The sequence below is a fragment of the Brevundimonas sp. UBA6550 genome (genome assembly GCF_002434505.1).
Classification (GTDB): Bacteria; Pseudomonadota; Alphaproteobacteria; order Caulobacterales; family Caulobacteraceae; genus Brevundimonas.
This window is the reverse complement of sequence record NZ_DJKE01000002.1, coordinates 1-55390: the sequence shown is the minus strand read 5'-3', so window position 1 is coordinate 55390 and position 55390 is coordinate 1. Positions and strand designations below refer to the sequence as shown.

The window sequence follows — 55390 nt, the reverse complement described above, 5'->3', positions numbered from 1 at the left end:
CGGCCGTCTATCTGGGTGAGATCAGCTATTCGGTCTATATGGTCTGCGTGCCGTGGAAGCTGCTGTCCGTCGGACTGGCGGCCAAGCTGTTCGACGCGCCGGACAAGCAGTTTCAAATTTTCGTGTGGTTGGCCATCGTAGCCCTGCTGCCGGTCGCGGCGGCGTCGTCCTATCACCTGGTCGAGCGCCCGGCGCGAAAGGCTTTGCGCGGATTGGCGGAAAAGAAAGCCCACAGCGCAATCCACAACCGGCCGCACGGCGATATGCCGAAACAACTTGCTACCGGCCGTGATCCCGTGGCCTAAAGGGCGCCTCATAGACGGGTCGGGATACCCTAAGCATGACGAAACGGCTCAAAGCCGCCGCGGTTGCGGCGACCCTCGGTTTTTTCGCGCTGGGGGCCGTCCCGTCCACCGCCAAGGCCGATGAGCCGTATTGGCAGTGCGTGACCTTCGCCCGGATGTTCTCGGGCATCAACATCTTCGGCGACGCCTGGACCTGGTGGCGCCAGGCCACTGCCAACTTCCGCACCGGCAAGGCGCCTGAGACCGGTTCGGTCCTGGTCTTCCGCCCCGAGGGCCGCATGAGCCGGGGCCACGTCGCCGTCGTCTCCGACATCCTGACCGACCGCGTGGTCCGCGTGACCCACGCCAACTGGGGCGGCAGCCGCGGCAAGGTCGAGGAGAACGTCACCGTCGTCGACGTCTCGCCCGCCAACGACTGGTCTCAGGTCAAGGTCTGGTACAATCCGATCAACGACCTGGGCACCACGGTCTATCCGACCTACGGCTTCATCTACAAAGGCGCCCGCGACGCCTTCGACGCCGGCCGCCAGATGGCCGCCAACGTCTCGGCCCAGGGCCAGCACTGAATAACCCCTGGCTTGCGCCGCCCGCCGCAGCGGGCGATAGGCGGTCATGACCCAATCCAGCGACATCACCTACGCCGGCTATCTGGCGTTGGACGACCTGCTTTCGACCCAGCATCCGCTGTCGGACCAGCACGACGAGATGCTGTTCGTCGTCATCCACCAGACCAAGGAGCTGTGGCTCAAGCAGATCCTGCACGAGGTGGCCCTGGCCCAGTCGATGGTGCGGGCCGGCGATCTGGTGCCGGCCTACAAGAGCCTGGCGCGGGTGTCGCGCATCCAGGCGGTGATGACCCAGAGCTGGGACATTCTATCGACCATGACCCCGGCCGACTATCTGCGATTTCGTGGGTCGCTGGGCTCCTCCTCTGGCTTCCAGAGCGACCAGTTCCGCCGGCTGGAGGCCATGCTGGGGCTGAAGGACGCCAGCTTCCTGAAGTTTCACGCCGACCGGCCCGAGGCCCTGGCCGCGCTGGAAGCGGCCATCGCCTCCCCCAGCCTGTACGACGACGCCCTGGCCCAGATGGCCAAGGCCGGCCTGCCCGTGCCGGCCGAGGTTCTGAACCGCGACGTGACCCGGCCCTATGAGCCGTCCGAAGCCGTCGAGGCGGCCTGGCTTGAGGTCTATCGCGACACCGAAACCTACTGGGCCCTGTATCAGCTGGCTGAAAAGCTGGTCGACCTGGACGACGCCCTGCTGACCTGGCGGCACAAGCACGTCGTCACGGTCGAACGGATCATAGGACGGCGTCGCGGCACGGGCGGCACCGAGGGTGCGGCCTATCTGGCCTCGACCCTGACCAAGCGGTGTTTCCCTGAGTTATGGTCTCTTCGCACCAAACTTTGATGTCGCAGGGCGAAACCTTCCCCTCGCCCGGCCATTTCGCCGTTCGACCGCAACAGCGGAAGGAAGACCGAGATGACCAATCCCAACGCCCATGACATCAAGGTCCTGAACGGCCTGATCGAAACCACCCTGGACAGCGCCGACGGCTATCGCGAGGCCGCCGACCAGACCCAGGACCCCCATTACCGCACCCTGTTCGAACGCCGGGCCGGGGAGCGCCGGCAAGTGGTCGAAGACCTGTCCGCCGCCGTGCGCGGCCTGGGCGGCGATCCCGAACCGCACGGCTCCATCCTGGCCAAGGCCCATCGCGCCTTTCTGGACGTGAAACACGCCCTGCTGCGCAACGACGATTCCGTCGTCGGCTCGATCAACTCGGGCGAAGGCTTCATCGCCGGAAAGTATGAAAAGGCGCTGGAGGATACAGGCATTTCCGCCACCACGCGCGAAACGGTTCGCCGGGCCTATGCCGCCGTCAAGGTCGAGCACGACCAGATGGAGGCGCTGAAACACAGTCTTCAGGGCCAGCGGGGCGCCGACAATCCCCTGTTCCCGCAGTAAGATCGACACAGGCCAGAATTGAAAAAGGCCCCGGCGGACGCCGGGGCCTTCGTCGTTTCGGTCGGACGCAGGTTTATGCGTCTTCGCCGGCCTTGTCGGCCGAACCCGTTTCCGGGACCACGGCGCCCTTGGCCGGGCGGACCGTCTGGCGCTCGGCGATACGCGCCGACTTGCCGCGACGATCGCGCAGATAATAGAGCTTGGCGCGACGCACGACGCCGCGGCGCTTCACTTCGATCGACTCGATGTTCGGCGACAGGATGGGGAAGCGACGCTCGACGCCTTCGCCGAACGAAATCTTGCGGACAGTGAAGGTTTCGCTGATGCCGCCGCCGTCACGGGCGATGCAGACGCCTTCGAAGGCCTGAACGCGCTCGCGCTCGCCTTCCTTGATCTTCACATTGACGCGCAGGGTGTCGCCGGGCTGGAATTCCGGGATTTTGCGCTCGCCCAGAACGCGGGCTTTTTCTTCGGCGTCCAGCTGTTGAACGATGTTCATGTCATTTCTCCTCGGGCTTTGCGCCCTTTAGCTGTCATTTGGCGGGGCGAGCCCCGCAGGTCCGCAAGGTCAAGCCTTGCGGGGGTTGGCGAGATGCGCCTGCCAGAGGTCCGGCCGCCGCTCCCGCGTCGTCGTCTCCCGCTGCGCCTCGCGCCATCCCGCGATCTTCTTGTGATCGCCCGACAGCAGCACCTCGGGTATCTCCAGCCCCTCGAACGTCCGCGGTCGCGTGTACTGCGGATGCTCCAGAAGCCCATCCTCGAAGCTTTCGGACGACAGGCTGTCGCCTGAGCCGAGCACGCCGGGGATCAATCTTACGCACGCCTCGATCGCGACCATCGCCGCCGCCTCGCCGCCGGCGAGAACCGCGTCTCCGACCGAGACCTCCTCGAACCCGCGTGCGTCCAGCACCCGCTGATCCACCCCCTCGAAACGACCGCACAGCACGACGATCCCGTCGGCCTTGGCCCATTCCTTGACGCGCGCCTGGGTCAGGGGCCTGCCCCTGGCGCTCATGTACAAAAGCGGCCGTTTCGGTCCCGGCAGGCTATCGACCGCCCGAGCCACAACGTCCGCCTTAAGCACAGCACCTGGCCCGCCACCCGCAGGGGTGTCGTCCAGGAAGCCGCGCGTATCTGTGGAAAAGGCGCGGATGTCAACCGTTTCCAGGCTCCACAAGCCCTTCTCGCGCCAGGCCGTGCCGATCAGCGACACGCCGAGCGGGCCAGGAAAGGCCTCGGGAAACATGGTCAGGACGGTCGCTGTGAAGGTCATGGCGGCGGCTCATACAATAAACCCGCAGGAAATGCGCGTCAGCGGATCACCTGCGCTATGCCGATGGATTTCGGCATGGTCGGCTCGAAGCCGTATTGCGCATACAGCCGGTTCGCCTCTCCGTCCGCGATCAGGCTGACGTAGGCGCCCTGCGCGTGACTGCGCAGCCGGTCCATCAGCGCCGTCATGATCGCTTTCCCCAGACCGCGCCCCTGGTGTGCCGGCTCGATGGCCATGTCGACGATCTGGAAGAATAGGCCGCCGTCGCCGATGATCCGACCCATGCCGACGACCTGACCGTCCCGGCGCGCCACTACGGCGAACCAAGTGTTGGGCAGACCCGCGACCGCGTTCGCTTCGGCCTTTGCGCTCAGCCCTGCGTTGATCCTGAGCCGCAGGTAGTCTTCTATCGACGGAGTCGCCGCCGTCAGCTGATAGTCCTCGATCATGCCGACGGCGCCCCGCCGCCCGCCGCGATCCAGCCGTCGACCTGATCCTCCAGCACGTCCAGCGGCACCGAGCCCGAACCCAGCACGACCGCGTGGAAGTCCTTGATGTCGAACCGGTCGCCCAGCGCCGTCCTGGCCCGGTCGCGCAGTTCCTCGATCTTCAGCTCGCCGATCTTGTAGCTGGTCGCCTGGCCCGGATTGGTGATGTAGCGCTCGACCTCCTTTTCGATGTCCCGCTCGGACAGCAGGGAGTTCTGGCGGAAATAGTCCATCGCCTGTTCGCGGCTCCAGCGCTTGGCGTGCAGTCCGGTGTCGGTCACCAGCCGCACCGCGCGCCACAGTTCGGTCGAGAGGCGACCGAAGTCGGAATAGGGGTCCTGATAGAAGCCCATCTCCTTGCCCAACTGTTCGGCGTACAGCCCCCACCCCTCGGCGTAGGCGCCGTAGCCGCCGAACCGGCGAAAGCGCGGCAGGCCCTCGATCTCCTGCGCATAGGCGATCTGGAAATGGTGGCCCGGCGCGCCTTCGTGATAGCTGATGCCCTCGATCTGGGGCTTCAGCACCTGGGTCATGTCCGACAGGTTGACGTAGTAGATGCCCGGCCGCGACCCGTCCGGCGCGGGCGAATTATAGAAGGCGATAGACGCGGTGGCCTCTCGGAAAGGCTCCACCGCCCGCACCTCCAGCGCCGCCTTCGGCAGGGTCGAGAACCACTGCGGGGCGGCCGCCATCACCTGGGCGATGAAGCCGCGCGCGTCTGTCAGATACTGTTCCTTGCCTTCTGGCGTGTTCGGATACTGGAAGCGCGGATCGGTCTTCAGGAAGACGAAGAAGTCCTGCAGCGAGCCGGTGAAGCCGACCTGGGCCTTGATCGTCTCCATCTCGGCCTGGATGCGGGCGACCTCGGCCAGGCCGATCCGGTGGATCTGGTCGGCGGTCAGGTCGGTGGTGGTCGAGAGCTTGAGCCGGGCGTTGTAATAGGCCTCGCCTTGCGGCAGGCGCCACACGCCCGCGTCGCTGTCGGCCTTGGGCTGCACCTCGGCCAGGGCCGCCAGGACGGTCTCGAACCCGGCCTTGTAGGGGCCGGTCAAGGCGGCGCGACCTTCCGACAGCAGCCGATCCCTGGTCGCCTGACCCGTCTCCAGCGCTGTGATTTTCTTGTTGAAGTCGGCCCAGACCGGATTGTCGGCCCCGTCGTCGAACGGGGCGCCGGAGATGACGTTGCGGGTGTTGGCGATGGACGGTACGAAGACGAACCGGGGCGAGACGACGCCCGCCGCCGCCCGCTGGCGCAGTTCCTCGGCGACCTGGTCCATCTGGGTCTCGGCGGCCCGGATGCGCGCGACATAGGCCTCGGCGTCCGCGACGCTGGCGACCCGGTGGTTGTTGATCAGGAAGACCGGCAGGCTGGTGGTCGGATTGCCGTTGGCGGCGAACTGAAAGCCCCAGTCGCGCCACTGGTTCGACAGTCGCGCCTGGTCGACGCCGTATTCGAACATTCGCCAGGACAGGCGCGCCTGCGGGCCCAGCTTCTGCGGGTCGAACTGGGCCTTCATCTGCGCCAGTTGGGCCTCCTGCAGCGCCAACGCCCGGTCGGCGGCGGCGTCGGACGCATCGTCCAGCTTGTCGTAGTCGGTCTTGATCCCCAGCGCGGTCATCTGCTGCGGGCTCAGCGCGATCCGCGCCTGGAAGGCCTGTTCGAAGAAGGCGTTCAGCCGCGCATCCTCGCTGAGGGCTTGGGCGGCGGGCGGCGTCGCCGGCGCTTGCGCCATCACGGGCGTTGCGGCCAGCACCGCCATCATGGCGGCGGACGAGATCAGAAGACGACGCATGGACAACCCCTCGAAAAACAGGGGCGCACCTTCGGGCCACAGTCCGGCCGATACAAGCATCAGGCGCCTCAGGCATGGCGGCATTCCGCCGCGCGGGCGCGCCCTGAAATCCTGGCGGCGCCTATCTCGTTTGGAGGAATGCAACCCGAAGCCCGGATCGGCGTTTGCACGGAGCTTGACCATACCAACAAAGGGGTTCCCCATCATGCGCAAGATCATCACCCTGTCCATCGTCGCCGCCGCCCTGGCCGTTTCGGCCTGCAACACCATCGCCGGCGCCGGCCGCGACGTCTCGGCCGCCGGTTCGGCCGTCACCTCGGGCGCCAACGACGCCAAGCGCTAAGCTTCGGCGAAGGCTGGATAGGGAAAGGCCCGTCGGACCCCCGGCGGGCCTTTCTCGTATCCGTCGCATGACGATGGTACGGTCCGCCATCAGACAGGAGACCGAACGATGGGCTTTCTCGACAATGTGGTGAACGGGTTGGGCCAGGACGCCGCGGGCGGTCTTGGCGACCTGCTGAAAAGCCAGGGCGGCGTCGGCGGCCTTGCCGAGAAGTTCGGTCAGGCGGGTCTGGGCGACGTCGTCGGCTCGTGGGTCGGCTCGGGCGCGAACGCCGGCGTGACCGCCGAACAGATCGCCGCCGTCATCGGCCACGGCCCCCTGGCCGACATCGCCGCCAAGATGGGCGTCTCGCCCCAGCAGGCCGGCGAGACCCTGGCGGGCCTGTTGCCCGAGGCCATCGACCGGCTGACCCCCGGCGGTCAGATCGACGGCGCCGACGACCTTCTGGCCAAACTGCCGGGCGGCATCGGCGACATGATCGGCGGCTTCCTGAAGCGCTGAGGCTTCAGGACGGCTGGCCCTCGGTCGCCGCGACCGCCGGGTCGGCTTCGGTCTTGCGCCGCGCCTCCAGCGCCGTCTGCTTGCCGGCCACGACGAAGGCCAGGACGATTCCGAACAGGCCGATGACGAAGGAATAGAGGAAGAAGGCGATATAGCCGGCGCCGAGCGCGGCCGGGGTGACGCCGCTTGTCGCGGCGCCCGTGGCCAGGACCCCTTCGGGCATATTGGCGAACAGGCTTCTGAGCGCGGCGAAGGGCCCGTCGCCTTCGGCCGCGCGCGCCGACGCCTCCACGATCCGACCCGACTGAGAGGCGATCAGCTTGCCCGGCAGGGCGTACAGCGAGGTGAACAGCGCATATTGCGTCGCGGTGAAGCCGATCGACGTCAGGCTGGACATATAGGCGATCAGGGCCGTTCCCGCGTAGCCGCCCGAGACGTTGTCGACGCCGATGGCGACCGTCAGGGCCGGCAGACTGTGTCCCTGGGTGGCCAGCCAGGCGAAGACGAGGTTGGACACCGGGCTCATGAAGGCGCCGATGACCATGGTGCGGATCAGCCCCAGTTTGGCGACCGACCAACCGCCCAGAAAAACGCCCAGAGTGGTCATGACCACGCCGAAGACCTTGCGCACCTCGGCCAGTTCGGTCTTGGAGAAGCCCAGGTCGATATAGAAGGGCGGCATGATGTTCAGGACGAAGTCGGACAGGCGATAGACGCAGATCAGCGCCAGGATCAGCGTCGCGACGCCGGAGAACCGCCTGTAGAAATCCACGAGCGGCTCGCCGAAGGATCCGGCCAGATAGGCGCCTGGCCTGGTCCTGAGGCCGGGTATCGGCCAGCAGGCGACGACCAGGACCGCCAGCCCCAACACCACCAGGCCGAACTGCAGATAAACGCCCTCGGGCTTGGCGGACAGCGCCGCCGCAACCGCCGCCTTGCCCTCCGCGCCCAGGCCAAACAGGCTGAACAGGGCGTTCAGCGGGGCCGACTGGCCGGTCAGGCCCGACCCCAGCACCATCGCCGCCACGCCGATGACCGCCAGGCGCACGATCCATTCGATCACCTCGAATCCCGGGCGGGACGGCACGTCGCCGACCGGAATGGCGCGGATGGAATGGGCCTTTTCACGCGGGGCGAACAGGACGCCGGCGATGCCGAAGCCCATCAGGGCGGCCATCACGGCGTAGGACAGGTTCCAGTTATAGAGATCGGCCAGGACCAGCGGCACGGCGCCCGCCACGATCATGGCCACGCGGTAGCCCATCTGATAGGCGGCGGCCATGGCGCCGTGCCGGCTGTCGTCGGCGGCTTCGATCCGCCAGGCGTCGATGACGATGTCCTGCGTCGCCCCGAAGAAGCCCACCAGGGCGGCGAACCCGGCCACCGCGATCAGGGCGTTGGCGGGGTTCAGGGTCGAGATCGACCACAGGCCGAACACGATCACCGCCTGCGTCACCAGCATCCAGGCCCGTCGGTGGCCCAGCAGCCGCGTCAGTCCGGGCACGGACGTCCGGTCGATCAGCGGCGCCCAGACGAACTTCAGCGAATAGGACAGGGTGGCCAGGGCGAAGAAGCCGATCACCTCCAGCGTCTGGCCGCTTTCGCGCAGCCAGGCCGAAAGCGTGTCGAAGATCAGCAGGTTGGGCAGACCCGCCGAAAAGCCCAGCAACAGCATGATGAAGACGCGACGTTCGCCATAGACGGCCAGGCCGCCGAAACGCCCGGCGGGCTTGCCGTTCACGGCGCGGGTGGGCTGGTCGGTCATGGGCGGCTCCGGCAGCGGCCGGAACGCGGACGCCTTAAACTCGGGCGACCTTGGCGCGGATGTCGCGTTTCGTCCAGCGGGCCAGGGCGGCGCGCAGGGCCTCGGCGTCCAGCGGCTTGACGATATGGTCGTCCATACCGGCCTCCAGACACAGGCGGCGGTCCTCGGCGAAGGCGTTGGCGGTCAGGGCCAGGATGGGCGTCCGGTCCCCTGTCGCGCGGATGGCGCGGGCGGCGGCGGGGCCGTCCATGCCGGGCATCCGCATGTCCATGAACACCAGGTCGTAGCGGGCGCGTTCGATGGCGGCCACGGCCTCCTCGCCCGTCGCGGCGGTCTCGACCACGCAGCCTTCGCGGCGCAGCAGGGTGCGGGCCAGGAGGGCGCCGACCGGGTTGTCCTCGGCCAGCAGCACGCGGACCCCTGCAAAGCGAGCCGGGCTGACGCGGTCGTCCTCGGCTGGCTTCGATGCGCCGGCGTCATGAGGCGCATCGCCGGCGGCCGCCAGCACCCGCTCGACGACTGAAGTCCGGCGCAGCGGCTTGATCAGATAGGCGTGGGCCCCGGCCGCCCTATAGGCGGCGATCAGGTCGCGTTCGCCGGGTTTCAGCATCACGATGACGCGGCCGCCTTGCGGCAGAGGCATGGTCTCGCCGGGTTTCGCCGGAACATGGTCGAACAGGATCACCGGCGCATCGTCGCGGACCGCGCCGCCGGACGCCTCGATCTGGGCGCGCGCCGCGGAAAGCACGAAGGGATCGGGCGAGCGGACGGCGACCGCGCGGCCCTGCAGAGGCTGTTCGCGCGCGGTGTTCACGGCGTCGAAGGCGGCTTCGAAGCGGAAACGGGCCCCGCCGGTCGCGGCGTCCGGGCGATCCTCGACGGCGACCGTTCCACCCATGGCCAGGGCCAGTTTGCGCACGACCGCCAGCCCCAGGCCGGCGCCGTCGTGGCGCACGGCGTCGGAGGCGTCGGCGTGACCGAACTCCTCGAAGATGCGCCCGCGCGCGGTCGGCGGCACGCCGGGGCCGGTGTCGTCCACCAGAAAGGCCAGGCGCGGCTGGGCATCGTCGCCGCCGACCCGTTCGACCGTGATACGAACGCCGCCCGCCTCGGTGAACTTCACCGCATTGCCCGCTAGGTTGAACAGCACCTGGCGCAGCCGCCCCTCGTCGGCGCGGATGTCGGGCGCGTCGGCGGCGACGGACCAGACGATCTCCAAACCCTTGTCGTGGGCGCGCGGGCTGAGCAGTTCGGCGACACCCCGAACCAGCCCCGCCAGATCGACGGGGGCCGGATCGAACTCCAGCGCCCCGGCTTCCAGCCTGGCGTAGTCCAGAAGGTCGTTGACCAGGCCCAGCAGATGTTCGGCCGACTGGCGGGCGTTCTCGGCATAGGCGCGTTGGGCGCCGTCCAGGGTCGTGCGTTCCAACAGGCCGATCATGCCCAGCACGCCGTTCAGCGGCGTGCGCATCTCATGGCTCATCAACCGCAGGAACTGCTGCGCCGGCGCGTTCGGCGCCGTCGCCTCGTCGGTCTTGTCGGTCGTCCCGCGTCGCGCCATCGCCGTCTCCATGGCCGACTAGGTTAAGCGCCCGGGGTTAAAGATCCGTCCCGCCTCTGGGTCAATCGTGGGTGAAGGCCGCCTGTTGAACGTCGCGCTCGCGCAGGCCGAACGGCGCGTCGCCGCGATGGGCGACGCGGCGGTCGAAGTCGGCCTCGGCGCCGACCGTGGCGCGGCGATAGATCAGGGCCTCCGCGATATGGCGACGCAGCACCCCGGTCGCGCCGTCCAGATCGGCGATGGTGCGCGCCAGACGCAGGGTTCGGGTCCAGCCGCGCGCCGTCAGCCCCCCGGCCTCGCCTGCCCGCATCAGCAACATCCGACCGGCTTCGTCCGGCGTGGCGAAGCGATCCAGCACCTCGCCGGAGGCGCGGGCGTTCAGGCCCTGGGCCGGGTCCAGACCCGCTTCCCGCACCCGGTCCTCCTGCATGGCGCGGGCGGCGGCGACGCGGGCCTTGGCCTCCGTCGTGCCCTCGGCTGGCGGCGGTAGGGCCATGTCGGCGGCGGTGACGGGCGGCGTCTCCACCGTCAGGTCGATCCGGTCGAACATGGGTCCCGAGATGCGGTTCTGATAATCGCGCTGGCAGCGCGGGGCCTTGCCGCAGGCGCCGCGCCCGGCTCCGCCCAGGCCGCAGCGGCAGGGGTTCATGGCCGCCACCAGCTGGAAGCGCGCCGGATAGCGGATGTGGGCGTTGGCGCGCGCCACCACGATCTCGCCCGTCTCCAGCGGCTGACGCAGCGAATCCAGCGCCTGGGCCGAATATTCGGGCAGTTCGTCCAGGAACAGCACGCCGTTGTGCGCCAGGGACGCCTCGCCTGGCTTGGCGCGCAGGCCGCCGCCGGTCAGGGCGGCCATGGAGGCGGAGTGGTGCGGGCTGCGGAACGGCCGATCGCGGGTCAGGGCGCCGCGTTCGATCAGCCCGGCGACCGACCAGACCATGGAGGTCTCCAGCAACTCCTGCGAGGTCAGCGGCGGCAACAGGCCCGGCAGGCGCTGCGCCATCATCGACTTGCCCGATCCGGGCGGCCCGACGAACAACAGATTGTGGCCGCCCGCCGCCGCGATCTCCAGCGCGCGCTTGGCGCTTTCCTGACCCTTGACCTCGCGCAGGTCGGGCGTGGCCCGGCCGGCCGCCAGAGCGCCGGGTTCGGGCGCGCGCAGCACCTGGGTTCCCTTGAAGTGGTTCACCACGCCGATCAGCGAGCGCGGCGCCAGGATGCGCGCTCCGCCGGCCCAGGCCGCTTCCGGCCCCGTCGCCTCGGGACAGATCAGGCCCAGGCCCATGGCGTCGGCGGCCACGGCGGCGGGCAGGGCGCCGCCGACGCGCGCGATCTGGCCGTCCAGCCCCAGTTCGCCGATCGCCGCCCAGCCGTCCAGCGCGTCGGGCGCGATCACCCCCATGGCCGCCATCAGGGCCAGGGCGATGGGCAGGTCGAAATGGCTGCCCTCCTTGGGCAGGTCGGCGGGCGCCAGATTGGCGATGATCCGCTTGGCCGGCAGGGCCAGACCGATGCCGGCGAAGGCGCCGCGCACCCGCTCCTTGCTCTCGGCCACCGCCTTGTCGGGCAGGCCCACGATGTTGAAGATGGTCGGCCCGTCATTGCCGATCAGCTGGACCTCGACGTCCACGCGCCGGGCCTCCACCCCATCGAAGGCGACCGTGACGACGCGCGCGACCATGTTCATTCTCCCGCTCCAGCGGCAGAACGAACCATGAACCGAAATCTAATTCAAGTGGCGGTCACGCAACCTGTGCGGCGCGCTTCTTTTCGATCACGTCCCACATCAGGGCCGTGGCGTCGATGCCGGTGAAGGTCTTCAACTGCTGGGCGCCGGTGGGCGAGGTGACGTTGATCTCGGTCAGATAGTCGCCGATCACATCGATGCCGACGAAGATCAGGCCGCGTTCCTTCAGCGTCGGGCCGATGGCGGCGCAGATTTCCAGGTCGCGCGGGGTCAGCTCGACCGGCATGGCCGTGCCGCCGACGTGCAGGTTGGAGCGCACCGCGCCCGCCGCCGGAACGCGGTTGATGGCGCCGACCGGCTCTCCGTCGATCAGGATGATGCGCTTGTCGCCCTTGGTCACGGCGGGAATGAATTTCTGGATCACCAGGGGGTCGCGGCTGCCCGCCGCGTGAATCTCGATCAGCGCGTCCAGGTTCGGGTCGTCGGCGCGCAGCTTGACCACGCCCGAGCCGCCATTGCCGTGCAACGGCTTCAGCACCACCTCGCCATGCTTCTTGTGGAAGGCGGTCAGGGCGACGGGATCGGCCGAGATCAGGGTCGGCGGCTGCAGGCCGGGGAAGGCGGTGACCATCAGCTTCTCGGGCGCCGAACGCACCTCGGCCGGATCGTTGACCACCAGGGTCCTGGGGTGGACCGTCTCCAAAAGATAGGTGGCCGTGACATAGGCCATGTCGAACGGCGGGTCCTGACGCATCAGGATGACGTCGATGTCCTCGGCCAGGTCCAGCGTCTCCCAGTCGCCGAAACTGACGTGGTTGCCGGCCTCGCGCCGCACGGTGATCGGGCGGGCGCGGCAGTAGAGACGCCCCTCCTCCAGCGCCAGGGTGCGGAAGTCGTAGACCCACTGTCTGTGGCCCCGCGCCTGGGCCGTCTCGGCCATCAGGAAGGTGGTGTCGGCGGCGATGTCGACGGCCTCGATCGGGTCCATCTGGATGGCGATTTTCAGCATCGACGAGGCTTTCTCTACGTTGGCGGGCGCTAGGGAATTGGAGTGGCGAAGCTCTGCTTCAACCCCATCCGCTCATCCCCGCGAAAGCGGGGACCCAGTTCTTTCGCTCGGCGGTGCGTTGGATCGGCCAAGCGCATCCATCGGAAACGCCTTATCGCCCAAAGCGCTGGGTCCCCGCTTTCGCGGGGATGAGCGGAATATGGAAATCAGTCCAGTTGGCGGGCTTCCTCGGCCAGCATGATCGGCACGCCCTCGCGGATCGGATAGGCCAGTTTGGCGCCCGCCGAGACCAGCTCGTTGGCGTCGCGGTCGTAGGTCAGCCTGCCGCGCGTGACCGGGCAGACCAGCACTTCGAGCAGGCGCGGATCGACCGAAACAGGGGTGTTGAAGGCGTCACTCATTTTTCTGGGCCTAACGCGCTTAGCGCTGTTTGAGGCCGTTGTAGGGGGCCTTGTCGCATCGCGCTACTGCATGGACGGCGCGGCGTCGTCACCGCCATCGGCGGCGTCGATGCGCAGGAGCGCGGTCAGGGCCTCGGCGCGTGGCATCAGGCCCATGGCCTCCAACAATGCCTGTTTCTCGGCCGGTTCGAACGGCAGGGCCATCGACAGACTGTTGACCAGGGCCTCCATCGGCGCGGTCTCGGCCGTCTCCCAGTCGATGTCGAGCAGGCGGTGGGCCATATAGGCGCGCAGGGCGTCCAGGAAGGCGTGGCGGTCGAAATCGGGCTCGTCCGCCGGCGACGTCAGGTCGCCCTCATAGGCGTCGAACGCCGCGCGCACCTGGCGATAGGGGGCCTTGGACGGCAGTTCGGCGGCGATGCGGAACCGCGACACCCCCGTCACGGTGATCAGATACCGACCGTCGGACGTTTCCGCAAAGCTGGTGATCCGCCCCGCGCAGCCGACCGACGACAGGGTGGGATGGGCCGCCGTGCCCCCGTTGGGCTGGATCAGGCCGATCATCCGATCCCCCGCCATGGCGTCGTCCACCATGTTCAGATAGCGCGGCTCGAAAATGTTCAGCGGCAGCTGGCCGCGCGGCAGCAGGATGGTCCCGCCCAGCGGAAAGACCGGGATCACCTGCGGCAGATCGAGCGCCCTGACATAGCCCTGCGGCATGAAGCCCTCGATGCGCTTACGAAAACAGGATGGACGACAGTCGGCGTCGCCCGTCCTTGGCCACGTCGGAAGTCAGGCCCGCCGCCTCGAAGATGACCAGCAACTGTTTGCGCGCCGCCTGGTCGTTCCACTCGCGGTCGGCCTTGACGATGTGCAGCAGGTTGTCGACGGCGCCCTTGAAATCGCCGGCCGCGCTCTGGGCCTCGGCCAGGTCGAAGCGGGCCTGGTGGTCGTTCGGATCGGCGGCGACCCTGGTCTCCAGTTCGGCGGCGGCGCCGGACGGGGCCTTGGCCGCCAGGGCCAGCTGGGCGCGCACGCTCTGGACCGTCGGCTCCTTTGAGTCCTGCGGCGCCATGGCGATGGTCTGGGCCGCCTGTTCGGGGTCGCCGCCGGCCAGATAGACCCGCGCCATGCCGGCGATGGCCTTTTCGTTCTCGGGCTCGATGGACAGGACATGGGCGAAGGCCTGGGCCGCGCCGCCGAAGTCGTTCAGGCCCAGCGATTCCTCGCCCAGTTCCAGCAGTTGCGCCGTCTCGGTCGATCCGCCCTGACCGCCGGTCAGCTTGTCGATGAAGGCCTTGATCTGGCTGTCGGGGATGGCGCCCTGGAAGCCATCGACCGGCTGGCCGTCGACGAAGGCGTAGACCGTCGGGATCGACTGCACCCTAAGTTGGCCCGCATAGGCCGGGTTGGCGTCCACATCGATCTTGACCATCTTCACCGCCCCCTTGGCGGCGCGCACGGCCTTCTCCAGCGCGGGGCCCAGCGTCCGGCACGGCCCGCACCAAGTGGCCCAGAAGTCGACGATGACCGGCTGATGCTTGGACGCCTCGATCACGTCGGTCATGAAGGAGGCGTCCGCGCCTTCCTTGATCAGGTCGCCGGCGGCGTCGGGGGTCAGGGTCGGGTCGAGCAGGGTCATGGCGAGGTCCGCGCAGAGATCGGTCAGTGTCAACGGTTCAGATGGCGTCGGGATGCGTCGGCATCAAGCCGCGAAAAGGTCGCGCCGGGATTTCAGACGGTGGTCGTGAAAAACACCGTCTAATTCGTCTGAAATCACCCTTCGCTGCCCCCACTTCTCCCCCTCGTTTGCGAGATTGGGCTTCGGTCGTGAGGTTCAAGCGTTCAAGGCCGTCGCGAGAATAATGGGCGGCGCTGCATCCATTCGGGTCGCTCAACGCCTCCTGTCCTTCGAGCCTGAGTTTCGAGTGAGAAGACATGATCATCATCGCGGCGATCCTTGCTGCATCCCTGGCAGGCGGGGCGACGGGTTCCGATCCTGCCCCGACGCCCGCCGTCGAGGTGGAACGGGCGGACGAGGCCTTTTGGGCCGCCTATAATGTCTGCGACCGTGGTAGGATGGCTGACGCCTTTACCGAGGACGCGGAATTCTATCACGACATCACGGGCCTGACGCGCGGGCGCGACGCCATCGTCGCCTCGCTGATGAGCGGGCCATGCGGGACGCCGGGCCAGCATCTGCGCCGCCAGGTCGTCGAGGGCACGGTTCAGGCCTTCCCGCTGGCGGACCAAAACATCTTCCTCGTCGGCGACCATCAGTTCTACGTCCGGCAGGACGGCAAGGCCGAACATGTCAGCGCCCGCGCCCGCTTCGCCGATGTCTGGCGTCGTGAGGACGGGCGATGGCGGATGGCCCGCGTGGTCAGCTACGACCACGGCCCGCCGCCCTATGCTCCGCCGCCCGTCGATGCGGCGTTCGACGCAGCGAGACTGCCGTCATTCGCGGGTCGGTATCGCTCGCCGGACTTCGGCGACGTGACCCTGTCAGTCGAGGGACAGGGCTTGCGGATGCAGTCCGGCAATCTGTCACTGGCCCTCTTTCCGATCAGCGATGCACGCTTCGCCGCGACCGACCGGGATTTGCAATTCGCCTTCGACGGCGACCAGGTGACGATCTTCGATGGCGGCCAGGCGGTTACGACGGCGCAAAGGCAGCGCTAGACGCCTAAGGTCAGAGCCTCAAAATCCACCACGATCGGCTCCCGCCCCAGCAGCGCCAGCACTCGCCGAAAGGCCGACTGATCCAGGGCGGTGGTCGCCGTATTGGTCAGGGGGTGGACGTTGACGATGTCGGCGTCCCACAGGCGGCGGTCCAGGACCAAGGTCACGCGGCGGTCCGTGTCGTTGATCAGACCCAGCGCCGTGACAGAACCGGGGCGGACGCCCAGCGTTTCCCACAGCAGGGTCTCGTTTCCGAACGACAGCCGTCCCGACCCCATGACGCCCGCCGCGCGCTTCAGGTCGATCACCGTGTCCTGGCGCGCCGAGATCAACCACAGCCGGCCCTTGTGATCCTTCAGGAACAGGTTCTTGGTGTGGGCGCCGGGCAGGTCGGCCTTGAGGTCCAGCCCTTCCTCGACGCGGAAGACGGCCGGGTGGTCGTGGGTCACATGGTCCACGCCGTTGTCGGCCAGCCAGGCGGTCAGTCGGTCGCGGTCGAAAGCCGGGGTGGGCGCGGGTGCGTCGGTCATGGTTGAGCCATTGGATTTCGGGCGTTAGGAAATGTTCATGGTCGATACCGTCAAGACACGCCCGCTGGAACTGGAATGCTATCCGATGACGGCCCGGCCGCCGGACCTGGTGCCCGGCCGCCAGTCGCGCAACTGGATGGACGCCTTCATCAGCCGCCACCCCTATCGCTGCCTGCCGCTGAACATGGCCAACACCACGGGGTGGGAGATCCTGTGTCCGTTCGGCTTCTCGGCCGAGTGGAACGGCGGTCCGCGCCAGGAAGACATCGTCATAACGCCGGACCGGCCCCAGCACGACCTGGACCATTTCGTCACCTCGCACTTCTCGCGCGGGGTCATGACCATGCATCCCCAGTATCTGTTCCGCACGCCGCCGGGCTGGGGAATGATGTGTTCGGGATCGCCCAACCACGTGAAGGACGGGATTCAGCCGCTGGTCGGACTGATCGAGACGGACTGGCTGCCCTTCCCCTTCACGATGAACTGGATATTCACCCGGCCCGGACGGATCACCTTCGAGAAGGGCGAGCCCTTCTGCTTCATCAATCTGATCGAACACAAGAAGGTCGAACAGTTCCAGCCGATCATCCGCACGCTGGAATCCAATCCGGTGATGAAGGGCCAGTTCGAGGCCTGGAACCGCGCCCGCACCGACTTCAACCAGCGTCTGGCCGGCGGCGATCCCGACGCGGCCAAGGAGGCGTGGCAGCGGTATTACTTCAAGGGCGAGGTGCCGGAGAACCTGGGCGCCGCGCCGGCCACCCACTCCAACAAGCGCCGGCTGAAGTCGCCGCGCGTCGGATAGACAAAAGCCCTCTCCCGGCGGGGAGAGGGCTTGAGCATACGGCCGCGAAAGCCGTGGCTTACGAAGTCGGCCGCGTGACCTGCGGACCCAGGTTCTGGATCACCTCGCGCGCGTCGAAGGCGTTGGGGTCGTTGGCGGGCTTGGCGCCCCGGCCCATGACGATCTCGGCGTTGGCCTCGAAGCGATCCACCTGGCGCACGTCGAAGTCGCTGGCGCCCCAGCCCCAACGGTCCCACGGGCTCCAGAAGCCGCCGCGATAGTAGCGCCACGACGGACCCCAATAGGGACCATAGAAGCTGTTGTAGCGCGAGTAGAAGGGATCGGGCGTGCCGACGAAGCGGGTGTCGCGGTCGGTGGCGCGGTTGACGGTGGCGAACCAGTCATAGCCGCTTTCGGCCGTCAGCTCCGCCGAGCGCAGCAGCAGGCCCATCTCGACCTGATCGCGCGAGGTGACGGAATTGCCGGAGAAGCTGACGCGGAAGCGGTTGTTCTCCAGCCGCTGTTCGGCATAGCCGCCGCGCTGGCCGTTCAGCCCGGCGGGCTGATACGGGGTGGCGGTGGCGCAGGCGGCGAGGGCCAGCCCCGCAGCCACCGTCATCGCCAGGGTCTTCAAAGGTAGGGCTTTCATGAAATCAAACTCCTTGATCGCCCATTCGGGCGCGCTGACGGCTGAACGGAGCATGAACGGCGGCGTTCCCATCCAATCTAGGCCGTAGCGTCGCCATTTCTAGAGCCTTGCGACGATCAGCACCGCCGCCGTCATCAGCAGCACGCCGACGAAGACGCCGAACCCCTTGCGAAAGCGGGGCTGCTGCATCCGCTGCGACAGGGCCGCGCCGGACAGGGCGTAGGCGCTCATCGACATCATATCAATGCCGATGGCCGCGACGGCGAACAGGGCCATCTGCGGCGCGACCGGCCGGCTGACGTCCACGAAGGGCGGCAGGACGGCGGTGAAGAACAGGATGGCCTTGGGGTTGGCGATCTGGACCGCGAAACCGTCGACCAGGGCGCTGCGTCCCCGGCGAACCACGACATGATCGGGCTGGGCGGCGGTGGCGAAGGCGCCGCGCAACGCCTTGATCCCCAGCCAGGCGACATAGAGGGCGCCGAGCACGGCGACGACCTTGAAGGCGGCGGGAAAGGCCTTGACCAGGGCGCCAAGGCCCAGCGCCGCCGCGCCGAACCAGACCAGGGTCGCCGCATTCATGCCCAGCACCCCGACCAGGGCCGAGGCGCGCCCCTTCTCCACCCCGGTCGCCACCGCGAACAGATTGGCCGGGCCAGGCGTGACGGCCATTACCGCCATGACGCCCAGGAAGGTCGAATACAGGTGCGGATCGACGGGCAGGGCGGACATGCGGCGCGATGTCGCTGGTCCGCCGCGCGCGGTCAAGCCTTGCGCATCAGGTGCGGTCGGGGATCAGGCGCCCGGACGGCGGGGCGCCTGGGGCGGTGCAGGTGGTTCAGGCGCCTGGGGCGCTTCGACGGCTTCGGACCCGACGGCGTCGGCGGCCTGGTCCAGCGCATACTGGGCGATCAGCCCATAGGTCACCATCTGTTCGGGGTCGGGATTGGCCCAGGTCCCGTTCTGCGCGATGCCGGTTCCGACAACCGAGCCGTAGCGCGCGCCATCCTCGATCGCCTGTTTGACCTCCGGGTCGTTCAGGGCGTCGGCGACCAGGGTGTCGACGTCGATGTTCTTGAGCGCCTCGGCCGCCATTTCGCCGGCGTGTTTGGCCGTCTCGGTGGTGAAGGCGGCGACGTCCGGGGCGTATTCGCTCCACAGGGCTGCGATGCGGCTGCCCCGCTGCGCCTCGCTGAGGCTGGCGTCCTCGGAAAGCGCCTCGGCGCGTTTGCCGAACTCCTCCATCCGCGCCTCGAAGGCGTCGGAGGCGGCCTCCATCCGCGCTTCGGCCGCCGTGGGCGGCGTGTCCTGAACACGGGCGGCGGCCGGCGAGGCGAGGCTGATCAGCACCAGAGGCAGGGCGGCGCCGAGGCCGAGAAGACGGATCATGGGACAGCTCCCCCAAAAATGACCCGCGCAAACTCCGCTCTCGGCGGCCCCGCCTCAAGTGAAATCGCGGTAAGGCGGCCTTACTGCGGCTGGGCCGGCGCCGGCGCGGCGGCCGCTTCCTCCGCCTTGGCGCGGACCATGGCGGGGATGGATCTGATCTGGGTGGCGGCCATGGCCATCTGATCGGCCGGGGCGCCCTGAGCGACCGCATAGGTCTGCAGTTCCTCGGCGAAGGTGTCGGCCTGGCTCTGATAGCGGGCCTGCAGGGCGTCCAGATCGGTCTTGGCCTTGGCCTTGTCGGCCTGGGCGGCGGCCGCCTGCATTTCCGTCGCCATGGCTTCCATGCTGGTTTCGAAAGCCTCGCCCTTGGCTTCGAAGGCGGCGGCTTCCGGGCTTTCGGCCGCTTCGGCAGGCGCGGGAGCGGCGGGCTGGGCGGCGGGGGCCGGGGCGGTGGCCGTCTGGGCGGCGGCCAGGGTCGGTCCGCTCAGGACCAGGGCCGCGACGGCGGCGGTGCAGGACAGAAGACGCATGCAAGAACTCCGGGGCGAGGCCGATATCGGCCGCAAGGGGCCTGTGGTCAGGCCCGAGAGCGCTTACCGTGGACCACAAGCGTCAGATTTCAAAGACCCGATAGGGCGTGTCCCCCAGGGTCCTCAGCACCGGCAGGGCGACATTATAGACCGGAACGCTCCGGTTGGTCCGTCCCTCCGGCCCGCCGCGATGGGCGTGGCCGTGGACCACCAGACTGACGTTGTCATAGCGGTCGATGGTCTCGGCCAAACGCGACGACCCCAGGAAGGCGTGAATCTCGGGCGGTTCGCCCATCACCGTCTCGACCACGGGCGCATAGTGCAAAAGCACGACCGACCGTTCGGTGCGCAGTTTGCGGATCGAGTTTTCCAGCAGATTGGCGTCCTCGACCGCCTCCTGCACGAACCGCTTGATCGAGGCCTCGCCGAACGAGGACAGCATATAGCGGCCGAAGCCGCCGACGAATCCCTTGCCGCCCGCAAACCCCACGCCGTCGATCTCATAGGCCTCGCCGTTCAGCATCTTGACCCCGGCGTCGGTCAGCATCCGCTCGACCTCCTCCGGCTGGCCGCATTCGTGTTCGTGATTGCCCAGGACGCCGACCATGGGGATGGTGCAGAGCTTCAGATCCTCCAGCAGGCGCTCCACCTCGGGCGTCTTGCCGTAGTTGGTCAGGTCGCCGCACAGGCACAAGACGTCGGCGTCGTCCGCCACCCGCTCGAACAGGTCGCGATAAAGCCGTTCGCTGGTCTCCCCGACGTGCAGGTCGCCGACGGCGGCGACGCGCATCTTCCTGGCCGGGCCGGGCTCCAGGCCGGGCTGGGGCGTCTGGGGATCGACGGTCGCGTCGGTCATGGCGGCTCTCCCTCTCAGTGGCCCAGATTGACCGGATCGTGGCGTTCCTCCAGCCCCTTGCCGACCACGTCGCCAAAGCCCCATTCGGCGACGTCGGCGACATAGTCGCGCGGGCTGAACAGCCGGCCGCGACACACCTTCACGCGCGGCGCCGGCAGGTCGATCTGGGCCGTCAGCCGCTCGACCAGCTCCTCCATCAGCCAGCGCGGGACCCGGTCGCGCTCGGTCGGATAGGCGAAGCGGAAGTTCAGCAGATGCGCCGCCAGAACCTCCCAATACAGGTCCATCTGGTCCAGCAGGCTCTTCCAGTCGATGGCGTCGGACTGTTTCAGGATGACGTGGTTCACGTCGGCGCCGTCATAGCGATAGCGGTCCTGGATGAAGACCTTGGACAGGATCAGGGCCGTGGGTGGTGTGATCTGGACCTGATGGCCATAGACGGTGATCCGGTCCTCGCTGAACCAGCTGTCGGACACGGCGATGGTGCCGTTCGACATGGCGAAGATGACGTCGAAGAAGTGTTTCTCGTCCTTCCACACCTTGGCGATCCAGCGCTCGTCCTCGACGTCGGTGCGGTAGCCGTGCTTCTGGAAGAAGGCCAGGATGCGGGGATAGTCGCCGGGCTTGCAGAAGACATCCAGGTCCTTGGTCGGCCGGCGGATGCCGGTATAGGCCGTCACCGCATAGGTGCCCGACAGCAGGAAGGGGATGCCGCTTTCCTTCAGCAGGCGCAGGCTTTCCTCGTAGAAGGCCAGGGCGTCGGCCGGCGGTTCGAACGTCGGTTCGGCGATCACGTCGGACATCGGCTGCACCCTCCCTGGCGAGGGCAGGGAAACGACGACGACCCGCCCCGGTTCCGGGAAAATACCTAAGTCAACGGCGCCGGGATCATTAAGACCTGCGTGCGATGCTCATTCCATGACCAGCACGACGCGCTTCATGAAACCCGTCCCGTGGCGCCTGTTTCGCCATGAAGCCGGCCGTGTCGCCGGCCCGCCCGCCTGGGCCTATCTGGCGCTGTTCGCCGTTTGCCAGTTGGCCGGTTTCTGGATGGCGCAGACCTTTTCCGTGACCATCCTATGGCCGGCCAACGCCGTGCTGGTGGCGGCCTTGCTGCAGTTGCCCCGGAAACAGGCGGTTCAGGTGATGGGGGCGGCGGTCGCCCTCAACCTTCTGGGCAATCTGGTGCGAGGCGACGCAGGGGCGGCGCTGTGGGGGAACGCCCTGTTCAACCTGATCCAGGTGCTTGTCACCACCGTTCTGGCGCGTCGCTTCGGCGGTGCGGCTCTGGACATGCGCCGCCCGCGTCGGCTGCTGCGGTTCGCCCTGGCCCTGATCCCCGCCGTCGCCCTCAGCACGGGCCTTGCGGGCCTTCTGATCCTGGTCATGGGGCACACCCCCTTTGGCGGCCTGGCCTATCGGCTGCGTTATCTGTTCGAGATGGAGGCCTTGGCCATGCTGATCGTGGCCCCCTCTCTGTTGCTGATGGCGCGCCAGCACAGGTTTCGCGCCGACGGGGTGGCGCGTCTGCCCGAGATTGCGCTGCTGGCCGGTCTGGTCGTGGGTCTGACGGCGGCCGTCTTCAGCCAGAGTCAGGCGCCGGTGCTGTTCCTGGTCTTCCCGCCCCTGATCCTGCTGGCCTTTCGCCTTTCGCCGCCCTGGACAGCGAGCGCGGTGATGCTGATCTCCGTCTGGGCGGCCGCTGCGACCCTGACGGGGCATGGGCCGATCACCTTGACAAGACTGGCGGCCACGCCGGAGATGCAGGGCGTTCCCGTCGCGATGCGGCAAATGGGCGTCTTCCATCTGTTTCTGCTGGCGCTGCTGGGCACGGCCTTGCCCATCACCACCCTGTCGAGCGAACGGCGGCGGTTGGTCGAGCGTCTGAAGACACGTACCGAGGTCGCCCTGGCCGCGCGAAGGCGCGCCGAAGCGGATCGCGCCGCGAAGAGCCGGTTCCTGGCGATGATGAGCCATGAGATGCGTACGCCCCTGACCGGCGTCACCGGCTACGCCGACCTGCTGTCGCGCAACCCCAGCCTGGATGCCGAGGGCGTGCGCCAGGTCGACGCCGTTCGCCACTGCGGCGAGGCCATGCTGCGTCTGGTCGAGGATCTGCTTGAGGTGTCGCGCGGCGGAGTCGAGGTTGCGCCCAGGGTCAATGACCTGCGAGAGATCATCGAGGACGCCGTTGCACCCGCCCGCGAGTGGGCCAGGGTCAAGGGGCTGGACTTCGACGTCCGCATCGCGCCGGAAGCCGAGGGGCGCATCCTGATCGACGCCCGGCGCTTGCGTCAGACCCTGCACCATCTGGCGCAGAACGCGGTCAAGTTCACGGCGCACGGCCGGGTGGGCCTGACGGTGCGCCGGACGGAAGACCGGCTGATCCTGGACGTGTCCGATACCGGTTGCGGCATGGACGAGGCGACGCGCGCGGGGGTGTTCCGTCTGTTCGAACAGGCCGACGCCACGACCAGTCGCGCTCATGAAGGGGCCGGCGTGGGACTGGCCCTCGCCAAGACCCATATCAATTGTCTAGGCGGGACCGTGACGGTTGAAAGCGTCCTTTGGCAGGGTTCGACCATCACCCTGACCGTGCCGGCGCCGAGCGTCGCCACGGAGGAGGAGGAGGCGATGGAGCCGCTCCACAGCCGGCGCACACGGGTTCTGATCGTCGACGACCATCCCGCCAATCGCGACCTGTTGCGGATCATGCTCCAGGCGGCGGACTGCGAAACGGCCGAGGCCGGCGATGGGGAGCAGGCCTTGGAGGCGCTCAAGGCGCAGTCTTTCGACCTGGTGCTGATGGATGTGCGGATGCCGGTGATGGATGGGCTGGCCGCCACCCGCGCCTTGCGCTCCATGGATGCTCCGACCTGCGACGTGCCCGTTCTGGCGGTGACCGCCGAGGCCATGCCCGAGGATGCGGCCCGATGCCTCGCGGCCGGCATGGACGGCCATCTGGCCAAGCCCGTCACCCAGGCCAAGCTCTACGCCGCCATCGAGGCGGTGTTCGACACGGTCTCCAAGCGGGCGGATGCGGCGCGGGCCGCTTGACGCCTCAGCCTTCCCAGCCGTCCTCGAACGGATAGCGCGTGGCCCAGAAGTCGGCCAGTTCGGGCAGGGCGTCGATCCGCCGGACCACCTCGGCCATTCGCGGCGCCTCGATATAGAAGCGCCGCCGCATCGGCCGCCAGCGGCTGACCACGGTCACATAGAGGTCCAGCATCGTCATCCGGTCGCCCAGCAGGAACCGGCCGGGCGACAACTGGCCCTCCATCGTCCGCCAGCATTCGGCGATCCGATCCTCCGTCCGCTCCAGAATGCGCGCCTGATCCTCGGGATCGTCGCCCGCCAGCCGCGCGGGAACGTCGCGCACCCAGTACATCGAATAGATCGACGCGGGGATGAAGGTCATCCAGCGCAGGAACTGACCCCGGCCCGGATCGCCCGCCGCCGGCGCCAGTCCGGTCTGCGGATGCCGCTCGGCCAGCCAGATCAGTATGGCCGCGCTCTCGGTCATCGTCTCGCCGTCCGGCGCGATGACGGCCGGCAACTGGCGCATCGGATTGACGGGCGCCACGCGGTCGCGCTGGTGATCGCCTTCCCAGGTGGGGGCGTCCACGACCACTTCATAGGGCGCGCCGATCAGGGTCAGCGCCGCCTCGACCGGGACTGAGCCGGAACCGGCCGCGCCGTAGATGCGATATTTCATCCCCAGGTCCCTCCCCAGTTTGCTGTGACCAATCTACTATATGTAGCGGGTCGAACGAAATGTGATCGCAACATAGACCAATTTCGGCTTGGCGCCGAACAGGATGAGTCGCATGGTGAATGCGTATTCGGAATCGCTCTCAGGTCCAGTTCGATGAACGCCATCACCCCGATCATCCATCCCGACCGCGCCGGTCTTTTGACCCCGTCCGCCGCCTACAAGCCGTTCCGCTATCCGTGGGCGTTCGACATGTGGAAGAAGCAGCAGCAGGTCCACTGGATGCCCGAAGAGGTGCCGCTGGGCGAGGACGTCAAGGACTGGGCCTCGACCCTGAACGACAACGAACGCAATCTGCTGACCCAGATCTTCCGCTTCTTCACCCAGGCGGACATCGAGGTTCAGGACAACTACATGGAACGCTACGGCCGGGTCTTCAAACCGACCGAGGTGAAGATGATGCTGGCCGCCTTCGGCAATATGGAGACGATCCATATCGCGGCCTACGCCCTGCTGCTCGAAACCATCGGCATGCCCGAGAGCGAGTTCGGCGCCTTCATGGAATACGAAGCCATGCGGGACAAGCACGACTATATGGGCCAGTTCGGGGTCGATTCCGACGCCGACATCTGCCGCACCCTGGCCATGTTCGGCGGCTTCTCGGAAGGCGTTCAGCTGTTCGCGTCGTTCGCCATGCTGATGAACTTCCCCCGCCAGAACAAGATGAAGGGCATGGGCCAGATCGTTTCCTGGTCGGTGCGCGACGAGAGCCTGCACTGCGAAGGCATCATCAAGCTGTATCACGCCTTCAACAAGGAGACGGGCGCCGTCACCAAGACCGTCGCCGACGACATCGTCGACTGCTGCAAGACGGTGGTGAACATGGAGGACAAGTTCATCGACCTGGCCTTCGAGATGGGCTCGGTCCAGGGCATGACGCCGGACGACATCAAACAATACATCCGCTTCATCGCCGACTGGCGCCTGCGCCAGTTGAAGCTGCCGGAAGTCTATGGGGTGACGGAGAACCCGCTGCCGTGGCTGCAGTCGCTGTTGTCGGGGGTCGAACACGCCAACTTCTTCGAGGCCCGCGCCACCGAATATTCCAAGGCGGCGACGCAAGGAAACTGGCACGGCGCCGACGGCGTGTGGACCGAGTTCGACCGCATGATGGCCCGGCGCGACATGAGCCTGGTCGCGGGCTGACACCCGTCGTCTTTCGGGCACCGCCGGGCCGGTCGAAGCGGCCGCGCCCCCGGATCGACGACGACCCGATCACCGAAGCTTCGTCGAACGCCTGAGGCGTAGCCCCTAGCGCGCCGGTCCGACCGGCGTGCCGCAGGCCGCGCGGACGCCCGACTGGCACAGGCGGACCTGTTCGCGCCAGGCGGCATAGTCGCGGTCGTACTGGTCCTGGGCGGCGCGGGTCGCCTCGGCGGCGGCGCGAGCCTGCTCCTCGCCTTGGCGGACGGCGATCTCGTGACGCGCCAGGGCGGCGTCGTAGTCCAGGCGGGCGTCGGCGTCGGCCTTGTCGGCCAGGGCGTTCTGCGCCGCGATTTCGTCGTTCAGGGCGCGGGTGGCGCGCAGCTCCTCCTCGGTCTGCTTGTCGTCGCCGGCGCGATGATAGGCCTCGCCGCGCGCCTTCAGCAGGGCGTCGCGATCGGCCGGATCAGGCAGGGCGCGCTGATCGCGATAGGCGTCGGGGCCGTCATAGGGCCGGGTCTGGGACGCGCTTTGGGGCGCCGTCTGGGGCGCGCTTTGGGCGACCGCCGGCGACGCCGCGAGCGCCAGGGCCAGAACCAGAAGCGAGGGGCGAAGGGTCATCGATCTACTCCTTGATGGAAGGCCGCTGCGGCATACAGCTTGGCCATATCCTGTCTGATGGGACAACGCCGCACGCACGAAAAGGTGGCGCGCGGTGCAGCTTCGCGGCATGGTCGGTCCAGAGCCCTTCCGACATCCGATCAGAGACGACGCATGATCCTGAGCACCTCGTCCGGCGACTTCCCCATTCCCGCCGAAGTCGCGCGCCAGCTGCCCAATGTGCCGGCCCTGCCGGATCCGGCGGCGGCCGACGCCCGGCTGCAGATCGAGGATTTCCGCCACTGGCTGGACGCCTCGCCGGAACACGCCATCGACTACGAGCGGCTGCGGCGCTGGCATCTGGTGCAGGACGAACTGGCCGCCCAGGCCAAGGCCGAGAACCGCGCCTTCGTCGTGTCCGACGACGGACTGGAATAGGCCGGGCGGGAACATCCGCGGCGCCGGGGGATTGCAGGATTATCCCCTGCACCCTGGAGACTTCCATGTTCCAATCAACCGGTTACGGCGCAAAGACCGCCCTGTCCAAGCTCGAGCGGATGACGTTCGAGCGCGACGATCCCAAGCCCAACGAACTGGTGATCGAGGTGCTGTACGCCGGGGTCTGTCACTCCGACATTCACCAGGTGAAGAACGAGTGGGCCAACACCGTCTATCCGTGCGTCCCCGGCCACGAGATCGTCGGGCGGGTGACGTCGGCGGGGGCGGAGACCTCGCGCTTCAAGGAAGGCGATCTGGTCGGCGTCGGCTGCATGATCGACAGCTGCCGGTCCTGCGCGCCGTGCGGCGCCGGGGATCAGAACTATTGCGAAGGGCCAAACGGCTGGCTGGCCACCTATAACGGGCCGATGACGCCGGCGTCGGAAACCGAGGACGGCCGCAACACCTATGGCCGCGACAACACCTTCGGCGGCTATTCCGATGTGGTGGTCGTGCCCGAGGATTTCGTGCTGCGCATCCCCGAGGGCCTGGACCCCAAGGCCGCCGCGCCGATCCTGTGCGCCGGCGTCACCACCTGGTCGCCGCTGAAACACTGGGGCGTCAAGGCCGGCGACAAGGTGGCGGTGCTGGGCTTCGGGGGGCTGGGCCACATGGCGGCGAAACTGGCCAAGGGTCTGGGCTGCGAGGTGACGGTGCTGACCTCCACGCCCGAGAAGATCGAACAGGCCAAGGCGCTGGGCGCCGACGCGGCCTATGTCGAGACGGACAAGACCGCCCTAGCCCCGCTGGCCGGCGCGTTCGACTTCATCCTGTCCACCGTGCCCGAGAAGCATGAGATCGGCGCCCTGCTGGATCTGATGAAACGTGACGCGGCTTTCGTCGTGGTGGGCAATCTGGATGTCGTGGACGGCGTGGACAACTCCAAGCTGGCGTTCAAGCGCCAGACGGTGGGCGGGTCGCTGATCGGCAATCTGCAGGAGACCCAGGACGTGCTGGACTTCTGCGCCGACAAGGGCATCGCGCCCGAGGTCGAGATCATCGACATCGCCGACATCAACGACGCCTTCACCAGGGTCGAGAACGGCGAGGTGCGCTATCGCTACGTCATCGACATGGCCACGTTGAAGGCCGCCTGACGAACGATCAGGACGGCAGGCGCAGTTCGAAGACGGCGCCTGCCCCATCCGCCTCGACCAGTCTCAGGTCGCCGCCGTGCAGGGCCGCCAGTTCGCGCGAGATGGTCAGGCCCAGGCCCGTGCCGTCAGAGGTCTTGGAGCTGACGAAGGGTTCGAACAGGCGTTCGGCCAGGCGCGGCGGAATGCCCGGCCCGTCGTCGGCGATGCGGACCACGCAGAAGCCGTCGTCGCCGAAGGCGCTGACGGTGATGGCCCCCCGGCCGCGTCGCTCGGGCGGACGGCCCGGATCGGCCTCGATGGCCTGACGGGCGTTGCGCATCAGATTGACCAGGATGCGATACAGCTGGTCCGGGTCGGCCTCCACCGCGAACCGGGCCGGCAACTGTTTGACCAGGCGCACGCCGTCGGGATCCAGCCCGGCGTCCTCGGCCGCCAGGGTCAGGGCCTTGGTCAGGACGACGCGGGTCTTCTGCGGTGCGGGCTCCTCGCTCTTGCCGTATTCCAGGACGTTGCGCGACAGGCTGGCGGCGCGGCTGAGGGCGCGCTCCAGCCTAGGCAGGGCCTTGGCGACCTGGGGGTCGGCCGACGACGCCAGTCGGTCCGACGCCATCTGGGCCGAGGTCAGCATATTGCGCAGGTCGTGGTTGATCTTGGCCACCGCCTCGCCCAGCGCCACCAGACGCGCGCGAGAACGCAGGGAATGGCGCACCTCCTCCTGCATCCGGCTCAGTTCGCGCTCGACCCGGCCGATCTCGTCGTGCCGGTCGGACGGGGCCTCGGCCTCGCTTTCGGGGTCGGCGGCGAACCGCTCCATCGACCGGGTCACGCGCCGCAAGGGACGCAGCACCAGAAGCGCCAGACCGCCATAGAGAAGCGCCCCCGCCGTCGCCGAGATCAGCAGCGACACCAGAAGACTGTTCAGCAGAAACGCCTTCAGCTCCAGCTTCAGCGGCTGGGCCGGGGTGACGATCTCGATGAAGTCGCCCGAGCGATAGCGCGGCTTGGCCTGGACCCGCAGCGAACGGTCGGGGTGGCCGAACAGGGTGCGCCAGGGGTCGGTCAGCCGCGCCCAGCTGTCCTGCTGGCGCAGGTCGATCAGTTCGGGGGCGCGCGGCAGGTTGGGGGCCTGCAGCAGCAGCCGCCGCACCCCCTGTTCGGTCAGGGCCACGGCCTGGACCCCGCCGATCCGCATCAGCTCGGCCGCCGTGTCGTCCTCCACCGCACTATAGGGCAGGGCCTCGACCCCGACCGAGGCCAGTTCGGCGGCCTGCAGCCGGTCGCGCAGCCAGCGCTCGTGGAAGGCGGCCAGGTTCGGCCCCATGATCAACGCCTCCACCGCCAGGGTGAAGGCCGCCGTCAGCAGCAGCAGCCGCGCCGACAGGCCGTCGGGCGCGCGCGGCGTCAGGCGTTCGCGCCACAGGGCCGCCTGTTCGGGCGACAGGTTCAGCCGCGCGGCGATCCGGTCGAACAGGGCGCTCATGCCGGCGTCTCCGCGATCCGCCGTGCACGGATCATCTGGAAAAGCTTTATGCCGATGGGCAGCAGCAGCGACAGGAAGACCACTCCCATCAGCGGCCAGAAGAACTGGTGCAGCAGCAGCGGCAGGTCCGGCCGCACGCCCGCGCGCAGCAGGTCGCCCAGCTGCGATCCGATCCAGGTGTAGATGAAGGTGGACGGCAACAGGCCGACGAAGGTGGCGATCACATAGGGCCGCAGCGGCACCGCCATCATCCCCGCCGTCGCGTTGACCAGGACGAAGGGCACGCTGGGGATGATCCGCAGGGTCAGGAGCGTGGTGAAGGCGTTGCGGTCGATCCCCTTGGCCAGCCGATCCATGAAACCGGCGTCCGCCTCGAACTTGGCGCGCAGCCAGGTGCCGATCGAGGTGCGATAGACATAATAGATGACGACCGAGCCGATCGTCGCCCCCGTCGACTGGGCCAGGGCGCCGACATAGGGGCCGAACATCATTCCGCCCAGCAGGGTCAGAAAGACCGGCCCCGGAATGGTCGAGGCGGTGGCCAGGGCGTAGACGGCGACGAAGGCCGCCAGCGCGATCCACCAGTGATCCCGGGCGTAGGCCTGAAGGTTCAGCCCGTGTTCGCGGATCAGATCCATCGACAGATAGCGGTTCCAGCCCAGGGCGAAGAAGGCGACCACCAGGCCGGCGATGGCCACGAGCGGCGCCAGCCGCAGGGCCCACTCCTTCGCCGTTCGTTTCGCCATAGGTCCGTCATTCCCGAATTGCCGACCGAGCGTTGACTCGCGCGATCATGCGACTTATACGCCCGCCCTTCCTGCGGCGGACGCCTCTTGCCCCGTCGCCCAACCTTTTAACGTCAGGAGCCGACCGTGAAGCGGACCTATCAGCCGTCGCGACTCGTGCGCAAGCGCCGTCACGGCTTCCGCAGCCGGATGGCCACCAAGAACGGCCAGAAGATCGTTGCGCGCCGTCGCGCCAAGGGCCGCAAGCGCCTGACGGCGTAAGCGGCTTATCGCGTCCCGGTCTCTGGACGCATGAGCGACCCTTTACAGATCAAGCGTCTGTTGCGGCGGCCCCAGTTCCTGGCGGCCGCCAAAGGCGTTTCAGAGGCGCGCGGCGCCGTGGTGATCCAGCGGCTGGATCGCGGCGACGGTTCGCCGCACATCGGCCTGGGCTTCACCGCCACCAAAAAGATCGGCGGGGCCGTGGTTCGCAACCGCGCCAAACGCCGTCTGCGCGAGGCCGCGCGGGCCATGCTGGCCCATCACGGCGTGCCCGGAAGCGACTATGTCTTCATCGCCCGCATGGGCACGACGGAGCGCGCGTGGGACCGTTTGCTTGACGACGTGAAATCCACCCTTACAAGGCTGGCGACACCCAAGGCCGACAAGCCTTCGCCCGCCCGCGCCCCTTCCGGCCAGGACCGCCAGATTCCATGAAAAACGAGAACACGCGCAACACGATCATCTTCATCGTGTGCTCGGCCCTGATCATGGGGATCTATTATTTCGCCGTCCTGCGTCCGCAGGCCGAGCGTCGGGCCGTGCAGCAGAAGGCCCACGCCGAACAGTCGCAGACGGCCGAGAACGCCGCCCGCACGGCGCTGAGCCCGCAAGGCCCCACCTTCGTCACCGACCGCAGCCAGGCGCTGAGCAGCGCCGCGCGGGTGCCGATCCAGTCGGGCACGCTGAAGGGCTCGCTGTCGTTGCAGGGCGGGCGGATCGACGACCTGTTCCTGACCGACTATCGCGAGGTCCAGGACAAGCCCCAGCCGGTGGAGCTGTTCCGCCCGCAGGGGATGCAGAACGCCTATTTCGCCCAGTTCGGCTGGACCGGCCCGAACGTGGCCGGCGGCGTGCCCGGACCCAATACCGTCTGGCGCCTGACCAACGGCTCGACCCTGACGCCGACCACGCCGATCACCCTGACCTGGGACAACGGCCAGGGCCTGCGCTTCACCCGCGTCATGTCGGTGGACGACAAATACGTCTTCTCGATCCAGGACACGGTCCAGAACCTGGGAACCCAGGCCATCACCATCGCCCCCTACGGCAGCGTCCAGCGCCAGGGCGTGCCGCCGTCGGCCGGCTCCTCCCACATCGTCCACGAGGGCGCCATCGGCACCTTCGGCAAGCCCGGCGACTATCGGACCGAGCAGAAGAAGTACAAGGACTGGCTGAAGGAGCCCCGCATCGAGAACGCCTCGACCGGCGGCTGGCTGGGCATCACCGACAAATACTGGCTGGCGGCCCTGCTGCCCCAGCAGAACGAGGCGGTCGAAACCGAATTCCGCGTGCGCGGCGAGGGCGCCGGCCAGCAGCTGGAAGCCAATCTGCTGGGCACGACCCGCACCGTCCAGCCCGGCTCCACCGCGACCGAGACCCAGCGCCTGTTCGCCGGGGTCAAGCGCGCCGAGGTGCTGAAATCCTATGAGCAGAGCCTGAACCTGCCGCGCTTCGTCTATGCGATCGACTGGGGCATGTTCTGGTTCCTGACGCGCCCGATCTTCTGGATCCTGGAGAACGTCTATGGCCTGGTCGGCAGCTTCGGCGTGGCCATCCTGGCGCTGACCGTCATCGTCAAACTGGTCATGTTCCCGCTGGCGAACAACGCCTACGCCTCGATGTCCAAGATGCGGAACCTCCAGCCCAAGATGGAGGAGATCAAGAAGAAGTTCAAAGACGACCCGCAGAAGCAGCAGCAGGAGACGATGGCCCTGTATCAGCGCGAGAAGATCAATCCGGTCGCCGGTTGCCTTCCGCTGGTGCTGCAGATTCCGGTCTTCTACGCCCTGTACAAGGTGCTGACCGTCACCATCGAAATGCGCCACCAGCCGTTCCTGGGCTTTATCCACGACCTGTCGGCGCGCGATCCGTCGTCGATCTGGAACCTGTTTGGCCTGATCCCGTGGGATCCGTCGATGGCGCCGCTGATCGGCGGCCTCTTGGCCGGGCCGCTGCATCTGGGTCTGCTGGCCATCGCCTATGGCCTGACCATGTGGCTGCAGACGGCGATGAATCCGCCGGCGGCCGATCCGGTCCAGCGTCAGATCTTCCAGTTCATGCCGCTGATCTTCACCTTCATCATGGCGCCGTTCGCGGCGGGCCTGTTGATCTACTGGGCCTGGTCCAACGTGCTGACGATCCTGCAGCAGTACGTCATCATGCACCGCTACAAGGCCGAGAACCCGATCGACGCCTTCTTCGCCCGGTTCAAGAAGTCGCCGGCGTGATCGAAGAGACCGAGTTCACGCCCGAGGAGATCGAGGCCGCGCGCATCCTGTTCGCGCGGCCGGCGACCTTCGTCATGGGCGCGGCCAAGATCGAGCAGCTGCCCGATCCCGACCTGCCCGAGATCGCCTTCGCCGGCCGATCCAACGTCGGCAAGTCCAGCCTGATCAACGGGCTGGTGGGGATGCACAAGCTGGCCCGCGCCTCCAACGAGCCGGGCCGCACGCGCGAGGTCAACTTCTTCGACCTGGACGGCAAGCTGCGCCTGGTCGACCTGCCGGGCTATGGCTGGGCCAAGGCGTCCAAGACCACGGTCAAGAAGTTCCAGGACCTGGGTCGCGACTATCTGCGCGGCCGGGTGACGTTGAAGCGGGTCTATCTGCTGATCGACAGCCGCCACGGGCTGAAGAGCGTGGACACAGAGGCTCTGGACGCCCTGGACCTGGCCGCCGTCAGCTATCAGATCGTCCTGACCAAGGCCGACAAGCTGAAGAAGGGCGAGGGCGAGAAGGTCCAGGAGGCCACGCTGAAGGCCATCTCCAAACGCCCCGCCGCCTTCCCGGTGGTGGCCCTGACCTCGTCCGAGAAGGGCCTGGGCCTGCCCGAACTGCGCGCCGAGATCATGCGCACCACCGGCGCGACCCTGAGTTAGTCCTTTTTCGTCATCCTCCGGCGACCACCGCGAAAGCGGGGGGAGACCGGGGGACCCAGCGGCGCGCGTGAGCGCGAACCTGTCGAGGACCAATATCTTCCAACACTGTGCGGCCGAGACATCGCCTTCGGCGCCGCTGGGTCCCCCGGTCTGCGCCGCGAAGAGGCGGCTTGCCGGAGGATGACGAAAAAATAACGCAAAGAAAAAGGCCCGGAGATCGCTCTCCGGGCCTTCGTCGTTTCGGTCTGCCGTCGCCCTACTGGGCGGCGGGCGCCGCCGAGCGGACCTCGACCGGGATGCCCAGGGCGTCCAGCTGCGGCTTGACCACCGAGGCGTCGCCGACCACCACCCAGACGAACTTGGACGGGTCGATGGCGGCCTTGGCGGCGGCGTCCAGCTGGGCGGCCGTCAGGGCGTTGGTGCGCGCCGCGACCGTTTCGGGATAGTCGTCGGGCCGACCCAGAAGATCGTTCTGACGCATGGCGCCCAGGACAGCGGCCGACGTCTCGTAGCTGCCGGCCAGACGGCGGGTGTTGCCGTTGATGGTGCGTTGCAGCTCCTCGGCCGTCACGCCCTTTCCGCCCGACAGGAAGTCGTTGAACTGCTGGTTCAGCGCTTCGATGGCGGGGCCGGTCTTGTCGGCCTGGACCGGGGCGGTCACCAGATAGGGCACGCGCCCGGCGAACGGATTGACCGAGGCGTTGACGCCGTAGGACCAGCTCTTGGTCTCGCGCAGATCGGTGTTGATGCGCGACAGGAAGTCGTTGCCCAACACATTGTTGGCCGCGTTCAGCACCAAGAGATCGTCCTTGCCCGACACGCCCAGAACTTCGCCGCCCATGATGTAGGACTGGGGCGACTGCGGGCGGTCGATCAGCACGATCTTGGGCGTCGCGGCCGGGATCGGGGCCGAGAAATCCTTGACCGGCTTGGCCGACGCCGGCGGGACCCACTGGCCGAAGGCGGCGTCCAGGATCGGGGTCACTTCGGACAGCGGCTTGTCCGATACGATGAAGATCTTGGCGTTGTCCGGCCGGATCCACCGGGCGTAGTCGGTGCGAATGTCCGCCTCGGTGATCGCCTTGACGCTGGCCTCGTCGCCGGCGCCGCTGAACGGACGGCCGTAGGGGCTGTCCGCGCCATAGATCAGTTCGGGCAGGGCCCGGCTGGCCAGGGCCGCCGGCTGGGTGCGCTCGGCGGCGATGCGCGACAAGCGCGTGGCGCGCAGACGCTCCAGCTCGGCCGGGGCGAAGGCGGGGCGGCGCACGACGTCGGCCATCAGGGCCACCGACGGCTGCAGGTTCGGCGTCAGGGCCGACAGCTGGATCAGCGAGCTGTCCATGGTCGCGCCGGTGGTGATGGTGGCGCCCAGGGCCTCCTGCGCCTCGGCCAGCTGGGTGGCGTTCAGCGTCTGGGTGCCCTCGTCCATCAGGTCCAGCATCAGGGTCTGCAGACCCAGCTTGGCCCGGTCGTCGGCCGCCAGACCGGCGTCGAAGTCGATGGCGATCTTGGTGGTCGGGGTGGCGTCGCGATGGGCGTAGATCACCTCCATGCCGTTCGACAGGCGGGTGCGCTCGACGGCCGGGAAGTCGACATTGGCGACCTGGCCGATCTCGGGCTTGGCCATGCGCGCCTTGCGCTGGATTTCCGGCGCCGGGGTGTGGTTGGCGCCGGACGGCGCGGCGGCCGCCTCCTGATAGGCTTCGCGCTGGCCCACCAGCGTCGTCAGCGTATAGGCCGGGCGCGTCAGCCACTTCTGCATGGCGGCCTTGACCTGGGCCGGGGTGACGGCGGCGTAGGCGGCCAGCTGCTTCTTGTAGAACTCGGGATCGCCGGCGTAGAGCTGGCCCTCGGCCAGGGCCGTGGCCTTGCCGCCGAAGCCGCCGACCTGTTCCAGCCCCTGGATGCGGCGCGACGCATACTGGGTGACGACGCGGTTGATCTCGTCCTGGGTGGGGCCGTCCGCGATCAGGCCGTTCAGGATTTCACGCATACGCGCCTCGACGGCGGCCGGGTCTTCGCCGGGCTTGACCATGGCGCTCATCTCGAAGATGCCGACGCGGTGGAAGGCGCTGTTGCCGGCGCTGACCGAGACGGCGGTCTGTTCGCCGCGCACCAGTTCGTTGTCCAGGCGCGAGGACGCCAGGCCGCCCAGGACCGAGGCCGCGACGCTGAGCGGCACGGAGTCCGCGTCCAGCATGCCCGGCACGGCCCAGCTGATTTCGACCTGGGCGTTGGACACCCGGTCGCGGGTCGTCTCGTTGACCGGGGCGGCCAGGGTGGGGACCGGCGCCTGGTTCGGAGTGTTGACGGGGCCCTTGGCGATCGGGCCGAAGTATTTGTCGGTCAGTTCACGCGCCTTGGCGGGGGTGATGTCGCCGGCCAGCACCAGCACCGCATTGTTCGGGCCGTAGTTGGAGGTGAACCAGTCGCGGACCGTCTGCATCGAGGCGGCGTCCAGATCGGCCATCGAACCGATGGTCGAGTGGCGATAGGGGTGGCCTTCGGGGAACAGGGCCTCCAGCTGCTTGTACTGGTTCAGACCATAGGGCTGGTTGTCGCCCTGACGCTTTTCGTTCTGGACGACGCCGCGCTGCAGATCCAGCGTCTCCTGGCTGATGGCGCCCAGCATATAGCCCATGCGGTCGCTTTCCATGAACAGGGCCTGTTCCAGCGCCGGGGTCGGGACCGTCTCGAAATAGTTGGTGCGGTCGAAATAGGTGGTCCCGTTCATGTCGGTCGCGCCCATGTTGCGCATCGGCGTGAAATAGCTGCCGGGCGCGTTTTCCGAGCCGCCGAACATCAGGTGTTCGAACAGGTGGGCGAAGCCGGTCTTGCCGGCCGGCTCGTCCTTGGAGCCGACGTTGTACCAGACCGAAACGGCGACGACGGGGGCCTTATGGTCCTCGTGGACCAGGACGGTCAGGCCGTTGTCCAGGGTGAACCTGGTGTAGGGAATGTCCACGGCGGCGACCAGGTCGGCGACCGGCGCGGCGCGCGGGGCGGGCGCGGCGGCCTGGGCGGCCGGCGCGGGCGCGACGGAGGCCCAGACGGGGGTGGACACCGCCAGAAGGGCGGCGGCGGCGACGAGAGAGCCGGTGCGGCGCATAGATCATCCTCGGATTTCAGGTGAACGGACCATAACGCGGGTCGGTCGGCTGGCAACGCGACGGAATGAAACATGACCAAAGCTTCATGTTCGACGTCGGCCCCCGATTGGAAAAGGTTGCATCGCCGGACCCCCGGTCTTATGCGCGCGTCAACTCCCCGATCCTTGCGCCACCGTCTTACTGAGAGAGCCGCCATGTCCGCCCCCGCCGACAAGCCCGTCAAGAAGGTCGTCCTCGCCTATTCGGGCGGGCTGGACACCTCGATCATCCTGAAGTGGCTGCAGACCGAATATAACGCCGAGGTCGTGACCTTCACCGCCGATCTGGGCCAGGGCGAGGAGCTTGGCCCGGCGCGCGAGAAGGCGCTGAAGCTGGGCATCAAGCCCGAGAACATCTTCATCGACGACCTGCGCGAGGAGTTCGTGCGCGACTTCGTCTTCCCGATGTTCCGCGCCAATGCGCAGTATGAGGGCGACTATCTCTTGGGCACCTCCATCGCCCGTCCGCTGATCTCCAAGCGCCAGATCGAGATCGCGCGTCAGGTCGGCGCCGACGCCGTCTGTCACGGCGCGACCGGCAAGGGCAACGACCAGGTCCGGTTCGAGCTGGGCTATTATGCGCTGGAGCCCGACATTCGCGTCATCGCCCCCTGGCGCGAGTGGGAGTTCCGCTCCCGCGAGGCCCTGCTGGACTTCGCCGAGAAGAACCAGATCCCGATCTCCAAGGACAAGCGCGGCGAGGCGCCGTTCAGCGTCGACGCCAACCTTCTGCACTCCTCGTCCGAGGGCAAGGTTCTGGAAGACCCGGCGGTCGAGGCGCCCGAGTTCGTCCACCAGCGCACCATCAGCCCGGAGGACGCGCCGGACGTGGCGACCGTCATCGAAATCGGCTTCGAGAAGGGCGATCCGGTGTCGATCAATGGCGAAGCCATGAGCCCGGCGACCCTGCTGACCGCCCTGAACCAGTACGGCCACGACAACGGCGTCGGCCGTCTGGACCTGGTCGAAAACCGCTTCGTGGGCATGAAGTCGCGCGGCGTCTACGAGACCCCCGGCGGGACCATCCTGATCGCGGCGCACCGCGGCATCGAAAGCATCACCCTGGACGGCGGCTCCATGCACCTGAAGGACCAGCTGATGCCGAAATACGCCGAGCTGATCTACAACGGCTTCTGGTTCTCGCCCGAGCGCGAGATGCTGCAGGCCGCCATCGACCTGAGCCAGGAGAAGGTGTCCGGCTCGGTCAAGGTCAAGCTGTACAAGGGCAATGTCTCGGTCATCGGCCGCGAAAGCCCCAACAGCCTGTACGACCAGGACCTGGTGACCTTCGAGGAAGGCGTCCAGGCCTATGACCACAAGGACGCCGCCGGCTTCATCAAGCTGAATGCGCTGCGTCTGCGCGTCCTGGCCAAGCGCGAGGCCCGCGAGGGCTAAAGACCGTTACGGCCGGGCGATTCTCAGGATCGCCCGGTTGCGGTCGTCCGTGACCCAGATGGAGCCGTCGGCGGCGACGGCCATCACGACCGGCGAGCCGCGCGGCTGACGGCCTGCGACCCTATCCCAGCCGGGCGTCAGCACCTTGCCGCGCACGCTGGGCGCGCCGGCGGGATAGGGCAGCGAGCCGCGCGGATAGATGGCGTAACGCCCTCCCGTGTCGGTCAGCGGCCGACCCTGCCCGTCGGTTTCCGCCGCAACGATCCGACCGGCAGCCCGGCGATAGCCGTGCCAGCTCATCAGCAGCCGGCCGCGCAGTTCGGGGAACATCGCCCCGTCGTAATAGATCAGGTCCAGCGGCGCCGCGTGCGGCGGCAGCAGGGCCAGCGGGCCGATCCCTCTGGCCGCATCGCGCCCGGGCCGCGCTCCATCCCGGCAGGGGCGTCGCCAGGTCCACGCAATAGGGCCAGCCGTAATGGCCGCCTGGGCGCAGCACATTGATCTCGTCATAGGGATGGTCCGGCGTGGTCAGATCGACCGAATTCTCGCCCTGCAGGATCGTGCCCGACGAATGCCGGACTAGGGCGATGGAGTTCCTCAGGCCCGAAGCGAAGACCGTGCCAGCCTCGGCCCACCGGCCGTTCCCCAGATAGGCGTGACGCCGCACCTGGGCCGTCTCCGCGCTGTCGGCGCAGGCGCCCGAGGCCGTCGTGCGCGGCCGACCCCTGTCGTCCACGCAGCGGTCGCTGGGCGCCCCGACATTGACCAGCAGCGCCCCGTCGTCGTCGAAGACGAAGCTGGACAGCGGGTGGCGGTTGTCGTGCAGCCGGTTGTCCGGCAGGTCGCCGATCACGGTCCGCACCGTCGCCGCCGGATCGGCCGCGTCGGGGTCCAGCGTCAGGATGCGGTTCATTTCGGACACATAGATGCGGCCGTCCGGCCCACGCGCCACGGTGTGGGGCATGGACAGACCCTGGGCCAGCCTGCGCCAGCGCGGCGATCCGTCCGGTGCGAACGACAGCCGCCAGACCGAGCCGCGCCCGGCCTGCCAACCGCCCAGGTCCGTGACCAGCCAGTCGCCGCCGGACAGGGCCAGCAGGCCGCGCGGCATTCGCGGCCCGTCCGCCCCGTCGCCCTGCCACACCAGGCCCAGGCAATAGCCCGGCGCCATCCGCACCGTGGTCATCGGCCGCCCGCCGCAATCGCCTTGCGTCGCATAGGCTCGCTGGGCCGCGCTCGCGCCGACGGGCGTGGCGATCAGGGCCAGGATCAGAAGGAGGGCGCGCAGCATGAGGTTCCCAGCTTCTCCCTTTCGTCATCCTCCGGCAAGCCGCCGCAGGACGCGCCGCCTCAATCCAGATGCGCCCAGAACCAGTCGCCGCGTCGTTCGACCGTGGTCGGTAGGCCGAACAGGTCGCCGAGGACCGGGGGGGTCAGCAGGTCGTGCTTGGCGCCGTCCGCCAGCACCTGACCGTCGCGCAGCATTACCAGATGATCGATCTCGGGCAGGATTTCCTCAATGTGGTGGGTGACCAGCACCAGGGTCACGCCCGACCGCGCCACGTCGCGCAGCGCCTCCAGGAACTGTCGCCGCGTCGCCGGGTCCAGCCCGCCGCAGGGTTCGTCCAGCAGCAGGGCGCGGGGCTGGTGAACCAGGGCGCGGGCGATCAGCACGCGCCGCGCCTCGCCCGTCGACAGGGTGGCCATGGTCCGCCCGATCAGATGGGCGGCGCCCATCCGCGCCAGCGCCTCGCGGCTGGCCCGGCGCATCGCCTCCGTCACCTTGTGGTTCCACACGCCGCGCGCGGCGAAGAAGCCGGACACCACCGCATCGAACACCTCCAGCCCCTCGTCGCTGGTGAAGTCGGACTGGACGGCGGGCGACACCACGCCCAGCAGGCTGCGCAGTTCGAAGACGTCCCAGTGCGCGCGGCCCAGGATGCGGACCTCGCCCAGCGCTCCATGCCCGCCCGCGCCGGCGGTCGGATAGATCTGGCGGGTGATCAGCTTGACCAGGGTCGACTTGCCCGAGCCGTTGCGGCCCAGGATGGCGGTGTGGCGTCCCTCGGGGATGGTCAGGCTGACGCCGTTCAGCAGGGCGCGGTCGCCGCGCGCGACGCTGACGCGGTCTATAGACAGAAGCGGTTCGGTCATGGGCGAAAGCTTAGCCGTCGTCGGCGCGTGGCGGAACCCTGGGCGGCGACGTCAGATCAGACCCTGAGCGCGCGCCTCGGTCGTCAGGCCGTCGCGGAACTCGGGCGCCGCCAGGGCGATCAGGGCCAGCGCCCGTTCGCTGGTCGACCTGCCTTTCAGATTGGTCCAGCCGTGTTCGGTGACGACGATGTGGGTGTCGTTGCGCGGCGTCGTCACCGGCCCGTCCAGACGCGCCACGATGCGCGACGCCGCGCCCTTGGCCGCCGTGGAGTGGCAGGCGATGATCGACTTGCCGCCTTCCGACCCATAGGCCCCGCGCACGAAGTCCAACTGGCCGCCCGCCGCCGTGAACTGGCGTCCGTTCAGGAACTCCGAGCAGCAGGCGCCGGACAGATCGATCTGAAGCGTGGCGTTGACCGAAATCATCCTGGCGTTTCGGGCGATCACGGCCGGATCGTTCACATAGGACACCGGATGGGCCTCCATCCCGCGATTGCCGTCCAGAAAGTCGTAGGTGTTCTGGTCGCCCATCGAAAAGGCGAAGACGCCGACGCCGGGGTGCAGGGTCTTTCGGGCGTGATTGGCCGCCCCCGCCTGCATCAGCTCGACCAGGCCGGGCGTCAGCATCTCGGTGTGGACGCCCAGGTCGCGGTGATCCTTCAGCGCGTCGCAGACGGCGTTGGGCAGGGCGCCGATGCCCATCTGCAGCGTGGAGCCGTCCTCGACCAGATCGGCGATGATCCGGCCGATGGCGCGGTCTGCGGGCTGGGGCTGGGCCCTGGGCACGACCAGCAGCGGGGCGGCGTGTTCGACGATGGCCGCGACCCGCGACACATGGACGGTGCAGTCGCCGAACACGCGCGGCATGTGCGGATTGACCTCGACGATCACCGTGCGGGCCGTCTCGGACACCGGCTTGGAATAGTCGGTGTTCGTGCCGAACGAGAAGAAGCCGTCCTCGTCCATCGGCGACACGGTGCAGATCAGCGTATCCACCCCGACCTCATGGCACAGCAGGCGCGGCGACTGCTGGAAGCCCGTGGGGATGAACTGGACCGGACTGGGGCGGCCCGCGTCGCGCGCCCGCTGCTCCAGCCCGCGTTCGATCGCGGTGTGGAACAGGCTCCAGGGACGGATGCGACCCATCAGTTCGTCGCGCAGCACCGTCTGGCCGGCGATGGCGGTGCTGAGCAGATAGTAGAGGTTGACGTCCTCGACCTCGCCGCGCTCGGCCCGGTCGGCCAGGGCCTTGAGCAAGGCGGGGGGCTGCGACACGCCTAAGCCCATGGCCACCTTGGCGCCCGAGGCGATCAGGGCGGCGGCCTGGTCGGGGGTTTTCAGCCGTTCGGCGTAAAGGCTTGCGGCGTCCATGGCATGTCTCCGTCTGCGCCCTTCTCGTGACCCGATGAGGCGTCCAGGCCCACTTAGACTTTGGTCGGAGCTTCGGCCTGGTCCAGCGTGTCTTGATCCTGCAGCGCGGCGTGACGCCCCCGCTGCAGCCGGGCCACGCCATAGGCGACCAGCCACAGCGCCATGGCCCAGGCCGCCCCCACCGCCCATCCGGCCAGCACGTCCGAGGCCCAGTGCGCGCCCAGATAGATGCGCGTCATCCCGACCAGCAGGGCCATCAACATGCCCACCCCCAGGACGAAGGCCTTGAACCGCCGCCTGGGAAAGGCGCGGGTCAGCATGACGGCGACCGACAGATAGAAGACGGTGGAAAGCAGGGCGTGGCCCGAGGGGAAGCTGGCGTTGATCGTCTCGACCGCCTGCATGGCGGCGGGCGGCCGTTCGCGCTCGAACACCGCCTTCAGCCCCTCGCTCAGCGCCACGCCGCCGGCGAGGCCCAGCACCAGCAGGACCGACGACAGCCATTTCCTCTGGCTCAGCAGAAAGACGATCACGATCAGGGCGAACAGACCCAGCACCGATATGCCCCCCAGCGAGGTGATGTCGGCCGCCGCCTCCTTCAGCCACCACGGCCCCCACGGCCGGCCGGGATCGTCGGCATAGGGCCGCATCAGGGCCAGGACGTGCTGGTCGAACGCCTGACCGTCCGCCTCGGTCATGTCGTCGGCGATCTCGATGAAGCTCAACACCCCGCCCGCCATGACCAGAAGGGCGGTCAGGGCCGCGATCTCGGTGCGGGCGACCGTCAGGATGCGTCTCAAAAAGGAACGAAGGTCGGACGAAGTCATGGACTGGCGAACGGCCAAGCTGGCGGGATGTTCCGATCACGCGCTCGTGATCTCGCTGTCGCGAGGATGCAAAAGGGGCGTGCTGGCTTGCTTGCTGGCTTTTCCACATGCCTGCGCGACTTGTCCGACCGATTCGCTCATAAACCGACCGTCAAGCCCGTTGACGGGTTATTAGGCATGTGCGCCCTATATGTGGGCTCAGGGAGCGCCGAACCCACAAGATGATGTGGTTATGGCGCAGGTGGCTCTAGGCGATTTCTGTTCAGGACGCGGATGATCATGGCTGGCGGCGAGGCATTGAAGACGACGGAATTCCAAGGCGTTGCGGGAACGCCGACGCCCGAACGCCCCCATCTGACCGTGGTCAAATCGGTGCAGGTGGATCGGTCGCGCGACGATCTGCTGACCGATTTCGGCAAGAAGACGCTGGAAGACCGCTATCTGCTGGCGGGCGAAAGCTATCAGGACATGTTCGCGCGCGTTTCGACCGCCTTCTCGGACGACGCCGAACACGCCCAGCGCCTGTATGACTATATGAGCCGCCTGTGGTTCATGCCCGCCACCCCCGTCCTGTCCAACGGCGGTGCGGATCGCGGCCTGCCGATCTCCTGCTTCCTGAATGCGGTGGGCGACAGCCTGGACGGCATCCAGAACGTCTGGAACGAGAATGTGGCCCTGGCCTCGAACGGCGGCGGCATCGGCACCTACTGGGGCGGCGTCCGCTCCATCGGCGAGAAGGTCAAGGGCGCGGGCAAGACCTCGGGCATCATCCCCTTCATCCGCGTCATGGACTCGCTGACCCTGGCGATCAGCCAGGGTTCGCTGCGTCGCGGTTCGGCCGCGGTCTACCTCGACATCCACCACCCGGAGATCGAGGAGTTCCTGGAGATCCGCAAACCGTCGGGCGACTTCAATCGCAAGTCCCTGAACCTGCACCACGGCATCAACGTCACCGACGAGTTCATGGAGGCGGTGAAGGTCGGCGGAACCTTCGATCTGAAATCGCCCAAGGACGGCGCGGTTCTGAAGACCGTCGACGCCCGCTCGCTGTGGACCAAGCTGCTCGACATCCGCATGCAGACCGGCGAGCCCTATCTGATCTTCTCGGACACGGTGAACCGCCAGATGGCGCCGCACCAGCGCGACCTGGGCCTGAAGGTCAAACAGTCGAACCTGTGCGCCGAGATCATGCTGCACACGGGCAAGGACCACCTGGGCGTGGACCGCACCGCCGTCTGCTGCCTGTCGTCGGTCAACGCCGAGACCTTCCTGGAGTGGCGCGAGGAGCCGCGCTTCGTCGAGGACCTGATGCGGTTCCTGGACAATGTGCTGGAGGACTTCATCCGCCGCGCCCCGCCCGCCATGGCCGCCGCCGTCTATTCGGCCAAGCGCGAGCGCTCGGTGGGTCTGGGCCTGATGGGCTTCCACTCCTTCCTGCAGGGGCAGGGCGTCGCCTTCGAAAGCGCCATGGCCAAGTCCTGGAACATGCGCCTGTTCAAACATCTGCGTCGCGAGGCCGACAAGGCCAGCCGCCTGCTGGCCGAGGAAAAGGGCCCCTGCCTGGACGCCGAGGAGCGCGGCGTCATGGAGCGGTTCAGCCACAAGCTCGCCATCGCCCCCACCGCCTCCATCTCGATCATCTGCGGCGGCACGTCGGCGGGAATCGAGCCGATCCCGGCCAACATCTACACCCACAAGACCCTGTCCGGCTCGTTCGCGGTCAAGAACCCCTATCTGGAGCGTCTGCTCGACGAGAAGGGCATCAACACCGAGGCCGTCTGGAACTCGATCCTGGAGCATGAGGGGTCTGTCCAGCACATCGACGACCTGAACGAGGACGAGAAGGGCGTGTTCAAGACCGCCTTCGAACTGGACCAGCGCTGGGTGGTCGAACTGGCCGCCGACCGCGCGCCGGAAATCTGCCAGGCCCAGTCGCTGAACCTGTTCATCCCCGGCGACGTGAACAAGTGGGATCTGCACATGCTGCATTGGTCGGCATGGGAGCGCGGCGTGAAGTCGCTCTACTATCTGCGCTCCAAGTCGGTTCAGCGCGCCGCCTTCGCCGGCGCCGAGGACAAGGCCGAAGAGGTGGTCGATCCGAACCAGCCCGACCTCTTCTCCATGCCCAAGACCGACTACGACGAGTGCCTGGCCTGCCAGTAAGGCCGGCGCAGCGACGATCTTCAGAAAGGCCCTGCGACCGCAGGGCCTTTTTTCATTCTGGAACCCACCGCCACGCATCGCCGTTGAAAAGCGACAAAACCGTGTCGAAAACTCTGTTGGACTCCTGCGTCTCTTGGTTGCAGGGTGATCGCCAGCGGATCGGTGGGGAGACCGAATGCGTTCCAAGGCGTTGATCATGGGGGTTTGCGGCGTTCTGGCTTCGGTCGGGATGGGGGCCGATGTCGCCTGCGCCCAGACCTGGGCGCCCAACGCTTTCGACACGCCCGCCGACAACGCCGTGGCCCGCCTGACCGACCAGACCCGTTTTCGCGTCGCGCCCGACGCGCGCTTCGGCGGCGATATCGAACTGCCCCCCGCCTTCCAGCATGACGATCGCTCTGGGCTGGAGGCGGCCAGCCGCCGCGACGTCTGGATCGACCGCGCCGCCTTCACCGACCGGGTCACTCTGGAGACCGCCGGCCGCCTGCGTCGCGCCGATGGCTCGCCCCTGCCGGTCACGCCCGTCGACCGGGCCGAACTGTCCCCCGACGCCTACGACCTGCGCTATGTGCGCGGCTTCCGCGGCGCCCACGGCCGCACCGCCTCCGGTCTTGAGGTCAGCCTGACCCCTCATGCCGGTCTCGGCGTCGGCAGCGAGGGGCGTTCTGCCGAGGCGGGCGTAACCCTCAAGATCGGCGAGGGCCTGGAGCGTCTGGCCCCCAGCGGGACCGAACGCTTCGGCGAGCGGCCACGCTGGTATCTGTACGCCGCCGGTTCGGGCCGGGCCGTGGGCTACAACTTCGCCCGCACCCGCGACGGCGACTACGCCCGCTCCGGCTACACCCAGGACAAGGGCAGTTTCCTGGGCGACGCCTCGGTCGGCGTCGCCTATCGCAAGGGCGACATGCAGACCTCCATCGGCGTCGTCTATCGCGAGATCGACGCGGGCAAGGGTCTGCGCGGCATGAACGGCCTGGACACCGACGTCAGCGAGGGCCTGCTGGCCTTCCAGCTGTCGATCCGCCCCAGCCGCTAAGGCTTCAGCGAACCTCCGACACCGCCACGCCCTCGCGACGGGGATCCGCCCCCGCGTCCCAGCGTCCATCGCGCCAGATCGCCCCATGCAGACCGGATGTCTCGGTCGCATTCGGCCGCAGCGGCATTCCTGCAGCGCCCAGGGCGTCGCGGATGTCCGGCGTCATCATCTGGGTGTCGGCCCCGACCATGTCGCCTCGCACCACCAGATTGGGCAGGGCGATGGCCTCCTGCATCGACAGGTTCCACTCCAGCGTCCCGACCAGCGCCTTGGCCACATAGGCCAGGATGCTGGACCCGCCGGGCGAGCCGATGGCCCCGACCAGCCGCCCCTGCCGATCCAGGATCAGCACCGGCGTCATCGACGACCGGGGCCGCTTGCCCGCCGCCACCGCATTGGCCGCCGGATGGCCGTCCTCGGTCGGAGTGAAGGAAAAGTCCGTCAGCTGGTTGTTCAGGAAGAAGCCGTCGACCATCCGCCCATTGCCGAAGATGCTCTCGACCGTGGTGGTCATGCTGACCGCATTGCCCCAGGCGTCGACGACGACGAAGTGCGAGGTGCCCCCCGGCTCGGCCGTCCGGTCCGTCCCGCGCGGCGGCGATCCGGTCGGCGCCCCGGCCTCGACCGGCCCGTTCACCTGCGGGGCCAGCGCCGCCCGCCCCGCCACATAGTCGGGATCCAGCAGGCCCGCGATGGGCACGCCGACGAAATCGTTGTCGCCGACATAGCGGTCGCGATCCGCATACATCAGCCGCTGCAGCCGCCCGAACGCGACCCAGGCCTCGGGGCTCCGCGCCCCCTTGTCCAGATCGGGCGTATCCTCCGCCATCGCCAGGAATTGCAGCAGGGCCACGCCGCTGGACGGCGGCGGCGGCACGCAGACCACATAGGCCTGATAGGGCCGGCACAGGGCGTCGCGTCGCAAGGGTCGATAGCCAGCGATGTCCGCCTCGCTCAGGCCGCCCGGACGCGGCCCCTCCTGCACCGCCGCCGCGATCCGACGCCCGATCGGCCCGCCATACAGGGCGCCCGGTCCCTGGGCCGCCAGCTGCGCCACCGTCTCGGCATAGGCGGGGTTCTTCAGCGTGTCTCCGGCCTGATAGCGCCGCCCGTCCGGCCGGGTGAAATAGGTCGTCGCCCAACGGGTGCGCGCCTGGGGACTGCTCCCGTTGATCATGCCGGCCAGGCGCGGGCTGACCGTGAAGCCGTCGCGCGCCAGGCGTTCGGCGTCCCCGAACAGATCGCGCCAGGCCAGCTTGCCGTGATCCTTCTGCGCCATGGCCAGCATGGCCACCGCCCCCGGCGCCCCGGTCGAGCGCCCCGACAGCACCGCGTCGATGAAGGGCAGAGGCTTGCCGTCCTCATAGAAAAGCTCAGGCGTCGCCGACGCCGGCGCCGTCTCGCGCCCGTCATAGGCCGTGACGGTTCCGCTCTCGGCGTCATAGCTCATCAGAAAGGCCCCGCCCCCCAGGCCCGACGACTGCGGCTCCACCAGCCCCAGCACCGCCTGGATGGCCACCGCCGCATCCACCGCCGACCCGCCGCGCCGCAGCACCACCATTCCCGCCTCGGCCGCCAACGGATTGGCCGCCGCCACGAACGGCCCCCGCGCCGCCTCGCTTCTGACCGGGGCGGACGTCGGAACCGCTGCGACCGCGCCCCCGTTCGGCGCCGTCCCCGTCTGGCATCCGGCCAGGATCACGGGAACGAGCAGGGCGGCCAGTCGGCGATGAAGAGGGCGCATGGGATATCCAGGACGAGGCGAAAGAGGCGGTACGGACGGCCGTCGCCCCAACGCCTAAGCTGTCCGCCGCCCCGCGCCAACCATTCGATGTGCAGAAACTGCATTCCCCCGCTTGCGTCCGGCCCATCCACCCGCTAAAGACCCGCCCTCGCCGCAAGGCAGCCGCACCCGTAGCTCAGCTGGATAGAGCACCAGACTACGAATCTGGGGGTCGGGCGTTCGAATCGCTCCGGGTGCGCCACTTGCTTTCGTCTTTGAAAGCAAGTTGCACCGGGACGGCGATGCGGGGCTTCAGCCGAAATTAGACCTTGTCTGCTGCAACGCCTAGCAGGCGGGCGGTTCGGCGTCGTGAACACGGTTTGAGAAGCACGCCACGGCAAGCCGCCGATCTCGCGGTTCAAGGGCAGTTCTTATCAGCCCAGGCCGCAACGCCGTTAGGACCCGAAAGGGCAAAAGCCGCGATGACCGTTGGGGTCTGCTCTTCGAAGTTGTTATCCGACACGAACACCAAACTGGCGCGATCGTCGCTCAGTTTGGGGCCCCAACTCATTCCTTCGAAATTGTAGGCCAAGCCGACTTCAGCCAGATCGGCTATCAGCCGCTTTGCGATAGGACGACTGCGGCGTCCTGCCAGGCGTTCAAGCCCCTGGATGTCATCACCCGTGTTCAGATCGGCGCAATACAGCCGCGTTCGGAATACAAAGGCGCCGCTCTCGGTTTGTAGTCCGGCGCGCTCAAGCACCAGCATTCGTTGGTCGTCGAGCATCAGGACTTCGCTGACCCCGCTGTCGGCCGCTCTGTTACGTCGAGACGCCATCACGGGATCGACCTCATATGCTTTTTGCCTGATCGTTTCGCCGGTTCGCGTCAGGAGCGTTAAGCGAACCAGCGCGCCCTGGTCGTTGTCGGACGAGAGACGGTCCTGCTTGAGCGGGCCTTCCATGGCGGCCCAGAGGGCTTGTCCGCCGGCGGTCCACGCCAAGCCTTCCACAGTCTTGTTCGGGATCGCGCCGCGATCCTCGGCGGCATCAAATCCGAGGGCGGATGGGAGGGGGATGACGCCCAGGGCGCCCCCTTCCATCGTCATACGGCGGATCGTGGGGCTGAATCCTCGACTTGAATCACCCTCGCTGGACCAGATGATGCTGTCGTCGATGGGGTCGAAGCGAATGCTTTCGGGGTCCGCCACCTCGTCATCGATGTTGGAACGGTCGGACTCTGGAGGAAAGAGCAGAGCCTTGTCGTTTTGAAGCGGACGTTGTCCACGAATCTGCGCGTTGACCAGACGGTCCTGCCGCCAATTCAGGACGGCTTCGTAGAAGCGTGCGGGACCGTGTGTGGATCGATCGTCAGAAATCAGAAGCCACGCCTTGCTCGTCGGGTGGTGGTCCAGACCTGAAATCCCTCCGAATGTGCGACCTTCGGCGCCCTGTTCCGAGGCCAACTGCAGAACGCCTATGGGGACGATGGCAGGGGTGACGCAGCCAGCCTGTAGAAACACGACGAAACTAAAAAGCGCCGACCGCCCCACGGCTTGCAAGTCTGGCGCACCATGCGTGGAACGAAAATGTGTGAAGTAGGTGAAACGGTTCATACAAACACCACGCTGACGTTGCTCGAGTCTGCGAGTTTACGGCCGGAATTGGGACGGTTCGAGCCCTTACAGAAACCTTCATCAGACCGAAATGTCCGCGTCACCTCCATAACCGATGAAACGTTTCATCTTCTCTGATTGTCTCGGGGAGGCATGGGGGTGTTGAAATGAAGAAATCGATCTGGTTGGCGTCTAGCGCCTTGTTGGCGGGGTTGAGCCAGGCCTCGCTCGCCCTGGCGCAGGAGGCGGACGGCGCGCCCCCCGACATTGAGGATGTTGTCGTCACCGCCGAGCGGTTCGGCTCGGGCTTGACGCGGGCGACCTTCACCTTGGGTGCGGAAGACATCGCTGAACGGCCCTTAGGCGCCGACATCATGCAAAGCCTGGTCAAGGTCCCGGGCGTTCAGGTTTCCACCGGTGACGCACGCGGCGGCAGCTTTTCGTTCGAGCTTTACATGCGCGGGCTGAACAAGGAGCAGATCGGCCTGACGATCGATGGGGTGCCCACGGGCGATGCGCGCTTCAACGGCGGCTCGCCCCCGACCCGTTTCATCGAATCCAGCAATATCGGCAAGATCGTCGCCTCGCAAAGCTCGGCCGACATTGGCGCCCCCTCGCGTTTCGCACTCGGGGGATTCATCGATTTCATCACCAACGATCCGACCCAAGATCCCGGCCTGACGATCGAAGCAGGCCTGGGGTCATTTGACTTCCGTCGCCTGTATGGGCGAGCCGACTTCGGCGAGTTCGCGCCGGGCCTTACCGGCTATGCGTCCGCCTCTTTCCAGGAGAACGACGTCTGGGCCGGGCGAGACAGCCGTTCAAGCCAGCGCGACCACTACGAAGTCAAGTTGCGCAAGCGGTTCGACAACGGCTCTATGATCCAGGGCCGGGTCGCCTACAACGACCAGACAGACAACGACTTCAACATCGTCACCAAGGGCGAGTTCAACGTTGATCGACACAGCGACCAGGCGACTGACGCCCTGACCGGAATTCCGGCGAAGGACGTCAATTTCGGGGGCGCGCTGGGCGGTGTTCGCAAGGACCTGCTGGCGTACGTCAACGGCCGTTTTATCCTCAGTGATCGGATTACTCTGAGCGTCAATCCCTATTACCAGACGCTGGATGGCGAATCCTTCCGCTATCAGGACCGCGCGCGTCGGATGACAGGCGCCGATCCGCGCGCCGTCAACGGATATAACGTCAACGGCGGCGCCATCCGTCCCGCCCTGATCACAACGCGCGACAGCAACGCCGTGGGCGGGCTGGCTGACATGCGCATCACCCCGCGCGAGCGCGAACGATACGGCCTGACGTCGGAACTGAAGGTTCTGGATCTGGTCCAAGGCCACACCCTGCGATTCGGCGCCTGGTACGAGGGCGGCGATTCCAGCGAGCGTCGGAACTTCTATCGCATCACCGATCCGGTCCGCAGCATCGGCTACGATCGCAGCCAGTTGAACTATGTGGAGTATGAGCGATCGGCAGAGGTGGAGACGGTCATGCTCTACGCGCAGGACGAAGTGCGCCTGTTCGACGAGCGACTGAAGCTGGCCCTCGGCGTCACCTGGTATGATATTCGTTACGAGGCCAAGTCACCGTTGGAATATCGGGCCGAGCTGGCTTTCTCCCAGGCTTCCGACATCAACCCCAAACTGGGCGCGACCTGGCGACTGACGCCGCAATGGGAGGTCTTCGGGGGCTATGCGCGCAACTTCTCGGGCATTCCAGAGGATGCCTTCCTGGGTTCGACGGCGGTGATCGACCCTGATGCGCTGGCCCCGATCCAGACACGCAATCTGGACCTCGGATTGCGCTATGTATCCACCGACAGAGCCTTCTCGATTCAGGCCTACGACGTGGATCTGAAGAACGGCGTGGGAATCGTCCCTCGCGATCCGACTGCCATCCTCGATCCAGACGAGATTGTGCGCGGCAATGTCGCCACGCGCGCCGCGAACACCTTGGGGCAAACGTCTCGTGGCTTGGAGGTGACCGGCTTTCAGAATTTGGGCGTGATCGACCTCTACGCGGCCTTCGCCTATCAGGATGCAACTCATGACAACCCTGCTGCAGGCAGCGCAGACCGCGCCACCCTGGCGTCATTAGGCATCATCGGCGGCGCCCGGGTGCGCGATATTCCCCGCCACTCACTGTTCGCCCAGGTTGGCTGGTCCCCAACCCGCAATGTTCGGGTCGAACTGAACGCCCGCTATGTCGGGGAGCGCGCGGGGGGCCACATCATCGCCCCGACCACCTTCAGGGAGGTCGAGGTCGAGACGCTGGAGGCCTATACGATCATGGGACTGACCGCCCATTACGACCTGGACGTCGCCGGTCTGCCGACGACCAGACTGCAATTCAACATCGATAACCTGTTCGACGAGACCTATCTGGCCGCCGTCAGCAGTTCGACGGCGAACCAGCCGGAGTTCGGCCTGACGTCCGGCCCCGACGTCCGCACCTTGGATCGCTACTTCGTGGGTGCGCCTCGCACGCTCACCGTGTCGCTGCGGACGCGATTCTGATCGGCTTGACGCGGAACGCCCCGCTGCCCCACTGAGGGCGGCGGGGCGGCGGGGCGACGGCTGCCAGCGCTTGCATCAAGGTTTTCCACCGAATGAACAGCTCACGTCGCCCGACACTGAAGGATGTCGCCCGGGCGGCGGGTGTGTCCTTGGCCAGCGCCTCCTATGCCATTAACGGCTCCGGCTCGGTCGGCGAGACGACACGCGCTCACATTCTCCAGGTCGCCGGCGATCTCGGGTATCGTCCCAACACCAGCGCCAAGGCCATGAAAACCGGCCGAACCGGCGTGCTGGGCCTCGTACTGCCCGACCTGACCAATCCGTTCTTTCCCAGCCTGGCCCAAGCCGTGCTGCAGACCGCCAGGCGTCAGGGCTACAATGTGCTGCTGGCGGATACCGGCGGGGCGTTGGAGGAGCAGCGCGCCGCCATTCGGTTGCTCGTCGACCAGGGCATAGACGGACTGTTGTGGTTCCCTATCGATGACAGCAACCCTCGGACAAGCCGTCCGACGACGGACATGGGACGCATCCCCATCGTGGTGTTGGACCGCAACCTGCCCGACTACGACGTGGTTCTGGCGGACTACGCCATGGGGGGGCGACTGGCGGCGGAACACCTGATGGCCGCAGGTCATGTAAACATAGGAGTAATTTCCGGCCCTCTCGCCGCATCCAGCGCCCGCCACCGGGCCGAAGGGGCCATTGCCGTCATTCGCCAACACGCAAACCTGGCCTGGAACGTCGAGAACGCCTTCGCCCTCGACCTGGACCCCGCCGCAGCCCGCGCCTTGGAACGTCGTGAGGTGACGGCCGTCGTCGCAGGATCAGATCTGATCGCCATAGGCGCCATGCGACATCTCCAGAGCGTGGGGCTGTCTGTGCCTCAAGATGTCTCCATCGTAGGCTTTGACGATATTCCTTGGGCGGCCCTCAACACGCCGCCACTGACGACGATAGACATGCCGATCGAGGCCATGGTCGTCTCCGCAATCGAGACCCTGGTCCAACGTATCGCGGAGGGACCCGGCGCCCGCAGACGTACGGTGTTCGACGTGTCGCTGGTCGAACGTCTATCTGTCCGACGGATCAACGGGACTTAGGTCCAGGATCGAAACAAGTCGGTTCTTTAAAGTCGGGGACTTTCAAGCGCCCACGGGGCCAATCCGGACCGGGATGCAGGGCGTGCCAAAGCTTGGAATGTCCAGATGCGCGGCGCGACGAAGCGCGCCATGTCTGAACCTGTATCGCTCCGGGCGCGCCGTTTTATTTTCAACCCCGAGCTGACGGCGGACCATTCATCGTGATCGGCGGACGTGGTTTTCAGGGCGCATCTGGCGTCGGCGTCCATGCGTCACTTGACCACATGTGATGTTATCTCATAACATTCCCGCTTTCCGTCTCGAAAGCTCCCGACATGCGTTCCTCCCCCGCCCTGCGCTCGCTGCTTCTGGCTGCGGTCGGCTCCACCGTGCTGGCTGGCGCCGCCGCCGCGCAATCGACCGCCAATACGCCGACCACGGTCGATGACGTCATCGTCACGGGCGTTCCCTATGGCGTCAGCCAGAGGGCGGCGGTCATCGCTACCGACGTGCTGGACGAACAGACCTTGGCCACCGCACCGGCCGCGTCGTTGGGAGACCTGTTGAACGGGCGTCCGGGGGTCCGCTCCACCGACTTCGCGCCGGGCGCCAGCCGTCCGGTCATCCGGGGTCTGAGCGGGCCGCGCGTCCAGGTGCTGACCAACGGCATCGGCCTGATCGACGCCAGTTCGGTCTCGCCCGACCACGCCGTGGCGACCGACCCCGCCGAGGCCAACCGCATCGAGATCATTCGCGGCCCCGCCACCCTGGTCTATGGCGGCTCGGCCATCGGCGGCGTGGTCAATGTGCTGGACGACCGCATCCCCACCGCCATCCCCCAGGGCGGCGTCGCGGGCGTGGTCTCGGCCCAGGCGTCCAGCGTCGATGACGGCCGCAGCGCCTTCGGCCGCGTCACGGTGGGTTCGGGCAATTTCGCCTTCAACGTCGATGGGGTGAAGCGCAAGACCGACGACTACGACATCCCCGCCCCGGCCATCTCCGCTCGCCGCGCCGCCGCCGAAGGCATCGCCCGGGGCGGCGGCGGCAAACAGCCCAACAGCTATACCGATCTGGAGACCTGGGGCGTCGGCGGGTCCTACATCGGGGACAAGGGCTTCGCCGGCGTCTCCTACAAGAACACCGACAGCGAATACGGCACGGTCGCCGAGGAATCCGTCTTCATCAAGCTGAACCAGAAGCGCTGGGACGCGCGCGGCGAATACCGGTTCGACGACGGCCCCTTCTCGGCCCTGCGCGGCTCCTATGGCCACGCCGACTACACCCACACCGAGTTCGAGGATGTGGGCGAGCCGGGCACGGCGTTCAACTCCGACGGCTGGGAAGCCCGCGCCGACCTGGTTCAGCGCCAACGCGGCGGCTGGAACGGCGCCTTGGGCGTTCAGACCCTGTCGCGCAACTTCCAGGCCATCGGCGAGGAAGCCTTCGTGCCCACCGTCGATATCGACGAGGTCGGCGTCTATACGGTGCAGCGGCTGGATCTGGGCAATCACGGCTTCGAGGGCGGTCTGCGCTATGACCGGCGCGAGCTGTCGGGCACCCCGATCGGCGCGACCAGCGAGGTGAACCGCACCTTCGACAACTGGTCCGCCTCCGCCGCCGCCTTCCTGCGCCCCGCGCCCGGCCTGTTCCTGGGTCTCAGCCTGGCCCACAACGAGCGGGCGCCCAGCGAAGTCGAACTGTTCGCCAATGGCGTCCACATCGCCACCGCGGCCTATGAGACGGGCGACCTGAACCTGAACAGCGAAAAGGTCACCACGCTGGAGGGCACCGCCCACTACGATCGCGGCCGGTTCACGGGCGACCTGCACGTCTATCATTCCTGGTACGACGGCTTCATCGACGAGCGCCCGACCGGCGAACAGTTCCTGTTCGAGGAAGAGAACGAGACCTTCCCCGTCTACCGCTTCGTCCAGACCGATGCGAAATTCTACGGCTTCGAACTGGAGGGCGCCTACGCCCTTTGGCAGGACGGCGATCGCAAGCTGTCGCTGGAAGGGTCTGCCGACTACGTTCACGCCCAGACCGATTTCGGCCCCGCCGCGCGCATCCCGCCCTATTCCGTCACCGGCCGCCTGGCCTGGACCTCGACCCGCTTCGACGCCAGCGCCGAGGTGCGGCACGTGGGCCAACAGGACCGCGTCGCCAACGAATTCGAACTGCCGACCAACGACTATACGTTGGTCAACGCGTCCTTGGCCGTGCGCCCCTTCGCCCAACAGAACGTCACCCTGTTCGCCGAGGCGCGCAACCTGACCAACGAGGAAGCCCGCGAACACGCCTCCTTCCTCAAGGACATCGCCCCCCTCCCCGGCCGCAACCTGCGTGTCGGGGTGGCCTATCGGTTCTGACATCGAGGGCGTGAGCCGGCATTACCGGCCCGCTCACGTCTCAGCGCTCGAGCGGTTCTGCTTTGGATTGGCCACGGTCGACCACACCGGATCGGCGAACTCTTGCGGCTGGCCCAAGGCGGCTGGGGAAGGCGTCTGCATGCCCGGCGAATGCTGCGCCTCCTTCAGCAAGTCTTCCAGCAGGGAGCCAGAAGACGCCGGGCGCGCTGATCATTACGCGAATGCCGTGGCCGGCGAGCTTGCGCGCGGCCGGCAGGGCCATGCCGACAATGCCCGCGCCTTGGACGCGGCATAGGCCGCCTGGCCGATCAGACTGTCTGATGCGGCGACGCTGGCGCTTCTGGAACCACGCCGCGCTCTTCGCCCACCGAATCGGCGGCGCACGGATGGGCCGCGAACTTGGACATCTTATGGAGGGGCCGATCAGATCGATGGCGACCCTCGCCTCTTCCAGCGCGCCGGCGGCGCCCTCGACGTCGGTGACGCTGTCGAGGGCGCCCGTCCCGCTGCGGCGTTCAGATCGAGGATCGTTTCCTCAGCCCCCACGCAACGTTCTGGCCGTCGCGGCGCCCGGGCCGGATGCGCCGTCGGTGACGATGACCGGGAGGGCTTCGGTGATCATGATGCTCGCCCACTGGAATGCGAGCCGGGATGACACCCGAAAGCGGGCGTGGAAGGAAAGGTCTGCGGAGCGGCGGGGCTTGGTCCCACAAACGGGTTTCCTACGGACCAAGGCGTGATTGCCTGTGGAGACACAAGAGGACGGATATGGCTTCGCAGTTCTGGTTGACGGATGCGAAGTTCGAACGGCTTCGAACGCTGTTTCCACGCATGCCTCGCGCCGATGATCGACGGGTGATCTTGGGCGTGTCCATGTGCTGATCAGCGGCGGTCGCTGGATCGACGGGCCGCCGGTCTATGCTCCTCGCAAGACGCTCTGCAATCGCTGGGTTTGGCGGCCAGGTCTCACCGATCGAACCAGGACCACTC

General features: G+C 67.4%; 52 protein-coding genes, 1 tRNA gene and 1 pseudogene (1 of these 54 cut by a window edge). 24 read left to right on the top strand and 30 right to left on the bottom strand.

Going from position 1 to position 55390, the window contains the following annotated elements; all coding sequences use genetic code 11:
- The 4 genes from B3Z70_RS02355 to B3Z70_RS02340 all read left to right on the top strand — a co-directional run.
- Positions 1–305, top strand: the end of a protein-coding gene (locus B3Z70_RS02355; protein WP_292020838.1) for an acyltransferase family protein. The gene continues 838 nt to the left of window position 1, outside the view; only the last 305 of its 1143 coding nucleotides appear in the window; the start codon falls outside the window, past its left edge; its stop codon occupies positions 303–305.
- 35 nt (positions 306–340) lie between these two features.
- The gene (locus B3Z70_RS02350; protein ID WP_292020841.1) at positions 341–871 is read left to right on the top strand and encodes a CHAP domain-containing protein; all 531 of its coding nucleotides are present in this window, start codon (positions 341–343) and stop codon (positions 869–871) included.
- Positions 872–917: 46 nt separating this feature from the next.
- On the top strand, positions 918–1715 hold the full coding sequence (locus tag B3Z70_RS02345) for a tryptophan 2,3-dioxygenase (protein ID WP_292020843.1): 798 nt from the start codon (positions 918–920) through the stop codon (positions 1713–1715).
- 72 nt (positions 1716–1787) lie between these two features.
- The gene (locus B3Z70_RS02340) at positions 1788–2273 is read left to right on the top strand and encodes a PA2169 family four-helix-bundle protein (RefSeq protein WP_292020844.1); all 486 of its coding nucleotides are present in this window, start codon (positions 1788–1790) and stop codon (positions 2271–2273) included.
- Positions 2274–2346: 73 nt separating this feature from the next.
- Here B3Z70_RS02340 and rplS read toward each other — a convergent pair whose 3' ends face one another.
- The 4 genes from rplS to B3Z70_RS02320 all read right to left on the bottom strand — a co-directional run bounded on the left by rplS (position 2347) and on the right by B3Z70_RS02320 (position 5827).
- Entirely contained in the window at positions 2347–2772 is a 426-nt protein-coding gene (gene rplS, locus B3Z70_RS02335; protein WP_292020847.1) for a 50S ribosomal protein L19, read from the bottom strand.
- 69 nt (positions 2773–2841) lie between these two features.
- On the bottom strand, positions 2842–3546 hold the full coding sequence (gene trmD, locus B3Z70_RS02330; RefSeq protein WP_292020849.1) for a tRNA (guanosine(37)-N1)-methyltransferase TrmD: 705 nt from the start codon (positions 3544–3546) through the stop codon (positions 2842–2844).
- Positions 3547–3584: 38 nt separating this feature from the next.
- Positions 3585–3995 carry a GNAT family N-acetyltransferase gene (locus B3Z70_RS02325; protein ID WP_292020851.1) on the bottom strand — a complete coding sequence of 137 codons (411 nt, stop codon included), beginning with the start codon at positions 3993–3995 and terminating at the stop codon, positions 3585–3587.
- Positions 3992–5827: a DUF885 domain-containing protein gene (locus B3Z70_RS02320; protein WP_292020852.1), complete on the bottom strand. Its 1836-nt coding sequence runs from the start codon at positions 5825–5827 to the stop codon at positions 3992–3994. The genes B3Z70_RS02325 and B3Z70_RS02320 overlap by 4 nt, the downstream gene beginning before the upstream one ends.
- A gap of 205 nt (positions 5828–6032) precedes the next feature.
- Here B3Z70_RS02320 and B3Z70_RS02315 point away from each other — a divergent pair, with 205 nt between their 5' ends.
- Positions 6033–6170, top strand: a complete 138-nt coding sequence (locus B3Z70_RS02315; RefSeq protein ID WP_292020855.1) for an entericidin A/B family lipoprotein — start codon at positions 6033–6035, stop codon at positions 6168–6170.
- Between the two features lie 108 nt (positions 6171–6278).
- Positions 6279–6671 (top strand): YidB family protein, encoded by a 393-nt coding sequence (locus B3Z70_RS02310; RefSeq protein ID WP_409410547.1) that lies wholly within the window; start codon positions 6279–6281, stop codon positions 6669–6671.
- A gap of 4 nt (positions 6672–6675) precedes the next feature.
- Here B3Z70_RS02310 and B3Z70_RS02305 read toward each other — a convergent pair whose 3' ends face one another.
- From B3Z70_RS02305 to B3Z70_RS02275, 7 genes are all read right to left on the bottom strand, one after another.
- Positions 6676–8436: an AmpG family muropeptide MFS transporter gene (locus B3Z70_RS02305; protein WP_292020858.1), complete on the bottom strand. Its 1761-nt coding sequence runs from the start codon at positions 8434–8436 to the stop codon at positions 6676–6678.
- Between the two features lie 34 nt (positions 8437–8470).
- Entirely contained in the window at positions 8471–9997 is a 1527-nt protein-coding gene (locus B3Z70_RS02300; protein WP_292020861.1) for a response regulator, read from the bottom strand.
- A 61-nt stretch (positions 9998–10058) separates the two neighbouring features.
- On the bottom strand, positions 10059–11678 hold the full coding sequence (locus B3Z70_RS02295; RefSeq protein WP_292020887.1) for a YifB family Mg chelatase-like AAA ATPase: 1620 nt from the start codon (positions 11676–11678) through the stop codon (positions 10059–10061).
- A 61-nt stretch (positions 11679–11739) separates the two neighbouring features.
- Positions 11740–12693 carry a glutathione synthase gene (gene gshB, locus B3Z70_RS02290; RefSeq protein WP_292020863.1) on the bottom strand — a complete coding sequence of 318 codons (954 nt, stop codon included), beginning with the start codon at positions 12691–12693 and terminating at the stop codon, positions 11740–11742.
- A 206-nt stretch (positions 12694–12899) separates the two neighbouring features.
- Positions 12900–13094: a Trm112 family protein gene (locus B3Z70_RS02285; protein ID WP_292020866.1), complete on the bottom strand. Its 195-nt coding sequence runs from the start codon at positions 13092–13094 to the stop codon at positions 12900–12902.
- Between the two features lie 63 nt (positions 13095–13157).
- On the bottom strand, positions 13158–13814 hold the full coding sequence (locus B3Z70_RS02280) for an LON peptidase substrate-binding domain-containing protein (RefSeq protein ID WP_292020869.1): 657 nt from the start codon (positions 13812–13814) through the stop codon (positions 13158–13160).
- A 16-nt stretch (positions 13815–13830) separates the two neighbouring features.
- Complete coding sequence (locus B3Z70_RS02275) at positions 13831–14736, bottom strand: thioredoxin family protein (RefSeq protein WP_292020871.1); 906 nt, start codon at positions 14734–14736, stop codon at positions 13831–13833.
- A 296-nt stretch (positions 14737–15032) separates the two neighbouring features.
- On the opposite strand from B3Z70_RS02275, the gene B3Z70_RS02270 reads away from it, so the two are divergent.
- Positions 15033–15776, top strand: coding sequence for a DUF4440 domain-containing protein (locus tag B3Z70_RS02270; protein WP_292020873.1), 744 nt, complete (start codon positions 15033–15035; stop codon positions 15774–15776).
- Here B3Z70_RS02270 and B3Z70_RS02265 read toward each other — a convergent pair.
- Positions 15773–16306: a prolyl-tRNA synthetase associated domain-containing protein gene (locus B3Z70_RS02265; protein ID WP_292020874.1), complete on the bottom strand. Its 534-nt coding sequence runs from the start codon at positions 16304–16306 to the stop codon at positions 15773–15775. The two genes, B3Z70_RS02270 and B3Z70_RS02265, sit on opposite strands and share 4 nt — an antisense overlap.
- A gap of 37 nt (positions 16307–16343) precedes the next feature.
- Here B3Z70_RS02265 and B3Z70_RS02260 point away from each other — a divergent pair, with 37 nt between their 5' ends.
- Positions 16344–17111, top strand: a complete 768-nt coding sequence (locus B3Z70_RS02260; protein WP_292020876.1) for a DUF6065 family protein — start codon at positions 16344–16346, stop codon at positions 17109–17111.
- A 58-nt stretch (positions 17112–17169) separates the two neighbouring features.
- Here the strand turns inward: B3Z70_RS02260 and B3Z70_RS02255 are convergent, their stop codons facing one another.
- From B3Z70_RS02255 to B3Z70_RS02230, 6 genes are all read right to left on the bottom strand, one after another.
- A complete protein-coding gene (locus B3Z70_RS02255) occupies positions 17170–17739 on the bottom strand; it encodes a CC0125/CC1285 family lipoprotein (protein ID WP_292020879.1) in 570 nt (189 codons plus the stop codon).
- A gap of 99 nt (positions 17740–17838) precedes the next feature.
- The gene (locus B3Z70_RS02250) at positions 17839–18471 is read right to left on the bottom strand and encodes a LysE family translocator (protein WP_292020881.1); all 633 of its coding nucleotides are present in this window, start codon (positions 18469–18471) and stop codon (positions 17839–17841) included.
- 63 nt (positions 18472–18534) lie between these two features.
- Positions 18535–19128: a hypothetical protein gene (locus B3Z70_RS02245; protein WP_292044541.1), complete on the bottom strand. Its 594-nt coding sequence runs from the start codon at positions 19126–19128 to the stop codon at positions 18535–18537.
- Between the two features lie 80 nt (positions 19129–19208).
- Positions 19209–19658: a translation initiation factor IF-2 gene (locus B3Z70_RS02240; protein ID WP_292044540.1), complete on the bottom strand. Its 450-nt coding sequence runs from the start codon at positions 19656–19658 to the stop codon at positions 19209–19211.
- A gap of 82 nt (positions 19659–19740) precedes the next feature.
- Positions 19741–20514: a metallophosphoesterase family protein gene (locus B3Z70_RS02235; RefSeq protein WP_292020227.1), complete on the bottom strand. Its 774-nt coding sequence runs from the start codon at positions 20512–20514 to the stop codon at positions 19741–19743.
- A 14-nt stretch (positions 20515–20528) separates the two neighbouring features.
- Entirely contained in the window at positions 20529–21317 is a 789-nt protein-coding gene (locus B3Z70_RS02230) for a hypothetical protein (RefSeq protein WP_292020225.1), read from the bottom strand.
- A gap of 115 nt (positions 21318–21432) precedes the next feature.
- On the opposite strand from B3Z70_RS02230, the gene B3Z70_RS02225 reads away from it, so the two are divergent.
- The gene (locus tag B3Z70_RS02225) at positions 21433–23571 is read left to right on the top strand and encodes a response regulator (RefSeq protein ID WP_292020223.1); all 2139 of its coding nucleotides are present in this window, start codon (positions 21433–21435) and stop codon (positions 23569–23571) included.
- A 4-nt stretch (positions 23572–23575) separates the two neighbouring features.
- Here the strand turns inward: B3Z70_RS02225 and B3Z70_RS02220 are convergent, their stop codons facing one another.
- Positions 23576–24229: a glutathione S-transferase family protein gene (locus B3Z70_RS02220; protein ID WP_409410549.1), complete on the bottom strand. Its 654-nt coding sequence runs from the start codon at positions 24227–24229 to the stop codon at positions 23576–23578.
- A 153-nt stretch (positions 24230–24382) separates the two neighbouring features.
- Here B3Z70_RS02220 and B3Z70_RS02215 point away from each other — a divergent pair, with 153 nt between their 5' ends.
- Entirely contained in the window at positions 24383–25432 is a 1050-nt protein-coding gene (locus tag B3Z70_RS02215) for a ribonucleotide-diphosphate reductase subunit beta (protein ID WP_292044539.1), read from the top strand.
- 105 nt (positions 25433–25537) lie between these two features.
- On the opposite strand, the gene B3Z70_RS02210 is transcribed toward B3Z70_RS02215, so the two are convergent.
- Complete coding sequence (locus B3Z70_RS02210; protein ID WP_292020219.1) at positions 25538–26050, bottom strand: hypothetical protein; 513 nt, start codon at positions 26048–26050, stop codon at positions 25538–25540.
- Positions 26051–26203: 153 nt separating this feature from the next.
- Between B3Z70_RS02210 and B3Z70_RS02205 the strand changes: the two genes are divergently transcribed.
- Entirely contained in the window at positions 26204–26467 is a 264-nt protein-coding gene (locus tag B3Z70_RS02205) for a hypothetical protein (RefSeq protein ID WP_292020217.1), read from the top strand.
- Positions 26468–26532: 65 nt separating this feature from the next.
- Positions 26533–27624 (top strand): NAD(P)-dependent alcohol dehydrogenase, encoded by a 1092-nt coding sequence (locus B3Z70_RS02200; RefSeq protein ID WP_292020215.1) that lies wholly within the window; start codon positions 26533–26535, stop codon positions 27622–27624.
- Positions 27625–27631: 7 nt separating this feature from the next.
- Here B3Z70_RS02200 and B3Z70_RS02195 read toward each other — a convergent pair whose 3' ends face one another.
- Together B3Z70_RS02195 and B3Z70_RS02190 are read right to left on the bottom strand one after the other, a co-directional pair.
- A complete protein-coding gene (locus B3Z70_RS02195) occupies positions 27632–29104 on the bottom strand; it encodes a sensor histidine kinase (protein ID WP_292020213.1) in 1473 nt (490 codons plus the stop codon).
- The gene (locus B3Z70_RS02190) at positions 29101–29850 is read right to left on the bottom strand and encodes a TVP38/TMEM64 family protein (RefSeq protein ID WP_292020211.1); all 750 of its coding nucleotides are present in this window, start codon (positions 29848–29850) and stop codon (positions 29101–29103) included. The genes B3Z70_RS02195 and B3Z70_RS02190 overlap by 4 nt, the downstream gene beginning before the upstream one ends.
- Before the next feature lie 126 nt (positions 29851–29976).
- On the opposite strand from B3Z70_RS02190, the gene rpmH reads away from it, so the two are divergent.
- From rpmH to yihA, 4 genes are read left to right on the top strand one after another with little or no spacing between them, the layout of a single operon-like run.
- Positions 29977–30111 carry a 50S ribosomal protein L34 gene (rpmH, locus tag B3Z70_RS02185; protein WP_003164000.1) on the top strand — a complete coding sequence of 45 codons (135 nt, stop codon included), beginning with the start codon at positions 29977–29979 and terminating at the stop codon, positions 30109–30111.
- A gap of 30 nt (positions 30112–30141) precedes the next feature.
- A complete protein-coding gene (rnpA, locus tag B3Z70_RS02180) occupies positions 30142–30546 on the top strand; it encodes a ribonuclease P protein component (RefSeq protein WP_292020209.1) in 405 nt (134 codons plus the stop codon).
- Positions 30543–32339 carry a membrane protein insertase YidC gene (gene yidC, locus B3Z70_RS02175; RefSeq protein ID WP_292020207.1) on the top strand — a complete coding sequence of 599 codons (1797 nt, stop codon included), beginning with the start codon at positions 30543–30545 and terminating at the stop codon, positions 32337–32339. The genes rnpA and yidC overlap by 4 nt, the downstream gene beginning before the upstream one ends.
- Positions 32336–32989: a ribosome biogenesis GTP-binding protein YihA/YsxC gene (gene yihA, locus B3Z70_RS02170; RefSeq protein ID WP_292020205.1), complete on the top strand. Its 654-nt coding sequence runs from the start codon at positions 32336–32338 to the stop codon at positions 32987–32989. Before yidC ends, yihA begins: the two co-directional genes overlap by 4 nt.
- A 256-nt stretch (positions 32990–33245) precedes the next feature.
- Here yihA and B3Z70_RS02165 read toward each other — a convergent pair whose 3' ends face one another.
- A complete protein-coding gene (locus B3Z70_RS02165) occupies positions 33246–36098 on the bottom strand; it encodes a M16 family metallopeptidase (RefSeq protein ID WP_292044537.1) in 2853 nt (950 codons plus the stop codon).
- Between the two features lie 195 nt (positions 36099–36293).
- On the opposite strand from B3Z70_RS02165, the gene B3Z70_RS02160 reads away from it, so the two are divergent.
- The gene (locus tag B3Z70_RS02160; RefSeq protein WP_292021493.1) at positions 36294–37532 is read left to right on the top strand and encodes an argininosuccinate synthase; all 1239 of its coding nucleotides are present in this window, start codon (positions 36294–36296) and stop codon (positions 37530–37532) included.
- A 6-nt stretch (positions 37533–37538) separates the two neighbouring features.
- Here B3Z70_RS02160 and B3Z70_RS02155 read toward each other — a convergent pair whose 3' ends face one another.
- The 5 genes from B3Z70_RS02155 to B3Z70_RS02135 are packed head-to-tail and all read right to left on the bottom strand — an operon-like array spanning position 37539 to position 41857.
- A complete protein-coding gene (locus B3Z70_RS02155; RefSeq protein WP_292044536.1) occupies positions 37539–37688 on the bottom strand; it encodes a hypothetical protein in 150 nt (49 codons plus the stop codon).
- On the bottom strand, positions 37654–38823 hold the full coding sequence (locus B3Z70_RS02150; protein ID WP_292021495.1) for a PQQ-dependent sugar dehydrogenase: 1170 nt from the start codon (positions 38821–38823) through the stop codon (positions 37654–37656). The genes B3Z70_RS02155 and B3Z70_RS02150 overlap by 35 nt, the downstream gene beginning before the upstream one ends.
- 59 nt (positions 38824–38882) lie before the next feature.
- Positions 38883–39686 carry an ABC transporter ATP-binding protein gene (locus B3Z70_RS02145; RefSeq protein WP_292021497.1) on the bottom strand — a complete coding sequence of 268 codons (804 nt, stop codon included), beginning with the start codon at positions 39684–39686 and terminating at the stop codon, positions 38883–38885.
- A gap of 51 nt (positions 39687–39737) precedes the next feature.
- Positions 39738–41057 carry an acetyl-CoA hydrolase/transferase family protein gene (locus B3Z70_RS02140; RefSeq protein ID WP_292021499.1) on the bottom strand — a complete coding sequence of 440 codons (1320 nt, stop codon included), beginning with the start codon at positions 41055–41057 and terminating at the stop codon, positions 39738–39740.
- Between the two features lie 53 nt (positions 41058–41110).
- Positions 41111–41857 (bottom strand): phosphatase PAP2 family protein, encoded by a 747-nt coding sequence (locus B3Z70_RS02135; protein WP_292044535.1) that lies wholly within the window; start codon positions 41855–41857, stop codon positions 41111–41113.
- A gap of 300 nt (positions 41858–42157) precedes the next feature.
- Here B3Z70_RS02135 and B3Z70_RS02130 point away from each other — a divergent pair, with 300 nt between their 5' ends.
- Both B3Z70_RS02130 and B3Z70_RS02125 read left to right on the top strand, forming a co-directional pair.
- On the top strand, positions 42158–44047 hold the full coding sequence (locus B3Z70_RS02130; RefSeq protein ID WP_292021502.1) for a ribonucleoside-diphosphate reductase subunit alpha: 1890 nt from the start codon (positions 42158–42160) through the stop codon (positions 44045–44047).
- Between the two features lie 175 nt (positions 44048–44222).
- Positions 44223–45083 carry a lipid A-modifier LpxR family protein gene (locus B3Z70_RS02125; protein WP_292021504.1) on the top strand — a complete coding sequence of 287 codons (861 nt, stop codon included), beginning with the start codon at positions 44223–44225 and terminating at the stop codon, positions 45081–45083.
- A gap of 4 nt (positions 45084–45087) precedes the next feature.
- Here B3Z70_RS02125 and B3Z70_RS02120 read toward each other — a convergent pair whose 3' ends face one another.
- Positions 45088–46827, bottom strand: a complete 1740-nt coding sequence (locus tag B3Z70_RS02120; protein WP_292021506.1) for a gamma-glutamyltransferase family protein — start codon at positions 46825–46827, stop codon at positions 45088–45090.
- Positions 46828–46991: 164 nt separating this feature from the next.
- Here B3Z70_RS02120 and B3Z70_RS02115 point away from each other — a divergent pair.
- Positions 46992–47068: transfer RNA gene (locus B3Z70_RS02115), tRNA-Arg, on the top strand.
- A 156-nt stretch (positions 47069–47224) separates the two neighbouring features.
- Here B3Z70_RS02115 and B3Z70_RS02110 read toward each other — a convergent pair.
- Positions 47225–48421, bottom strand: a complete 1197-nt coding sequence (locus B3Z70_RS02110; RefSeq protein WP_292021508.1) for an esterase-like activity of phytase family protein — start codon at positions 48419–48421, stop codon at positions 47225–47227.
- Between the two features lie 167 nt (positions 48422–48588).
- Between B3Z70_RS02110 and B3Z70_RS02105 the strand changes: the two genes are divergently transcribed.
- From B3Z70_RS02105 to B3Z70_RS02090, 4 genes and pseudogenes are all read left to right on the top strand, one after another.
- Entirely contained in the window at positions 48589–50952 is a 2364-nt protein-coding gene (locus B3Z70_RS02105) for a TonB-dependent receptor (RefSeq protein WP_292021510.1), read from the top strand.
- Between the two features lie 92 nt (positions 50953–51044).
- A complete protein-coding gene (locus B3Z70_RS02100; protein ID WP_292021513.1) occupies positions 51045–52052 on the top strand; it encodes a LacI family DNA-binding transcriptional regulator in 1008 nt (335 codons plus the stop codon).
- A gap of 314 nt (positions 52053–52366) precedes the next feature.
- Complete coding sequence (locus B3Z70_RS02095; RefSeq protein ID WP_292021515.1) at positions 52367–54400, top strand: TonB-dependent receptor; 2034 nt, start codon at positions 52367–52369, stop codon at positions 54398–54400.
- 768 nt (positions 54401–55168) lie between these two features.
- A pseudogene (locus tag B3Z70_RS02090) lies at positions 55169–55390 on the top strand (transposase); the annotation flags it as partial.

Coding starts and splice junctions, on each gene's coding strand:
- B3Z70_RS02210 (WP_292020219.1), bottom strand. CDS start 26,050: ATGACCCTTCGCCCCTCGCTTCTGGTTCTGGCCCTGGCGCTCGCGGCG.
- B3Z70_RS02165 (WP_292044537.1), bottom strand. CDS start 36,098: ATGCGCCGCACCGGCTCTCTCGTCGCCGCCGCCGCCCTTCTGGCGGTG.
- B3Z70_RS02310 (WP_409410547.1), top strand. CDS start 6,279: ATGGGCTTTCTCGACAATGTGGTGAACGGGTTGGGCCAGGACGCCGCG.
- B3Z70_RS02285 (WP_292020866.1), bottom strand. CDS start 13,094: ATGAGTGACGCCTTCAACACCCCTGTTTCGGTCGATCCGCGCCTGCTC.
- B3Z70_RS02140 (WP_292021499.1), bottom strand. CDS start 41,057: ATGGACGCCGCAAGCCTTTACGCCGAACGGCTGAAAACCCCCGACCAG.
- B3Z70_RS02280 (WP_292020869.1), bottom strand. CDS start 13,814: ATGCCGCAGGGCTATGTCAGGGCGCTCGATCTGCCGCAGGTGATCCCG.
- gshB (WP_292020863.1), bottom strand. CDS start 12,693: ATGCTGAAAATCGCCATCCAGATGGACCCGATCGAGGCCGTCGACATC.
- B3Z70_RS02225 (WP_292020223.1), top strand. CDS start 21,433: ATGACCAGCACGACGCGCTTCATGAAACCCGTCCCGTGGCGCCTGTTT.
- B3Z70_RS02300 (WP_292020861.1), bottom strand. CDS start 9,997: ATGGCGCGACGCGGGACGACCGACAAGACCGACGAGGCGACGGCGCCG.
- B3Z70_RS02205 (WP_292020217.1), top strand. CDS start 26,204: ATGATCCTGAGCACCTCGTCCGGCGACTTCCCCATTCCCGCCGAAGTC.
- B3Z70_RS02240 (WP_292044540.1), bottom strand. CDS start 19,658: ATGCGTCTTCTGTCCTGCACCGCCGCCGTCGCGGCCCTGGTCCTGAGC.
- B3Z70_RS02120 (WP_292021506.1), bottom strand. CDS start 46,827: ATGCGCCCTCTTCATCGCCGACTGGCCGCCCTGCTCGTTCCCGTGATC.
- B3Z70_RS02145 (WP_292021497.1), bottom strand. CDS start 39,686: ATGACCGAACCGCTTCTGTCTATAGACCGCGTCAGCGTCGCGCGCGGC.
- B3Z70_RS02150 (WP_292021495.1), bottom strand. CDS start 38,823: ATGCTGCGCGCCCTCCTTCTGATCCTGGCCCTGATCGCCACGCCCGTC.
- B3Z70_RS02200 (WP_292020215.1), top strand. CDS start 26,533: ATGTTCCAATCAACCGGTTACGGCGCAAAGACCGCCCTGTCCAAGCTC.
- B3Z70_RS02275 (WP_292020871.1), bottom strand. CDS start 14,736: ATGACCCTGCTCGACCCGACCCTGACCCCCGACGCCGCCGGCGACCTG.
- yidC (WP_292020207.1), top strand. CDS start 30,543: ATGAAAAACGAGAACACGCGCAACACGATCATCTTCATCGTGTGCTCG.
- trmD (WP_292020849.1), bottom strand. CDS start 3,546: ATGACCTTCACAGCGACCGTCCTGACCATGTTTCCCGAGGCCTTTCCT.
- B3Z70_RS02265 (WP_292020874.1), bottom strand. CDS start 16,306: ATGACCGACGCACCCGCGCCCACCCCGGCTTTCGACCGCGACCGACTG.
- B3Z70_RS02230 (WP_292020225.1), bottom strand. CDS start 21,317: ATGTCCGACGTGATCGCCGAACCGACGTTCGAACCGCCGGCCGACGCC.
- B3Z70_RS02215 (WP_292044539.1), top strand. CDS start 24,383: ATGAACGCCATCACCCCGATCATCCATCCCGACCGCGCCGGTCTTTTG.
- B3Z70_RS02105 (WP_292021510.1), top strand. CDS start 48,589: ATGAAGAAATCGATCTGGTTGGCGTCTAGCGCCTTGTTGGCGGGGTTG.
- B3Z70_RS02190 (WP_292020211.1), bottom strand. CDS start 29,850: ATGGCGAAACGAACGGCGAAGGAGTGGGCCCTGCGGCTGGCGCCGCTC.
- B3Z70_RS02250 (WP_292020881.1), bottom strand. CDS start 18,471: ATGTCCGCCCTGCCCGTCGATCCGCACCTGTATTCGACCTTCCTGGGC.
- B3Z70_RS02100 (WP_292021513.1), top strand. CDS start 51,045: ATGAACAGCTCACGTCGCCCGACACTGAAGGATGTCGCCCGGGCGGCG.
- B3Z70_RS02340 (WP_292020844.1), top strand. CDS start 1,788: ATGACCAATCCCAACGCCCATGACATCAAGGTCCTGAACGGCCTGATC.
- B3Z70_RS02095 (WP_292021515.1), top strand. CDS start 52,367: ATGCGTTCCTCCCCCGCCCTGCGCTCGCTGCTTCTGGCTGCGGTCGGC.
- rplS (WP_292020847.1), bottom strand. CDS start 2,772: ATGAACATCGTTCAACAGCTGGACGCCGAAGAAAAAGCCCGCGTTCTG.
- B3Z70_RS02320 (WP_292020852.1), bottom strand. CDS start 5,827: ATGCGTCGTCTTCTGATCTCGTCCGCCGCCATGATGGCGGTGCTGGCC.
- B3Z70_RS02345 (WP_292020843.1), top strand. CDS start 918: ATGACCCAATCCAGCGACATCACCTACGCCGGCTATCTGGCGTTGGAC.
- B3Z70_RS02315 (WP_292020855.1), top strand. CDS start 6,033: ATGCGCAAGATCATCACCCTGTCCATCGTCGCCGCCGCCCTGGCCGTT.
- B3Z70_RS02130 (WP_292021502.1), top strand. CDS start 42,158: ATGATCATGGCTGGCGGCGAGGCATTGAAGACGACGGAATTCCAAGGC.
- rnpA (WP_292020209.1), top strand. CDS start 30,142: ATGAGCGACCCTTTACAGATCAAGCGTCTGTTGCGGCGGCCCCAGTTC.
- B3Z70_RS02125 (WP_292021504.1), top strand. CDS start 44,223: ATGCGTTCCAAGGCGTTGATCATGGGGGTTTGCGGCGTTCTGGCTTCG.
- B3Z70_RS02260 (WP_292020876.1), top strand. CDS start 16,344: ATGGTCGATACCGTCAAGACACGCCCGCTGGAACTGGAATGCTATCCG.
- B3Z70_RS02350 (WP_292020841.1), top strand. CDS start 341: ATGACGAAACGGCTCAAAGCCGCCGCGGTTGCGGCGACCCTCGGTTTT.
- B3Z70_RS02325 (WP_292020851.1), bottom strand. CDS start 3,995: ATGATCGAGGACTATCAGCTGACGGCGGCGACTCCGTCGATAGAAGAC.
- B3Z70_RS02235 (WP_292020227.1), bottom strand. CDS start 20,514: ATGACCGACGCGACCGTCGATCCCCAGACGCCCCAGCCCGGCCTGGAG.
- B3Z70_RS02255 (WP_292020879.1), bottom strand. CDS start 17,739: ATGAAAGCCCTACCTTTGAAGACCCTGGCGATGACGGTGGCTGCGGGG.
- B3Z70_RS02220 (WP_409410549.1), bottom strand. CDS start 24,229: ATGAAATATCGCATCTACGGCGCGGCCGGTTCCGGCTCAGTCCCGGTC.
- B3Z70_RS02305 (WP_292020858.1), bottom strand. CDS start 8,436: ATGACCGACCAGCCCACCCGCGCCGTGAACGGCAAGCCCGCCGGGCGT.
- B3Z70_RS02160 (WP_292021493.1), top strand. CDS start 36,294: ATGTCCGCCCCCGCCGACAAGCCCGTCAAGAAGGTCGTCCTCGCCTAT.
- B3Z70_RS02295 (WP_292020887.1), bottom strand. CDS start 11,678: ATGGTCGCGCGCGTCGTCACGGTCGCCTTCGATGGGGTGGAGGCCCGG.
- B3Z70_RS02245 (WP_292044541.1), bottom strand. CDS start 19,128: ATGATCCGTCTTCTCGGCCTCGGCGCCGCCCTGCCTCTGGTGCTGATC.
- B3Z70_RS02110 (WP_292021508.1), bottom strand. CDS start 48,421: ATGAACCGTTTCACCTACTTCACACATTTTCGTTCCACGCATGGTGCG.
- B3Z70_RS02195 (WP_292020213.1), bottom strand. CDS start 29,104: ATGAGCGCCCTGTTCGACCGGATCGCCGCGCGGCTGAACCTGTCGCCC.
- B3Z70_RS02270 (WP_292020873.1), top strand. CDS start 15,033: ATGATCATCATCGCGGCGATCCTTGCTGCATCCCTGGCAGGCGGGGCG.